Here is a 57,671-nt window from a genome sequence, read left to right on the forward strand (position 1 = left end):
TGTTGAAGAAGATAGCCATGAATATTTTAAAACAAGAGACCATCACGAAAAAGAAGACCAGTTTAAAGTTGAAGCGTTATAAAGCATCAATAGATGAGTCTTTTCTAACGAAAGTMGTATCTGAGCTGTAGAAAAAAGGCTGAGTTATACCATTCGTAGGGTAAGTCGGCTGTAGTGATACAAACGGTTTATTAGTTGTGCCCTCAAAACTGTAAAAAGGATTGAGCTCTGCATTAAAACATAAGTCATGCCACATAATCCAATAGCGCAATGCTATTTTTTTAAGACTTTGAATAAAAGCCTTGATTATGGTAGATTTTCATGCGATAGCCGTGCTGAGTAATTAGTGCCCCTTTTATAATGTGAAAAAGTTTGATATAATGAAGTTAATAGAAAATTAATGGCAAGAGAATGAGAGCCATCACAACACAGCCTTTGAATAGGCTTGTTTGTGATGGCTCTTTTTGTATACGATTTGCTATAGAGCTCAAGGAGGATCCTAAACATGTATGATGTAGCCGTTATAGGGGCTGGTGTGATCGGTGCAGCAGTTGCAAGAGAACTTACAAAATATGATATAAAAGTAGTGGTGCTTGAAAGAGAGAACGATGTCTCTTGTGGGACGACAAAAGCCAATAGTGCCATTGTTCATGCGGGCTATGATGCCCCTTATGGCTCGAATAAGGGGAAGTTTAACGCTTGGGGGAATCGAATATTTGGAGAAGTATGTGAAGCTCTTAATGTGCCGTTTGATCGCACGGGGTCGTTGGTGTGTGCTTTTTCTGAAGAAGATTTATTGACGCTGGAGGCTTTAAAGCGCAATGGGGAACTGCTTGAAATTCCAAACCTTGAAATCATAGATCAAGCGGCACTTAGAGCAATAGAACCCAATATCAGTGAGAATGCCATAGCAGCACTTTATGCGCCTACAGCGGGGATAACAGAGCCTTGGGAACTCACAATAGCTTATATAGAAAACGCAATGGACAATGGCGCTGAGCTGAAATTGAATTTTGAAGTCAAAGCCATAGAAAATAAGGTTAATTTTTATACGATTTCAGACGGTAATGAGCAGATTGAAGCGAAATATGTTGTAAATGCGGCGGGGGTTTATGCGGATCAAATATATCGCATGGTTTGTGATACGCCAGAGTTTACCATAGCACCGAGAAGAGGTCAGTATTATTTACTGGATAAGTCGGCAAAAGGTCACGTAAAGACAGTGGTTTTCCCATGTCCGTCTAAAGCGGGAAAGGGTACTTTAGTAGTCCCAACCGTTGATGGTAATTTACTCATTGGTCCGGATTCAGAGGATCTGGATAATTCACAAAAAGAAGCCACTGAAACGACCTTAGAACGCTTGGATTTAGTCAAGCAACTTGCAAATCAATTGATTCAAAATATTCCTTTTAGAGAGAATATAACCACTTTTGCAGGCCTTAGAGCAGAACCTTCAACAGGTGATTTTATCATAGGTTTTAGCAAAGTGGCTGGTTTTTACAATCTGGCGGGGATGAAATCGCCGGGGTTATCAAGTGCACCTGCCATAGGCGTTCATGTTGCGGAAGAAATAGCCACTGTTTTGAGTGCTCAGAGCAGAGTAGGATTTGAACCTAATAGAAGAAAAAGACTTAAATTTGAACATTTGAATGACATTCAAAGACAAGCGCTGATAAAGGAAAATCCTGCATATGGTCGTGTGATCTGTAGATGTGAAATGATCACTGAAGGTGAAATTGTCGATGCGATTCATAGAAACTGTGGCGGTACAACGCTGAATGGTATCAAGAGACGCGTTAGACCAGGAGCTGGAAGATGTCAAGGCGGTTTTTGCGGGCCTAGAGTTATGGAGATTTTAGCAAGAGAACTTGACGTTGAAATGGAATCCATTTGCCAAGAAGGGCAAGCATCTCATATTCTCATTGGAAAGACCAAATCATTATAGGAGGAAATTATCATGAATTATGATATTGTCGTTATTGGTGGTGGTCCAGCAGGACTTGCAAGCGCCATTGAGGCACATAAAAAGGGTGTCAGCAGTATATTGGTTATAGAAAGAGATCGTGAACTCGGCGGTATATTACAGCAGTGTATTCACAATGGATTTGGACTCCATATTTTTAGAGAAGAACTTACAGGCCCAGAGTATGCAGAGCGTTTTATAGAAGCGCTTAAGGCGATGGGCATTGAATATAAATTAGACACCATGGTACTTGAAATAGGTGAAGATAAGTGCATTAAAGCCATGAATGAAATAGATGGTTTTATGAGCATCAAAGCAAAAGCCATTATTCTTGCGATGGGATGTAGAGAACGGACACGTGGCGCTATTGCAATTCCTGGAACAAGACCCGCAGGTGTTTTTAGTGCAGGAACTGCTCAGCGGTATCTTAACATGGAAGGTTATATGGTGGGGAAAAGAGTCGTCATACTGGGTTCAGGAGATATTGGGCTCATCATGGCCAGACGCATGACGCTTGAAGGCGCTAAAGTGCTTGCGGTGGCGGAACTTATGCCCTATTCGGGTGGACTTACAAGAAATATAGTTCAGTGTCTAAACGATTTTGACATACCCCTTCTTTTAAGCCATACGGTGACTGAAATCAAAGGTAAGGACAGAGTCTCTTCTGTGGTGGTTTCAAAAGTAGATGCACATATGAAACCCATAGCGGGAACAGAAGTGGAATACGAATGTGATACGCTGTTATTATCTGTGGGTCTTATTCCAGAAAATGAACTGTCAAAGCAAGCTGGCGTTGAAATTGATCCTAGAACCAGTGGCCCTATTGTCAATGAATCCATGGAAACAACCGTTGAAGGGATCTTTGCCTGTGGGAATGTTGTTCATGTACATGATCTTGTGGACTTTGTAACGGCTGAGAGTAACCGTGCAGGTGCAAATGCCGCTAAATATGTGATTGAATCTCGCAAAAAAGCATTTAGTGTGATTAACACGTATTCAAATGAAGGGATCACTTATATTGTGCCTCAATATATTCGATTTGAAAATTTAGAGGATAAGTTTAACCTCTTCATGCGCGTTAAAAAAGTCTATCACAATGCCAAAATGGTGGTAAAAGCAGATGGGGTTACCATTAAAGAGTTTAAAAAGAATCACATGGCACCTGGAGAAATGGAAAATCTTGTATTGGAGAAATCCTTATTAAATGAATCTATAAAATCGCTCACGGTTGAAGTCATCAAGGAGGTGGTGTAATCATGGCACAAAAAGAACTCATATGTATCGTATGTCCTTTAGGTTGTCATCTAACAGTAGAGATAGATGAATCGAAAGAACAGGGCATCAAAGTATTTGGTAATAAATGTCCTAGGGGCGAAACTTATGCCAATAAAGAGTTAACAGCGCCGACGAGAATGCTACCAACAACCGTTAAAATCAAAAATGGCATCCTCAATAGATTGCCTGTTAAGACAGAAGCACCTATTCCAAAAGAAATGATCTTTCCGTGCATGGCTGTCATAAACGAAGTTGAAGTTGAAGCACCTGTAAAGATAGGGGATGTTGTCATTGAAAATATTTTGGGAACAGGTGTGAATATTGTAGCGACGAGAACGATGACTGCAAAGTAATTCAACTCAAAGGGGGGAGAATTTTGAACGTCATAAGTATGCCATTTTTAGAAAAGATTGATATCAAAGCAGAAGATTTAATGAATTATGAGACTATTTTGGATGCCTTAGATGAAGGGGTGTGTTTATTTGATCATCAAGGTCATATCAAGTTCGTTAACGATCAATATTGTAAGTTGTTTAGAATGTCGAAAGAAAGAGCTGTCGATCTAAGTCTCTATAAGGGATTCAAAGATGAGCTGTCGTTAAAATGTCTGAAATTTCAAAAGAAATTTGAAGGTAAAATCAACTATCACATAGGCAATCAACTTTTTTATTCAAAATCATATCCTGTTTTTAAACAGAATGCTTTTCTAGGCGTTTTAACGACTTATGATGTTTTTAAGACAGATTATAAACCCATAGAAAGTGTTGAAAAAATGCTCGAGAATCCATTCAAAGATGAAATTATTGGAGATCATCCCACTTTTGTAAAAGAATTGGTTTTAGCGTACAAGGCTTCAAAGTCCAATACGACGATAATGATTCGTGGGGAGAGTGGTACGGGCAAAGAACTTGTGGCAAAATCAATTCACAAATGTTCTAAACGTGTGGGGATGCCATTTGTAGCGGTCAATTGTGCTGCGATCCCAGTAAATTTAATGGAATCAGAACTCTTTGGGTATGTCCAAGGTGCCTTTACAGGTGCAAACAAAAGTAAGATCGGTAAATTTGAACTTGCAAATGGCGGGACTTTATTTTTAGATGAAATTGGTGATCTGCCGTTAGATCTCCAAGCCAAACTTTTAAGGGTTATACAAGAAAGAGAAATCGAAAAGATCGGCTCTAACCACACGATTCCCATTAATGTAAGGATCATCACTGCCACACACTGTCCGCTTGAAAAAATGGTGGAAGAAGGCACTTTTAGGGCAGATTTATTCTACAGACTCAACGTAATTCCGGTTTCTTTGCCTTCGCTTAAAGAGAGAATGAGTGATATTCCAATGCTTATTCATACTTTTATGGAAACGTTTCGACTTGAAAATGAGCTGAAAACGATTTCGATCACGGATGAAGCAATGATGTGCCTCAAATCGTATGCGTGGCCTGGTAACATCCGAGAACTTAAAAATACAATTGAACGATTAGTCGTTTTATCAAGTAACTGTGAAATCACGATTAGAGATATTCCTGTGCATATTTCAGAGACTTACCAACTCTCAGAGAGTCAAAGAGCACTGGTTGAGACAAATAGTGGAGAGCTTTATACTTATGAATCCTATGATAAAGAAATCATTCGTTTGGCTCTAAAACAGTATAAAAGTTTCAATTTGGCGGGTAAAGCACTCGGATTGACCCATAAGACGGTTGCTGCAAAAGCAAGAAAGTATAATCTTGTGGATTGATGAAAACATAATAGATAGACCTACTAGTGGCTTAGTAAGGTCTATTTTTTTATACCTTACAAAAGTGTAAGGTCTATTTTTTTATACCTTACAAAAGTGTAAGGTATAAAAAAAGAAAAATGTCGCCTAAAACAGTGGATTCATTAAGGGAAAAGTATTATACTTTATAAGGGTTGTGGCTGCGTCTGCGTCTTTAGAATAGTAGATATGCTGCATGTACTAAATTAAGGAGTCTGAGAATGAATTTGATAGAATTATTAAAAATTGTAATACTTTCTATTGTGGAGGGCATCACGGAATGGTTACCAATCAGTAGTACAGGGCATATGTTGCTCGTGGATCAGTTTTTGAAAATCAATATGTCTGATGCCTTCAAGGACATGTTTTTTATGGTGATTCAGCTGGGTGCTATTATGGCCGTTGTGGTCATCTTTTGGGATAAGATGTTTCCATTTGATTTTAAGAATAAACCTGTCATAAAAAAAGAAATATTTTTCATGTGGTTTAAAGTCGTGGCAGCTTGTATTCCAGGCGCTGTAGCGGTGTTTTTGTTTGATGACTATGTCAGTGCTCATTTTGAAACACCCATTGTGATCGCGTCAATGTTGATTCTTTATGGCATTATATTTATTTTTGTAGAGAATTGGAATAAGGGGAGAACGCCTGCAATCAAAGCACTTGATGATATTACCTATAAGACAGCATTGCTTATTGGTCTTTTTCAAGTGTTATCCATCGTACCTGGAACCTCACGTTCAGGAGCAACCATTATCGGCGCTTTGATCATAGGCGTCTCCAGAACGGCAGCGGCAGAATTTACTTTTTTCCTTGCTGTACCCGCTATGCTGGGGATGAGTGCGATTAAACTGATTAAATTTGGTGTTCATTATACCCCTGCTGAAATGCTTACACTTGGCGTTGGTATGTTCGTTGCATTTATTGTTTCTGTCTTTGTCATTAAATTCTTGATGGCATACATCAAAAAACATGATTTCAAAGTGTTTGGTTGGTATCGCATTGTTTTAGGTGTGATCGTCATTGCGTATTTTAGTATGGCGCATATGTAAGTGTGGTGAAACCTAAAAGTCTTTTAGAATCAGCGATTGTCGAATTGTTGAATTTAAGAGGCTTTTTTATAATGCTTAAACTTTTATATGATACAGCCGTTAAAAAGAAAATATCATTTGCTCTTATTGTAAATAGTTGTCATCAAAAGGTTGACAATAATGATTCTTGAAGAGCTATATTTTGAGGCGTAAAATAAAGGTTTTGATCATGATAGACTATCGTTGCTGATTAGCGTTGTGATTAAAAAAAGATTGACAATGATTATTAGTCTAGATGTACTTAACTTACAAATATACATAAAATAGGAAGAAGGTTTAAGTATGAATAAAATGCTATCAAGAAATCAAGTTGATAAACTGTTAGGGGTTGATCCAAACGAAAGAATCCCAACACATGAAGAAATTAAATTGCTTCAAAAAGAGATCGAACAAGCTGAAAAAGATCTTGGATTGGAGAAGGGCGGGCTCTCTGATAAGGATTTCGCGAATATTCTCAAAAAGTTAGGATTAGATGAGGTGAGAATTTATTCTACAGATGAACTTAAAGGAAATCAGAAAGTATGATGAAGATTAAAGTTATATCATTGCTTATTTTAATGGTAATGATTTTTAGTGCGTTTGGGGTAACTTTTATGAATCCAGGAGCATATAGGAATTTAGGACTTATGTACATACCCGTTACTGGATATAGTGCCTACTATGTAAATGAATTTGTATTAAATCACAAGGGTCAAACTGTACTTCTTCCAACTGCGACGTGGTACAATTAAGTAAGAAATCCATTTGTTTTAAAATGTATATTTGTGATCTATAAATTAGAAACACATTCAGATTAGCTCTGGATGTGTTTCTTAATTTAAAGTAAAACAAGGAAAAGATGTTCTTCTTTAAAAATATAGACCATGAAGGGGTTGTCTACCAAATTAAGTGTGTCATCGCTGGTATTGAAGCCAGACTTGAAGGTTTAAAAAATCTTAGAAACCATGAAGAGCATGATAAAGCATGTGTAATAGATGGTTTTGAAGGGGATACGTTGGATTATGGGATTGCAAATTATAGCCATCAACTGGAGTGGTTAAATCAATACCTTATAAAGATTATAGCACAATCATAATATTACAAAATTCTTACAACTACTGAACTTATATATTCTAATCCTTCTATTTTTGGTATACTGAACACATCATCGTTTAGATGAAATTAATTCACGAGAGGAGTGATGTTCAATGAAAGCTAACCGCTATTCTAACATTGTCAAAACACAGGAGGTAAGATTTATTGAACTACAAAAATGCTGCAGAAATTTTACCAGCAGATCTTCTCGAGGAACTACAGAAATATACTGAAGGTACTATGATTTATATTCCTAAGTCCTCCCGAAGAAAAGCATGGGGGCTAAAGTCAGGTATACGTGCAGAACTTGATAGGCGTAATGCAGACATTTTAGCCGATTTTAAAGCAGGCAAGTCACTTGGTCTCATAGCGAATCACTATTTTATAAGTGAAGCTGCTGTTAAGAAGATTGTCTATAAAAAAACAGCTGAGAAAAAATAGTTCAATCTATTCTTTCCCTGTCGATATTTTGGCAGTCATGAGATAATGAACTTGACCGGTTAATCCAATCGAAAGGGGGCGTTTAATTTGAAAATAAAGAGGTGGCCTATACTCTAACGAGTTAGGCATCAAAGGGTCCGGCTTACGCTGGGCCCTTTAATTATACAGTGGCGTTGGTTACCGTAAAAAAATGTGATAAGTTTCCAGAGTTTAGTGCAACTCTAAATTGTGTCAAAAGGGGCGGGAACCCTTTGCTGAAGTAGTTTTTTTCACTTGGCATTAAACGCTCAATCGTTTTGTAAAAGGCATCTGTGAACACGGATTCTGGGTTATCGTGAGTAGAAAAAAGAACGTAAAGTGCAAGCATATCCTCATGACTTAACCGAAGCGAGCGAACGGCTCTGCCCAGGGAAACAGAAGCAATGGACTGTTTAATGAGTATTTCAGTAATGTTGTTGATCAGATCTTCGGGGGCCATATCATAATGATTTGCATAAAGCGTCACCACCAAAACGAGATCGTGTTCATCGTAGTGATGGCAGAAATCATTTTCTAAATTTAAGGTCTTGATATAGTATTCGCAGTACCATAAGCCTATTTCTTTCATAGGATCGTAAAACAATGGATAGTCAATCATGCCGCTGGTGATATTGGGCATATATTCACAATCGTAAGTTTTGAAAAAAAGTTCTAGTCCTGGATAAATGGTATCTGTATAGGCATCAATGGCAATTCCCAAATGCATGGATTTGAGATATTTGTAGGAGAGCTCTAGTTGAGTAAATTTTTTTTTGAGATAATTTTTACCTTCGTGATAAAAACTTGAAACGTTAAAAGTCATAAGCTTCTCAAAAGCATCGTCTATATCGTTAAACGATCTGAAATAAGCATCAATAGTGTAGACCACGCCGTTATATAAGTCTATGCCCACGTCTGTTTTAACGGAAGCGCTTTTGCCTTTTGTATACCTGAGTAGGTTGTCGCTCATGAGTTTCATAATATCAATCTGAACTTGTTCCACTTGACTTGCATCAATGCTACCTTTTTGCAAACCGTATTCAAGCATGGAAAATGTCCATTTTTCAACATTGGGAATAAACGCTGTGTAATTTGATTTTTTCATTAAAATATGAGTCAATTGAATCCTCCTAAAATTTATTGTGAATATGTCGCAAAACCTTGTCTAAATCCCGATCTCTTAAAAGTTCGATTGAACCGCCTGACTTGCCATTGTAGTATTTTACCATTAATTCAATCAGTTCATCATCGGATAGGACTTCGAACATCTCGTTTTTCATGTAATAAAAGGTTTCGATGAGATCGTCTAAAATCTCCACATAATCCGCTTGCTGGATGTAGGGGGAATCTAAAAAGGCTTCAATGATTTTACCTATGGTGGCACTACCGACTTCTATACGACCATGTGAAATCAAAGCCTGATTCCTAGCTTCGATTAGAACCAGAGCGTCTTCAGAGGTTAATTTAAGGCCATAAAGGCCAGATCGATCGTTGGATTCCAGTATTTCTTCGAGCGCTAATTTTTGAGATAAGAGTTCAAGCGAAAACATTTTTGCCTCCTCAAAATTAAATTTTAGTAAAAGCTATTGACAAACAAGGTAGTTCTATGCTAATGTATAGTAGAGTAGTGACGTTTATAATTTGCAACTCTATAATGTTATATATTATCACGAACGCTCGTTTTTTGCAAGACGGGTGTGCGTGTTTTTTTTTGCCCTTAATTAGACAATGTGATATGATTATAGCAACAGATCTCAATAAAAAGGGTTTATAGAATGGAGTGAATATATGATTTTCATAGAGAATGAACACATCAAATGTCGTGCCACGTTATCTGCAGATTTGGAGTTCGTAAAGACCGCTGAGGGTGATGCCGAGAATTCAAGATTCGTCAGTCAATGGACTGTATCACAGCATCTTGCAGCGATTGGAGATGAAGATCAGATGCACATTACTATTGAGGATTCAAAAACGGGTAAAAAGGTGGGCTATATGCTCGTTGCAGGGCTTAAAAACAATAATAACAATATAGAGCTCAGACGGATTGTCATTACGGATAAAGGACATGGCTATGGGCGTCAGGCTTTTATATTAATGAAGCAATATATTTTTGATGAGTTAAAGGCGCATCGTTTATGGTTAGATGTGAAGACCTATAACGAGAGAGGACGTCACCTCTATAAATCAGAAGGCTTTGTGGAAGAGGGCATCATGAGAGAAAGTACATTTTATAACGGACAATATGACTCTATGGTGATCATGTCGATTTTGGAGCATGAATATCGGGAATTTGTGCATATGTTGTAGGGAGGCAGATATTATGTCAAAAATAAGATGTGAATGGGCCTTGTCCCACGAGCTCAATCACGAGTATCACGACAAAGATTGGGGCGTCCCCGTACATGATGACCGAAAACTATTTGAAATGTTCAACCTTGAAGGTGCTCAGGCAGGGCTTTCGTGGCTTACGATTTTAAAGAGACGCGCAGACTATAACTGCGTCTTTGAAGATTTTGATCCCCACAAACTTGCGACATATACGGATGAACAGTTAGAAGCCATTTTACTGGATGCGCGGATTATTCGCAACCGATTAAAAGTCTTTTCAGTGAGAAGCAATGCAGTGGCTTATTTAAAGGTGGTAGAAGAATTTGGGAGCTTTGATGCTTATATCTGGCAATTCGTCGGAGGCAAGCCCATTGTAAATGCCTTTAAGCACATGAAAGAGGTGCCTGTGAGTACACCTGAAAGCGATGCTATGAGTAAAGACCTCAAAAAGAGAGGCTTTAAATTCTGTGGCACAACGATTTGTTATGCATATATGCAAGCTGTGGGTATGGTGAATGATCATACGGTGGATTGTTTTAGATATAACGAAGTGCAAATATAGGATTGAATTTTTGGACCTTTAGTGGTATAGTAAAACGATGGAATTGGCACTTTAAAATTTAATATTTACTCGTATAAGTTTGATAATAGGGTTCAAACGTTTCTACAAACTACCTTAAATAGTTACAGGCTACGGGTTCGGTAAAATTTGAGTATATCTATAGTAGGATACTGCACCTGATCAATGTAGTGTTATTGCTATATTTATATCTCAAGTTTTTCAGGAACTCTGCCTTTGGCAGAGTTTTTTTATACAACCAACATGGAACTAAACGGTTTCTTCGAAAATTAAGCTTGAAAACATCAGTGAAAATCAGGTTGTGGCATCTAAAAACAGATAAAAAGGAAAAGTGAATGGAATTATTAAAACAAAAAATTTTAAAAGAAGGCACGACAGTGGGACCTGAAATCCTAAAGGTGGATTCTTTCTTAAATCACCAAATGGATATTAGGCTCATGCAAGAGATCGGTAAGGAATTTCACAGACGCTTTAAAGATCATCAAATCACTAAGATTTTAACGATTGAAGCTTCTGGAATTGGTATCGCCTCTATTGCGGCAATTTATTTTGACGTCCCTGTGGTATTTGCTAAGAAAGTACAATCTAAGAATTTAGATGCAGAGACGTACAAAAGCAGTGTGTATTCTTTTACTAAAGAAGCTTATTATGATGTCAAAGTTTCAAAACGCTATTTATCCAGTGATGATCACATCTTAATTTTGGATGATTTCTTGGCGAATGGACGTGCGGCACTTGGACTCATTGAGATTCTTGAGCAAGCAGGCGCCACTTTAGAGGGCGTCGGGATTGTGATTGAAAAGGGATTTCAAGAAGGTGGGCAAATTTTGAGAGATAAGCATATCCACTTAGAATCTTTGGCAATTGTAAATCGTTTTGAAGATGGAAAAATCACTTTTATCGAACAAAAGCAAACGCGTTAACTTAGGAGGAGAAGAGTAAATGAAAAAAATATTATCATTAATGGTCGTCTTTATGCTAATCTTTGCAATGACAGGATGTTCATCAAAACCAGCAGAACCAGCAGCTGATGCAGAAAAACCGGCAGAGCCCGCACAAGCAGAGTCTACAGCGACAGAACCTGTAGCTTCAACAATCGCGCCAGAAGATTTAACCGTTGGTTTTATCTATGTTGGCCCAATTGGTGATGGCGGTTACACTTATGCACATGATCAAGGCCGTTTATATTTAGAAGAAAAATTAGGTGTAAAAACCATCTATAAAGAGTCTGTTCCTGAGACTCAAGAAGTAGAACAAGAGATCAGAAATATGGTAGACCAAGGGGCTAAAGTTATTTTCGCAACAAGCTTTGGACATATGGACTACACTGAAAAAATGTCTAAAGAATTTCCTGAAGTTGCATTTTTCCATTGCTCAGGTTACAAAACAACTGAAAACATGTCCAGTTATTTTGGTAGAATGTACGAAGCGAGATATCTTTCGGGTATCGTTGCGGGCATGAAAACAGAGACTGACGAAATTGGCTATGTCGCTGCATTCGCAATTCCTGAAGTAATCAGAGGCATCAATGCCTTTACATTAGGGGTTCAATCTGTCAATCCAGATGCAACTGTGAAAGTGGTTTGGACTTCAACTTGGTATGATCCAGCAAAAGAAAAAGAAGCGGCAATTTCACTGTTAGATCAAGGGGTAGATATCATCGCTCAACATCAAGATACAACAGGACCTCAACAAGCGGCTGAAGAAAGAGGCGCATTCTCAATCGGTTACAATACTGACATGAGCACTATGGCACCTAAAGCCTACATGACAGCACCGGTTTGGAACTGGGGTCCATACTATACAGCACAAGTTCAAAGCGTTTTGGAGGGTACATTTAAATCCGAAGCGTACTGGGGTGGTATGGAAGATGATGTCGTAAAACTTGCGCCACTTACAGAAAATGCACCTGCTGGTGCTGGTGAAGCTGTTGATGCGGCAACTGCTAAGATTTTAGACGGCTCTTTAGTGGTATTTACAGGCCCTATTTTAAATCAAGCGGGGGAAGTCGCTGTAGAAGAAGGTAAATCTTTAACAGACGAAGAAATGCTAAACATGATGTGGTTTGTCAAAGGTGTAGAAGGTAAAATCGAATAGATAGGAGCTCACGATGCAACAAGAAGTTTTCGTGCAAATGAACAATATTTGTAAAACTTTTGGGTCGGTTAGAGCTAATTACAATATCAATTTTAGTGTAAATAAAGGTGAGATTCACGCATTGCTCGGTGAAAACGGTGCAGGCAAGAGTACACTTATGAACATGCTGTCAGGTATTTACAAGCCTGACAGCGGTTCTGTTTTTATACATGGTAAAGCAGTTAAGTTCAATTCCCCAAAAGACGCCATCAATCAAAAGATCGGTATGATCCATCAGCATTACAAACTCGTAGAGGTGCAGTCAGCCAAGGCAAATATCATTCTTGGACAGGCTGGATCACTTTTTGTTAATGAGAAGAAAATCAGTTCAGAAATAAAAGCGATATCAGAAAACTATGGCATTCCAATAGATCCTGATAAAAAAGTATACAATATGTCAATCGGCGAAAAACAATCTGTCGAAATATTGAAAGTTTTATATCAAGGAGCAGACATTCTCATTATGGATGAACCCACAGCGGTTCTAACACCTCAAGAGACAGAAAAACTCTTCAAAATTATAAAAAACATGGCCAAAGAAGGCTGTGCAGTGATCATTATCACGCATAAACTCCATGAAGTCATGGCGATTTCAGATCGCGTAACGGTACTTCATAAGGGCACAACAGTGGCCACTGTAAAAACAAAAGCATCTTCACCAAAAGAATTGACGGATCTCATGGTTGGGAAAGCGGTCAATCTCTCCATTAAAAGACCACAAGTGAATCGCGGCAATGCGGCTTTAAAAATAGCGGACTTAGTCGCCTATGATCAAGACAAAGTAAAAGTGCTTGATGGTGTAAGCTTTGATCTTTTTGAAGGGGAAATTCTTGGCGTAGCAGGCGTTGTGGGAAGTGGTCAAAAGGAACTCTGTGAGGCTATTGCGGGTCTTTATGCGGTGAACTCGGGTTCTATTACGTATAACGCTGAAAATATTTTGGGGCTTTCACCAAGGGCGATTATAAAACGTGGGATAACGATGAGCTTTATTCCTGAAGATCGTCTGGGTATGGGACTAGTGGCCTCTATGGATATGGTCGATAATTATTTGTTGAAAGCGCATCATAATCAAACAGGTATTTTTTTAAAGCGCAAACCGATTATGGCCAAATGTGAGCATATGATCAATCAACTTGAGATTAAAACACCAGGCATTCATCATCCCATCAAGCAGTTATCGGGTGGGAATATACAAAAGGTCCTCATTGGCCGCGAAATTGAAACGAATCCACATGTACTCATTACCGCTTATGCAGTTAGGGGCCTTGATATAGGTGCATCTCATACCATTTATGACCTCATCAATGATCAAAAACAAAAAGGGGTTGCAGTCCTCTTTATCGGTGAGGATCTTGATGTGTTACTAGAACTTTGTGATCGCATTATGGTGCTTTGTGATGGTAAAATCACAGGGATCGTAAAAGCGGATGCGGTGACCAAGGAAGAGCTAGGTTTAATGATGGCAGGGGAGGCGATATCGTGTTAAGAATGGTCAAACGAACAGATATGACGTCTGACAAGGCAGCTTTAATCCGCGTTTTTTCAATTTTATGTGCACTTTTTACAGCGGGCCTTTTCATTGCAATTATGGGTCATAATCCGATACACGTATTTTCATCTATGTTTATGGGGGCATTTGGATCGGTTTTTAGGATTAAGGACACCTTAACCATCTCAATCCCCTTAATCTTGACTTCCGTTGGCATCATGATCGCTTTTAAAATGAAATTTTGGAACATCGGTGGTGAAGGTCAGATTTTAATGGGTGCATTTTTTGCAAGTTTTATTGCCCTGAATTTTGACTCAGTACCCAAACCGCTTTTACTTCTGATGATGTTCATAGCGGGTTTTATTGGCGGTGGCTTATGGGCCTTGTTGCCTGCATTTTTAAAAGTCAAATTTGATACGAATGAAACGATTATTACTTTGATGCTCAACTATATTGCCATCAAGTGGATCACATACTTGCAGTATGGGCCTTGGAAAGATCCAAAATCTATGGGATTTCCAAAAATTGCGAACTTTTCTGACGCTGCTATTTTACCTAAAATTTTAGGGGTTCATGCGGGATGGCTCATCACTTTAGTCATCGTTGTTGTGGTCGCTGTTATGATGAAATATTCCAAAAAAGGTTATGAGATCGCGGTGGTAGGCGAGAGCATAGATACCGCTAAATATTCTGGGATCAATGTGAACAGAGTGATTTTGAGTGCGCTTTTTGTCAGTGGCGGTCTTTGTGGTATCGTGGGTATGATGGAGGCTTCGGCCGTTAATCAGACGCTCACAGCCTCACTTTCTGCGGGTTATGGTTATACGGCGATTATCACCACATGGCTTTCTGCGCTTAATGCCGCTGTGATTATCCCTGTATCGATCTTGTTTGCGGCTATGATCAAAGGCGGCAGTTTCATTCAGACGGCTTTTCAAATTCCACAAGCAGCTGCGGATGTTCTACAAAGCATTATTCTTTTCTTTGTCATTGGCAGTGAGTTCTTTGTTCAGTATAAATTAGTGCCTAAATCGAGTAAAAAGGAGGAACGCACATGATAACTGCATTTTTTACTGCTGTGATTATTGCGGGGACACCGTTACTTTTTGCAACGCTTGGTGAGCTTATCACTGAAAAAGCAGGCCACCTGAATTTAGGTGTTGAGGGGATGATGCTCATAGGAGCTGTTGCGGGATTTGGTGTGGGACTTTACACTTCAAATCCGATTTTTGCGATGATCGCTGCTATGATTGCAGGTGCAGCCTCTGCTCTCATTTATGGGTTTTTAACGGTGACTTTAAGAGCTAATCAAGTTGTTTCAGGGCTTTCCCTCACAATTTTCGGAACAGGCCTATCCAGTTATATCGGTACAGCTTTCGTGGGGCAAAAACTATCCGAAGGTATCATCAATTTTTATAACCCTGTGGCAATTCCGCTATTGTCTGAGATACCTTTTATTGGACAAATTGTATTTAATCAGGATATTTTTATATACTTCGGCTATTTATTAGCGGTTTTAGTGGGCATTTATCTCTATAAAACGAGATTGGGACAGAATTTAGTTGCTGTGGGTGAAAATCCTGCGGCTGCAGATGCGTCTGGCATCAACGTCAATTTGTATAAGTATGTCCACATTTTAATGGGAGGTGCTTTATGCGGATTAGGGGGCGCTTATTTATCCATCGTTGAAGTGCCTCAATGGCAGGATAACATTACTGCTGGTAGAGGCTGGATCGCCATAGCGTTGGTGATTTTTTGCAAATGGAATCCTTATAAAGCGCTTTTCGGAGCCTATTTATTTGGCGGGCTCAGTATTATTGGTTTTCGTCTGCAACAATTTAACATTTCACAAAATCTTCTGGATATGTTACCCTATTTAGTAACTATTATTGTTTTGGTACTGAGTTCTGTTAAACATTCTAAAGAAAGTGCACCGCCTCAAGGTCTAAGTGTGCCTTATTTTAGAGAAGAACGATAAAATCATTAGTTTTCGTCCAGCTTAGAGTCAGGAATGTTCAACCTGCTCTAAGCGGTTAGACGAAAACGTGTCCAGCAAAACGAAGTGTAGGCGGACAATGATAAAATTGTTTTTTTCAGATTTCTGAACCAGAACGCAAACCTAGAACGAGAGCCTAGGAGGTATAAGAGATCATGGGTTATGGCCTTGTGATTCAAAAAAACAGAAATGAATTGTTTGAAAATTTGGCAAAAAAAGACCAGCGTGTGGTTGTAGACACTTATCCCGTAAAATATATGGACCTTAGACCTTATCTATACAGTAGTACAATATATGATTTTGAGGTTTCTCATGTGGATGAGATGCTCAAGGCAATCTGTTACAATCAGTTGCCGCCTACTATTTTTTTGGGAGCCTCTGAATGCAATAACGAAAAGATAGAATCGCTTTTAGACAGAGGCATCCCTTATGAAAAATTGCCAATTATGATCGCAACTTCATCATCTCTCGTCAATTCCAGTGCATCCGATCATCTGTTTAACACAATTCAGGTTAAAAGTGATGATGCGTTGAGAAAATGGTGTAAGGTAATTGCAGAGGGCATGTTTAACAATCCGGAGATGGATCTTTCACACATGATCCAATTGTTTACTCATGCACTTGAAGATTCAAGGTATATTTTGGCATTAGGGTATGCTGGTGATATTGCAGTATCGGCTGGTATCGGTTATATCTGTCAATATGATGAGCAGACGACTGTAGGAAGCCTTTTTATGATTGCCACAGTTGACGCATATCGAGGAAGAGGGTATGGTTCAAAGCTGACGTACGCACTGACTAAAGCTCTATTAAATCAAGGGGCTACTTTTTCAGTACTGGATGCATCAGAAATGGGCGCCTCAATATATATCCAAATGGGGTATGAACCCGTCGGGTATTCTTATCGATTTTATCCAAATCATATTTGAGGGAGGTAGTAGGATGGAAAATTTATTAGAAGCACATGTGGCCGTTTTGGCCAATGTGAGTAACATGTTTCAAGAGGATTTTGGGGTGGCAATAGCAGATAAAGAGAAGTTTATTGCCTATTTTCCAGCAAGTGACATTGATTTGAAAACGAAAACAGGTGATCGTTTAAAGCCAGAAGAAGCTTTATATAAGACCATTTATTCTGGTATCGCGGTTAATGAAATTGTCCCAATGGAAATTTATGGGGTGCCTTTTCGAGCGATTACTTATCCAATAAAGGATAGCAATGGACAAATCGTGGGTGGTGTTGGTATCTCTAAAAATATTGAACATCTCAAAAAGATAGAATCTGCATCAGCAGATTTGTTTGTCACACTTGAAGCCACAACAGATAATGTCATGAAGGTAAATGATGGCATGCAATCTTTGTTTTCAATGATCTCTGAGGTCGTAGATGTCAGTCAACTCCTGGCATCATCCGTAAAAGAAAGTGATCAAATTATGTCGCTGATCAAAAAAGTGGCGAAACAGACGAATATGTTAGGCTTGAATGCTGCTATAGAAGCTTCAAGAGCAGGAACTCATGGTAGAGGATTTACAGTGGTTGCAGAAGAAATGAGAAATCTTGCGCTGGTCAGTGCCGATTCATCTGAAAAAGTTTCTGCAACGCTTTTGGAAATGAATCACTTGATCACTAGAATTGTTGAGCAGATGTCAAAGATAGAGCATGTATCCAAAGAACAAGTTATAGCAACTGAGGATATGGCGGCAGCTCTTGAAGAAATAACAGCAACATCAGAAATCCTCACGGATTTAACACATTTATAAAATACTCTAACGATAGCGTATCAAAAGCCAATATTAATTCACAAGAAATTTACTTGTCCTAACATCAATTTTACATGAGTCGTATTTTCTCCTAACAAGAATTGTCTATACTGAACCAGAACGTGAAGAACTGTTCGAGGTAGATAATTTACGATTTAGGGAGGAAACATGAAAACTTTATTTAAGAAAATGATTGCAAGCTTATTGGTGTTAACGCTCATGATTGGGGGTTCGTTTGCACTTAGTTACGTGAATCCAGCGGCTCAAGCAATTACTACGGATAACACTTGGAGTGGATCAGCACCGAAATATGTCTTTCTATTTATTGGTGATGGTATGAGTTATCCGCAGTTTACAGCTGCTAGTGATTATCTAGGCGCTGTTGCTTCTGAAGGCAAAAAAGTAGAGAGTAAGAACTTAGGCTTTACTGAATTTCCAGTGACAGGTTCTGCAATGACATTTGATTCATCTTCATTTTGTCCAGATTCAGCTTCTACAGCAACTTCAATATCTACTGGATTTAAGACGTTAAGTGGAGTCATCAACATGGATGAGCAAAAATCAATTGCCTATGAGACCATTTCAGAAAAACTTAAAAAACAAAAAGGTTATAAAGTAGGCGTAATTTCTTCAGTGCCGATTAACCATGCAACACCAGCTGCATTTTATGCACATCAAGCTTCAAGAAACAATTACTATGATATCGCACTTGAACTTGTAAACAGTGATTTTGATTACTTTGGAGGTGGAGGATTCCTTCAACAAACAGGAAAAGCCAGCGACAAAAAAGATATTTTAGAAATTGCAAAAGAAAAGGGTTACACCGTAGCGAATACAAAAGAGAGCATTTTAGGTCTTACAGCAGCATCTGGGAAAGTAATCGCAATCAATCCTGAACTTGTGGGTAGCGCATTGCCTTACGAAATTGACAGAAAAGCAGGTGAATTATCGCTTGCAGACTTCACGAGAAAAGGCATCGACACACTTTACAATGAAACGGGCTTCTTCATGATGGTTGAAGGCGGTAAAATTGACTGGGCTTGTCATGCCAACGATGCTATGGCAAGTATTAAAGATACCATTGCATTTAATGATGCCGTATCAGAAGCTGTTAAATTCTATGAAAAATATCCTGATGATACACTGATCATCGTAACAGGTGACCATGAAACCGGTGGTTTGACAATCGGATTTGCGGGGACTAAATACGGCACTTATTTAGACAATTTATCAAATCAAGACAGTTCATATGAAGTGTTTGATAAGTCAATTGAGACTTATAGAACCAATAAAACACCTTTTGAAACCGTTCTTAAAGACATCAAGGCTCAATTTGGTCTTATGACTCAAACGGATGTAGATGCAAGTAAAAATGCTGAAATGGTACTTTCAGATTATGAATACAAGAAATTGAAAAGCGCGTACGATATGAGTATGATCGCAAAAGCAGATCGCAAGACAGGTGAAGAAGAATATTTGTTATATGGTGGATATGAACCTCTTTCGATTGCAGTGACGCATCTTTTAAACAACAAATCAGGTATTGGCTGGACATCGTATTCACATACAGGTGTTCCAGTAGCAGTATTTGCAAATGGAAAAGGATCGCATTTATTTAATGGCTACTATGACAATACAGATCTATTTGTTAAATTAAAAGCTTTAACAAATGTTAAATAGTCGACCATGAAGATTTTAAGTAAACTTTTTTTAAACAAACATTTTTTACCCACACTTTTCACAATGGGATTAGCAATTGTTTTATTGCTAATCCCCAATCCTTTTGAGCAAGACCTCTATCAAAATACCGAACGTGTGCCTGCGAGAGTCCTTGAGACGGATAATAGCATGATGAGAAGTTCTGGTATTATTCAAACAGGGGAACAAACTTGTAAAGTTGAAATTTTAAAGGGTCAGTTTAAAGGGTCGGTCTTTGAAGGCACGAATTTGTTGATGGGAAAATTGGAATTTGATAAAGTCTTTATCCCTGGGGATAGAGTTTTTTGTGTGATCGATTACGATGAAACGGGCATTAAGTATATCAATTTAATCGATCACTATAGATTAGATCTTGAACTTATTCTTGTGGTTTTATTTGGACTTGCGTTGGTTAGTTTTTCGGGACTAATTGGTCTTAGATCTATTTTGTCTTTTTTAGTGACCATTTTAATGATTTGGAAGGTATTGATTCCTTTGTTTTTAATGGGATACAACCCAATTGTTATTGCCTTGATTGCCACGATTACTTTGACGGTTTGCATTATTTCTATGGTATTTGGTATGGACAGAAGAAGCCTTGCAGCTATATTGGGATCAATTTTGGGGACTTTACTCACAGCGGTTCTTGCGATTGTGTTTGTGAGCCGTTTTAAAATTCACGGTGCCATCATGAATTACTCTGAGAGTTTGCTCTATTCAGGCTATCAGAATTTACAACTCACCCAAATTTTTATAGCCAGTATTTTCATAGCATCATCGGGTGCTCTGATGGATGTGGCGGTTGATATCACATCAGCCGTTCATGAACTCATGGAAAAAAATCCAATGCTGTCGAAAAAGGAAGCCATAAAATCGGGGTTGAATGTTGGCAGGTCCGTTATGGGTACCATGACAACCACGCTCTTACTTGCCTATTCTGGTGGGTATATTGCACTATTGATGGTCTTCACCGCTCAGGGCACACCAATACTCAATATCTTTAACCTCAAGTATGTTTCATCAGAAATTTTGCATACGCTTGTGGGGAGTTTTGGGCTTGTGACTGTGGCACCGTTCACAGCCATCACAAGTGGCTTGTTACTGGGGAAGCACGTAGAAAGTGTATCAGAAGCAGAAGCTCAAGCTCAAGCTCAAGCTCAAGGCGAACATGTATTGGACAGTCGTATTTAGCTCAAAGAGATGATTAGGGTATTGGTAATGAATTGTTCATACAAAAGCCCCAATATTCTAATCATTTGTTAATGAATTTCCGAAAAATTTGTGTTAATATGAGGAGTGTTATCATATATTTCAGGAGGTTTATTCATGGCTAATGAAAAAATAAAGAATAGGATCAGTACAAAAGTTGTTAAAATTACGATATTTTTAATACTTATACTTCTTGTGTTTACATCTGGTATGACTTATTACACTTTGACGGACGAACTCAATAAGAGGATGGTCAATATTGCAAATGGTGTGACAGAAGCAGTTGCTTTAAGATTCGACGAAACGACACTTGAGCAATTGATGCAGGCAAACAGCAAAGAAAGTCCAGCATATGAACGCACTAAAGAGAATCTAATGGTGGTTGGGGATGCAGCTGCTGTTAAATTTTTGCACATTGTTGTAAAAACCGATACGGGATACGCTTACTTAGTGGATGATCTCACGGATCAAGAGGGTTCAGTCCCTTTTTTAGACCCTGTAGAATCAGAATATGCTTCAAAGTATAAAGAAGTCTCAAATACAAAAAAACCGATCTTTGGAGACTTTGAGAAATATCAAAATATGCTTTTATTTGTCAATTACTTTCCCGTTTTCGACAGTCAAAATCAAGTAATTGCCTATTTAGGTGTAGATTTTGATGTGACGGACGAGATGAAAGAGACTGTGAGTACGTTTATTAAGATGATTTTTTTTACCGTGATTGCTTTGATTTTAATCGGTATTATTTTGACATTGCTGATCAACAGAGCTTTGCGTCCAATTAAAACATTGGCAGATGATTGCAATAGACTTGCGCAGTTCGATTTATCTCAAGATATATATACCCACTACAAAGGGGAATTTAAGTATCTAGCGGATGCATTAGCGAGCCTTCAAATCAATAATAAAGCGCTTATCACAAAGGTTCAAAATATTTCAAATAGTATCAGTGACAACTTTACAGCGGTTCAGGAATCCAGTCATACCATTTCGGGCATGATTGAAGAGACAACGGCAGCTCTTGGTGAAAATGCTGAAAATATAAGTGTTCAGGTTTCTAATATGGAAAATCTTTCACGGGATAGTATGACGCTTTCTGACCATGTTACAGATATGTCTAAAGCCGTCGCAATGGCGATTAAAGACGGTGAAGATGTGAAGAAGAGTACCGAAACATCTAGTAGACAAATGAACCATATGAAATCGCAATTTTCTGAGACAGAAGAAGGCTTTAGTCTATTAAATCACAAAATGAACGATCTCTTTGAAAAATCAGGTGCAATCTTGAGTATTATAGAAACCATTAGAAGTATCGCAGGACAGACCAATTTGCTTGCATTAAATGCTTCTATTGAGGCAGCAAGGGCAGGTGAGCAAGGCAGAGGTTTTGCAGTTGTCGCTGAGGAAATTAGAAAACTTGCGGAAGAATCTGGGCAGTCTGTGTCAAAAATTGATGTGATTATCAAAACCGTGCTAGATGAAATCAAAGCTTCAAATGAAATTACAAGTAAAAATCATGGACTGATTATTGATTCAAATCAAGAAATTAAAAGTACAATAGAACAGTATACGGTCACAGAACAATATATCAATGAAATCCTTTCAAACGTATTGTCACTTGAGGGTAAAATCAGTTCCATAACACAGTTGCAATCTGGTGTGGTGAAAAATACAGAAAAAATACGTTCGATCTCTAATAAGAATGCTGCTAATATTGAGAACATAAATGCGGCCTCTCAAGAGGAAAGTGCAAATGTGGAAGAAATCACAGCAAGTATAGATTCGCTTAATACCATGATGAATGAACTCAATGACCTCGTTGGGACCTATAAAATTTAAATGCCAGAACAGGTCTGTTATCAGCAGACTGAAGGACAATGATGTCACTAAGGGACCGAGCATTTTTAGCGGTCCTTTAATTTGATTGTATGAATCATGATATGATAGAATGGTAAGAGCGTATTGAAAAATGAGGATGGTAATTGTATGAGATTAGAAGCATTAGATGTTTTTCCAGTTTTGGAGACTGAACGGTTGATACTCACAAAGATTGAACCTTTCTATTTAGAATCTTTCTATGAAATTTTTTCTAAGGAGAAAGTTATGGAGAAGTATGGTATGTTTCCCATAACGGAACTCAAAGACGGAGCGTGGTTTATTGAACGCTTTAATGACAGTTTTAAAAATAAGCGCTCTATTAGATGGGGGCTTATTTTAAAATCAAATCATAAGTTGATTGGAACTTGCGGTTTTCATGGTTTTAATGAATTGTCCTCTCGTGCTGAAATGGGCTATGAGCTCGACGATCAATATTGGCATAAGGGCTTGATGCGTGAAGCGTTAGAGGCGATTATTAAGTGGGGTTTCACCACATTTGAGCTCAATCGAATTGAAGCCCTTATCTATCCAGACAATGTGGCAAGTGAGCAAATCGTCATAAGAAATGGGTTTGTGTTTGAAGGGTGTTTAAGACAATATGCATATTTTAGAAATGTCTACCAGGACTTAAATATGTATAGCTTATTAAAAGAGGAGTGGCTGATACATGAAAATATTAGTAGCAGGGGATAGTATTTCCGAAGGCATCACAGGTGTGAGCTATCTCAAAAAATTAGAACAACTTATGCCAGACTGTGAATTTGTGAATTTGGGTCTCGGTGGTGATACGATCATCGGTATCGGAAATCGCATCCTAGAACATTTGAAAACAACTTCTGATTATGATATCATCATTCTTGAAGCGGGTCATAATGATATTTTATTGCCAATTTTTGAGCAAAATGAATTTATGTTTAAGATGACGGCATTTACGCTTAGAACACGTGGCAGTATTCCCATTAAAGATCCTGAAATTTTTAAAGGCACGTATCTATCTACGCTTAGAGCTATTCGTAAACTGTCCAGTGCAAAGCTGTTTGTATCCACTCTATCGTGTATAAATGAAGATTTAACCGCAATTAGCAATATAAAACGGACACTTTACAATCAAAAAATTCGAAAACTTGTTGAAGAATTTAATGCAAATACCTCTGAAGCGTATGAAGAGATTATCATTATTGAAATTGCAGATGTATTCAATCACTACTTAAGTGAACAACCTCAAACTTCCTATTTGCTCAATAATTACTTCAGTGCTTTCATAAAAGATGCACACAATAATATTACTGAGACTGCTGCAGATGCTTTGAGTGGCGAACGCAACCTAAATCTCACAATAGATGGTGTACATTTAAATTCAAAAGGCGCCCACATCTACAGCCATTTATTTTATCAAACCATTAAGTCTGCATTGATGTAGGCTTTTTTTTGCCTCAAAAACTAAACGTGAAAAAGTCTAATAAGCCGCTCTTTGATGTATTCGGGCATTTGATAATAAAGGCCAGCCACAATACCTGAAAAGGCTAAAAGTGAAATGGTTGAAATTAAAGACCAAGTCAATTGAATCTCATGGATGATATTGAGTGCAATGACAACTTCAATAAAAGGTAAGAGGATTGCTAAGGTGACACAAATATAAACTGGAATAAAGATAAAATGGTTCGTATGTGCACTTTTAGCATATTGTTTAGCAACAATCATGGCGACTGCAGTGCTAAAAATAATAATGGGCAGTGCATAGGTAAGCGACCACGTCATCTTCGCATCTATACTGTCAAGCATAGAAGTCAGAAATAAGGTCATCAAACCAAGGCCAAGGAAAATACGGTGGACTCTTTTAATATAGCCCAGTAATAAAAATAAAACGATCACTGAGGCGATGATGCAGATAACCGCGTATTGAAATATGCGATGTGTGGGTCTTATTAAAGAATGGAGCACAATTAAGATGGACATTGCAGCGATGCTAATCATAAAGTAAATATAAAAAATTTTATTTTTAGTCGCATAACTTTGTCTCGCATGTGAGTTCGATGCCTCGGGAAAGGCTTTTTTAATAGCTTCATTTTGGACAAGATCATCAGGAATCCTATATTGACAAAGAGGACACGCTAGAACGTGATCTTCCAATTTCACACCGCATTTACTACAAAACGCCATATGACACCTCCTTAATAATTTGTTTCTATCTTAATAACAATGCCTTCGTTTCTAAGTTTTCTAAAAAACAATCTTTCAATCACACGGTCATCGGTTAGACTGCCAAAAGAAATCGTTGTAATATCATTGTATGTGATCACAGTGGCTTTGACGATATTGCCTTCACTTGGGGGCGGAAGCACTTCAAGTTTTTCGATGATCTCGCCATAGGGCTCATCAATTTTGATAACGCCTAGGTTTGATAAGCTACTGGTATAACTGCTTTCACCGTAATAGTTGTATATAAAGGGCATTGCTAAATCCTTTATGAATAATGGAATTAAGCGGACATGCCAAAAGAGTTCATTTTTAAAGTTTCTTGAAATATACCGTTTTAAGAATTTTTTGGTAAGACAAAGCGAAAAATAGTGATCTAAGTAAGTCAGAATTTCTTCTCGGCTGTATTCTCCAAGTCTCAAATCAATACTCGGGGTAATGCTTATGAAGAAATTGCGCATGGTCTCTGATGGAAAAATGGATCTCAAATTGACGGGCATATTGATAATCAAGGGTTTTAAGTCTTTAATTTTGATAGTCTCATTTTCATTAATAAAATCTTGAATCGTTTCGAAATAAAGGCATAGAAGCATTTTGGTAGGGGAGGTTTTATAAGCTTTGGCTAATGCTTTGAATTCTGATGCGCTGTAGGTGCCGTTCGTAACTCTATACTCGCCTTTCTCAATGAGTTTAAAAGGGAAGTGATAGGCTTTTTCTACCTTTTGAGGGCTTGGAATTTTTTTTTCGTAATTTTTTTTAAAAGCGTCTTCTTCAAAACACGCAAGGGTTTCTTTAGAAAACGGTGCATCCAAAACTTGATTTGGCTGTTCCCCCAGTAATCGGTTATAATTTTTGATGATATCTTTGAGGAATATCAAGCCGCCTGCGCCATCGGCAATGGCGTGCGATATTTCAAGATGAACTCTATTTTTAAAGTAGAGGATCTTGTAAGGCGAGGGCTGGCTATGTCTTAAATCGGTGGAAGTACAAGGATAATACCGCTCTCTGTGTACACGTGGCGGTTCAGTTGTCTTTTCGAAATAATACCAAAAAACACCTTTTCTGAGTTTCACATTAAAAAAAGGAAATTGATTGACACTTTGATTGAGTGCTTGCTGTAATAAATCTGCCTTGACAGGCATTTTTAAAACAGCCGTCAGTCTGAAAATAGTTGACACACGAGATGACGCTATTGAGGGATAGAGTTTCCCAGCATTATCTAATTTGAACCAATTTTCCTGTTTTTGTTTTTTCATAATGGCACCCACTTTATCTCGATAATATTCATGGAATCGTTAGAATCTTCATAAAATGTTCAAATATTTTTTGGCAAATCGCTGTGTAAAAAAAGCAAAGGAGGGTATATTACAAATAACTTAATAGTTTCTCTATTAGGTGTTATTAATAAATTTCCCCCCTATTTCCTCTAGTAAATTGCTAGAGGTTTTTTTTGCCACAAGACTAATGCTTTATCTATAAATTTTCTTCTAACGGCAAAATAGGTTTACGCTTAAGTGGGCTAGAGAGTATAATAGAAGTTTTAGTGCTTCCAATGGTTTGTATTTTATCTAAAATACGCTCTAATTCATACGTATCTTGACAAATCACTTTGACCGTCATACAATCATCCCCAGTTACATGATGACATTCTATAATTGCGGGTTCATCAAGGGCAAGTTTTTTGAATTTTGCATGGGCACTTACTTTCATACCCACTAGAACAATCGCTTCAACATGCATATTTAATTTTTTAGGATCTACAAGAGCCGTATAACCGATAAGAATACCGTTTTCTTCGAGTCTTTTTACACGTTCTGAAACAGCTGGAGAGGTTAGATTTACACGTGATCCAAGCTCTTTCATAGAAACACGGCCATCCTCTTGTAGAATCTTGATAATCTTTAAATCAGTAGCATCCATTTGAAAACCCCCTAATTATATTAAGAAATTCGGTGATTAATCTTAATTAATAAACTATATACATGATATCACTTTTTTAAAAAACTGTACAGTTTTTCGCTGCAATGATATTATTTTTTTATAACCAGCAAGGAGGACTACCATGACTGCTATTAAAATTACGGAAACCATATTAAGAGATGCGCATCAGTCACTAATTGCAACACGTTTAAAGACAAATCAAATGATTCCAATACTAGAAACACTGGATTCAATCGGATATCATGCTTTAGAGTGTTGGGGAGGTGCAACTTTTGATGCTTCGCTACGTTACTTAAATGAAAATCCATGGGATAGATTGAGATTATTGCGTAAACATGTTAAGAACACAAAATTGCAAATGTTATTAAGGGGTCAAAATTTATTAGGTTACAAACATTATGCGGATGATGTCGTTGAGGAATTTGTAAAAAGATCTATAGGAAATGGTATTGATATCATTAGGATTTTCGATGCTTTAAACGACATCAGGAATATTGAAAAAGCATTGATTACCACTAAAAAAGAAGGTGGACATGCTCAAGCTGCTATTTCGTATACCATCAGTCCAATTCACACCATTGACACTTTTGTCGACTTGGCAAAATCCATGGAACAGCTTGGAGCCGATTCAATCTGTATCAAGGATATGTCGGGGCTTCTCGCACCTTATGAGACTGAGAAATTGGTTAAAGCGATTAAGGCGAATATCTCTGTGCCCCTTGAGATCCATTCACATTGTACCAGTGGACTTGCTTCGATGACTTATTTAAAAGCAATTGAAGCAGGGGTGGACATCATTGATACTGCAATATCTCCATTTGCAAGCGGAACGTCGCAACCGCCTACAGAACCTTTTGTGGCAACACTTAAAGGGACTGAATACGATACAGGGCTAGACTTAAAACAACTTGATAAAGTGACTCAATACTTTGCACCTATTCGAGACGAAGCTTTAGAAACGGGCTTACTGGATCCAAAGATATTAGGCGTAGACATCAACACGCTCGTTTATCAAGTGCCAGGGGGAATGCTTTCGAACCTTGTCTCTCAACTAAAAGCTCAAAATGCACTTGAAAAATTTGAAGAAGTTCTAAAGGAAGTGCCACGTGTAAGAGAAGATTTAGGGTTCCCACCGCTGGTGACACCGACAAGTCAAATGGTGGGTACGCAAGCTGTACTCAATGTGATCATGGGTGAACGCTATAAGATGGTTCCAAAGGAAATCAAGGAATACGTCAGAGGCATGTATGGAAAGCCAACGGTTCAAATCTCACAAGAAATTATTGAGAAAATAATTGGCAATCAAGAAGTGATCACCTGTAGACCAGCCGATATTATAAAGCCACAACTTGAAACTGAACGCAATAAAATGAAAGAGTACCTTGAAGAAGAAGAAGATGTACTTTCATACGTTTTATTCCCACAAGTTGCTGAAGAGTTCTTTAAATTTAGACAAGCTGAGAAATATAAGATCGATGGCGATTTAGTTGATAAAGAACAAAAGACGCATCCCGTATGATTTTATAACGTTGAAAATAGGATTTAATAAAAGGATTGCTTACGATTAAGTAATCCTTTTTTTAGTGCTATGATTACCTTAGTTTTTATACGGATTAGAGCGTGAACGGAAAAGTATTATTTTTCAGTCTAATTGTGAAAAAATCTTGAGAAATCTTTGAATCTGTAAATAGTCATGATACAATGACAATAGTAAATCAAATATATTTCGCTGTTAAACATGTTTTAATAGATCCGATTATTTCAAGATACTATCAAATCAAATGGAGGCGGATATGAGTAAAAATGAGAAAGAGAAAGCTCCTTCAATGGTCAACAAAAAGCAATCGCGAAAAGAAAAGTACAATCAAATGGTTTACGACAATTGGCAAGCCAATAGGGAGATGGGGAAACTTAAATTTGTGATCAAGTTTGGTGTGTTGAGCTGGGGGATAGGGACTTATGTGATTTATTGGTTCTTAATGATGGTTTTAAATGCGATTACAAAAGCAAATGCTGAATTCAGCCTATATCAATATGGCTTTACACTGATCTTTTTTATCATTTTTGGATTGATTTACGGCACTATTTTATGGCATAAAAATGAGAAAGTGTTTACGGCAAAATTTCCATATGGTCGAAAGACGCAAACGCAGTTTAATAGATCTAAAGGATAAATAAAGGGCAGAAATGCTCTTTTTTTTTTGAAAAAAGATTTACAATTAATGGAACTTGATGTATAATAATGCATATACCATATATTAGGAGGCCTATCGTGTATTATTTTTATCCTTCTCGCTATACAGAATTGTGTTTTAGTAAAATAAAGACATATTTAGCAGGTGCATGTTTGTGCTCGGACTTAGAAGCCATTATGATGGCTGATGATGATAAAGTAGTCATTGAATCCTGTTTTAGCGACAAGGTTCCAAACTGGGTAAAGCCAGAACAGGTGATTATGTTTTCGGAGGAATTGGGTTTAAAGGGCACGATTTATAAATATCAAAGTTATTTGGAGATTGTCAAAGTCCTCAATGGTCAGAAGAAAACGATTTTTTCAATTATCTCTGATGAACTCGATATGACGTATATACCGCTAATTGCAAACGTAATTAAGTCCAAAAGTCCTGTTGTTGTCTGCACCTTTAAACTGGATGCCGATACCAATATGCTCTTTGACTTAAACGGTGAGGCTGATTTGTCTTTAGAGTTGATTGAACCTTATTTGAGAAAGCATACTGAACCTGATTTTTTAGAGTTGACTTTTTTTAAATCACTTGTGGATATGATGAATCCCCCTAAGGAATTGATTATCAATATCTTAACCCTTTTAAAGGGCAAGTACCATTTGGTTTTAAATCTTGTACCCATCAAGAATGAATTTGATTTAAATTTGATTGGTATTTCAGATCAATTAATTTTTATCGCTTCAGAACCGACTAAATTAAATGACTCTATAGTAGAGCAATTGAGACATTTTAGTCCTCAAGGGACTCTGCATGAAGTTTACCTGTCAACGTTTGCAAAGGAGCATGAAGCATTGCAGGATGGCTTGTTAAAACGTTTTACGGATCTGGTTCAAAATTGTATTTGAAAGTAGGCCATATGATATCTTATGATTTGATTAAAACACTTAAAACACAAATATTAGAAAACATCCCTAAAGTTGAGGAACCTTTTGTAAGCCAAGCCATACATCAACAAGTCTCCAACTTAAATCATCTGAGCATAGATGATAAAATGGCCTTAAAGGCAACCCTTTGGGATACTATTTTCAAATACGATGTTATTCAGCCCCTTCTGGATGATGAAAATATCAGCGAAATTATGATCAATGGCCCTCAAAATATCTTTGTTGAGAGAGAAGGACAGCTTGAAGCTGTAGACTTCAAGTTTTCAAACCATGATCATTTGATGAGTTTGGTCCATAAAATTGCGACAGAAATAGATAGACCTATAAACACAGGAACGCCGATTATGGATGCAAGGCTCAAAGATGGTTCTAGGGTTAATATTGTCATAGAGCCGGTTGCGTTAAATGGACCTGTGGTGACGATTCGTAAGTTCAAGCAGACTTTTAACAATCCGGATGAACTCATACAGACTCAAATGCTCTCTAAACCCCTTGCTGATTTTTTAAAGTTATGTATTCAAAGTAAATTTAACATCTTTATATGTGGCAGTACGGGTTCTGGTAAGACCACTTTGCTGAATTGCTTGACACACTATATTCCCTCATCAGAGCGGCTTGTGACGATTGAAGATGCAGCAGAGCTTCAAATTCAAAATCATGATAATCTCGTGTCGCTTGAAGTTAAAAAGTCAAACACCAATCAGCAATCGGTTACCATCTCCCATCTGATTAAAAACGCACTTCGTATGAGACCTGATCGCATTATCGTAGGGGAGGTTAGAGGTGAAGAGGTTGTGGACATGCTTCAGGCCATGAATACAGGTCATGAAGGTTCGCTATCCACAGGGCACTCGAATTCAGGCATGGATATGCTCACGAGACTTGAGGTAATCGCTTCAAGTCATTCAGATATCAACCATACGCTCATCAGACGGCAAATTATATCGGCTATAGATTTAATTATTTTTATTGAGCGTTTGCCAAGTGGTAAAAGGAAGATCACTGAAGTCAGTGAGGTGTTTAAGAATGAAACGGATTATGTCTTAAATAAAATATTTGATTTCTATGATCCAAGCAGTCGGAGTAAAAACGATTTTGAAGTGGAGCTTGTAAATAAACATAAATTGAGGAGAGCGTTTATATGAAATTAGAATCTTTTTTTAAATTTTTAAAGGCGAAGGATTTCATGATTATTTTTTTTGACAGCGCATTCTATATTGTGGGCATATATTCATTTTATAACATCCCTATTCTGTTGCCGTTACCTGTCATCCTCATTGCCATTCTTATGAAATTTTCCAAAAGATACGATCGCAATTATGCAACTGAAATCAGTTATCAATTGATTGAATTCTTGAATTATATCAATTCTAATCTCAGCATAGGCATGAGCTTTGAACATGCGATACTCTCTTATGAAAAAGATCGATACTCATCATTCGATAACCCTATGAAAATACGGTTTGAAAAACTTATAAATGCCATCAAAATGGGTGTTTCTCAAGAGCAGCTTTTAAATGTGCTCGAAACAGTATTTCCCATTAGAGATACCAAGCGGTTTTCATCTATGTTGATCCAGAGTATGAAAACGGGTGCAAATCAGTCTTATATCGTCAGCATAACACTGGATAAGCTCTATATAAAACATAAAACAGAATCGGAGATACAGACCATTTTGTATCAGAAAAAAACAGAGCAGATGATCTTATGTATGGCACCGATGGTGATTATACTCATGATCAGAAATATGTCGCCGGACTATCTGATGCCACTATACAGCGATCTTTTGGGGCGAATTATTATGACTTTTTCATTTTCACTTTTAGTGGTCATGAAACTGGTTTCAAAAAAGATCATTCAGATCGAAATATAGGAGGCCTATGGTGGAAGTCAAAAAATTAAAGATAAAATTCAAGAAAAGGACTCAAAAAATAAAGAAAAGAGAGCCGTCTAATTTGGAAGTTAAGCTTTCAATCTATAATGCAAAACTGGACGCCTTTCTCTATACGCATAAGCTTAAAAAGATCAAACCACATCCTTTCAGCATGGAGCTGCCGAGTTTTATTCAGGAGATTATACTGAATATGACTTGTGATATGACCATTGAAAGCGCCGTAAAGGGTGCGATTATGAGCAATAAGGACAACGCTAACTTTGATGCTTTGATGCTTAAAATTGGAAAGCAAATATCTGCCATTAATGCGCTTAATTTATTTGCACTCGAATGTAATTTTCATGACCTCTGGAAGCTCTCTAGACTGATCAATCAGAACTTTCTAACAGGCAGTGATAATACTTATGCCGCACTGGAAAGATTTCACGATGAACTCTGGGATAAAAAGCTCCAAAATGTCAGGATTGCTTCTGAAAGGGCCAGCCTATATTTAACCTTTGTACTGATGTTATCGCTATTTAGTGTCATTGTGGTGGTAATCACACCCATTATGATAAATATTAATTTTTAGGAGGAGAGTTTATGTTATTAAGTCAGATAATGCCGCTTTTACCCAAAAGGGTTTACTGTGGTATTAAAAGTATGAAATTGAGAGAAGAGAGTGGGCTAGGGACTATTGAAATGGTTATTCTTATAGCAGTACTTATCGCGTTAGGATTTACATTTAAAGATTTTATTGTAAAGTTATTCGAGAAGATTACAGGTATGATAAATAAAACAAAATACGAAGATTTGATTTCAAATTAAGGGCAAAATTATGACTACAAAAAATGAATTTCACACGGAAATCATATGGGGTCAGAGTCCTGACCCCATTTTCCTCAAAATGCAACAGAATATTGAGCTAAAATCATTGGCCACTTTAACGCAGATAAGGCATGAGGGGGATCAATATGAATTTGAATACGCTATTCCAAACCTTGTATCGGTTGAGAACTTAATCAGTACGAGTAGATTTAATCTGAGGCTGTTTGTGCATTTACTAAAGACTTTGTCGCATTTAGAGCTTCAACTAGAGCAATATATGCTCTCTGGTGGAATGCTCCTCTATAGAGATGATGCCCTTTATTTGGATACGACAGCCGATCAATTCGTTTGGATACTATTGCCATTTAACCGTGCGACCGAGCGTGTCGAGGAGGAACAACTTCACTTTTTCAGACATTTGTTAATCGAATTGGAACAGTGTCATATGCCAGAAGTGAGCATATTACTCATGAAAACGCATTTTTCAATTTCGGGACTTAAGGCACAGTATCTTTCTAAAGCGAACATGACGGATTTACCTCATGGATCACAAAAGAAGGCGCAGAGTAAATTTGCGCTTTTTAGAAGTACCCTGAATCATAAATTTGCCAATAAGCTCTTGTGTAAAAAACGGCGCAAACATCAAAACGAGCAAGTACCAATGATCACACAAAGTGCACTGAATCTCAAAAAAACAAGCTATGTGCAGAGGCATCCTATACTCATTTCTCGAGATCAGCCGGCCCTTCAATACAAAGTTTATTACGAAACATGTCTGATTGGGCGCGATGATCGATGCGAAATAAACATTGATGAGACTTCAATTAGCCGTGAACATGCAAAGTTATATACCAAAGAGGCCACTTACTTAATTGAAGATTTAAACTCTACAAACGGGACTTTCGTCAATAATAAAAAAATTATGACTAAAACCCCCCTTTATCACGGTGATGAACTCCGAATAGGGCATTGTGATTTTATATTCCTCATGTGACTTTTTATAAAATTATAGAAATTTAACGAAACTCTAACGCCTTTTTATGTTATCATATTAAGGTGAGTAGAGCCCGATGGCTATAAATAGATAAGGAGTACACAATGATTAATGATGTTAAAGAGGTTCTTTTTTCTGAAGAAGTATTAAGAGCAAAAGTGAAAGAAATCGCAGATCAAATTTCTAAAGATTATTTAGGAAAAGATCTTTTATTAGTGGGTGTTTTAAAAGGGGCAAATGTTTTTATGTGTGATTTAATGCGTGAGATCAGCTTTCCAATTCAAATAGACTTTATTGCGGCATCGAGCTATGGACATTCGACAGAATCCTCAGGTGTTGTTAAAATTTTAAAAGATTTAGATTACAGCATTGAAGGCAAAGATGTCATCATCGTGGAAGATATCATAGATACTGGGCTGACACTCAAATATTTGATTGAAAATTTTAAATCTAGAAATCCAAGAAGTATTGAAATATGCACTTTGCTTAATAAACCAGAACGCAGAATTGCAAATATTGATGTGAAATATATCGGCTATAAAATACCTGATGAATTCATCGTTGGATATGGGATTGATTATGCTGAGAAATACAGAAATTTGCCTTTTATAGCATCCTTAAAAGAATCGGTGTATACAAAGTAGTTGTATACATCTTATAAAATTGCGTTTTTTTATTTGACGATTGGGTACGAACCTTATATGATTTAGTTAAAAGATTAGGCGAGGTGTAAATATGAATTTAGCAAAATATATTGACCATACAATTTTAAAGCCCGATGTTACTGACCAAGAGGTTATTAAAATTTGTGACGAAGCAAAAGCGCATCACTTTTTTTCCGTGTGTGTAAACCCTTATTTCGTTCCATTAGTGGCAAAAGAACTCCAAGGAACTGAGGTCAAAGTGACTTCTGTCATTGGGTTTCCATTAGGGGCGAGTACAAGTGAAATTAAAGCGCTTGAAGCTCAAAAGGCAGTGGCAGATGGAGCCCATGAAATAGATATGGTCATCAGCGTTTCTGCTTTAAAAGATGGTAAATACGATTATGTTCAGAAGGATATTGAAGCTGTTGTAGAGGCGCTCAAAGGCAAAGCCACTCTGAAAGTAATCATAGAGACTTGTCTTTTGACGGATGCTGAAAAGGTGAAAGCTTGTGAATTATCAAAAGCTGCGGGGGCTCAATTTGTGAAAACCTCTACGGGTTTTAGTACCGGTGGGGCAACAGAAGCAGATGTTAGGTTAATGAAGCAAACCGTAGGAGATGCCCTTGAAGTGAAAGCATCTGGTGCGGTTAGGGATTATGCAACTGCGCTCAAAATGGTTGAAGCAGGTGCTACAAGAATAGGCGCTTCTTCGTCGGTGGGGATTGTTACTGGCGGTCAATCTGGTGCCTCGGATTATTAAAATGTGATCCATTAAACCGCTACAATATTGGAGACGAACACGCTGGTAGTGTACATCCTCAGAGGATGCATACTACCAGTTTTTTAGTACTATAAGCCTGTTGTTATATAGTGCTGTGCCCTCATTTTATGCCTGTCATGCAGTTGTAATGTGATTCTAATTCAATTTTCAGCATAATCACAAAAAGATGTGGTATATTAATACTATAAGCATAACAATATGAGGTGAACAATGAATTTTAAAGATTTAAATCTTTACTTCTATGCAAAAATGATCGCAATTGCTGCAATTGTGATTCTGTTTTTGACTAGGACGCCTGTCTGGAGTTTGATAGAACAGGGCATTAGGCCGGTAATTTACGCTTTTATTATTGCGTATATATTAGATTACTGCGTGCGCTATTTTGAAAAAAAACTTAAACTCAATCGCGTTATTTCCATTATTATTACGTTTGCTATTTTCATTTCAATAATTGTACTCTTTGGTGCATTGGTGGTTCCAAGAGTTGTCGAAACCGTAAGCATACTCATAAATTCTATTGGAAAAGTCGATATTAATCTTGAAGATATTTTTAGACAAGATTTTAACAATATGTATCTCAATGAAATTCAACAGAGTATTGTCAACGCTGTGACACCTATGCTCCAAAAACTAACAAATGCAACAGGATCAGCGGTTTTGCTACTTGTAAATGAAATTCAAAAGATCACATCTGGACTTATTTCTTTTGTGGTTGCATTAATTATTTCTGTATACATGCTTGCTGAAAAAAATGATCTTGTGGCAAGGTTAAAACGTTTTATTTTTGCTTATTTTGATGATCAACATTCTAACTGGATTATGAATACATCTCAAAAAGCCCATTATATTTTCAAAGATTTTGTTGTGGGTAAGTTATTGGACAGTTTTATTATTGGCGTTTTATCTTTTGTGGTATTATCCTTCTTTAATTTTGAGTTTAAACTTTTAATAGCAATCATTATCGGTATCACCAATATGATTCCTTATTTCGGACCATTCCTTGGTGCCGTGCCCGCATCCATTATCACTTATATTGGCGCGCCGCATACGCCTGTTAATGTCCTATGGATTCTTTTGATCATATTGATTATACAACAGCTTGACGGGTGGGTAATCGGACCAATGATACTTGGAGATTCTGTGGGGGTAAGTGCCTTCTGGATAATTTTAGCAGTCACTATAGGAGGGGCAACCTTCGGCGTTCTGGGGATGTTCTTGGGTGTTCCTGTTTTAGTGCTCATTAAGACACTGCTTGAAGATGATATACAGAAAAAATTATATGTCAAGGGCTATGAAGGCTTAGAAGAAAAGAACATCAGGATGAGTCGAAAATCTAAGTCATAAAATGAATGCGGGGGAATTGAATGGTTGGGATTTTAGTCGTCGATATTAATACGACAACTTCATATAGAATTAAAAAGATACTTGAAAACGCAAATGTTGAGATTATCACAGCGACCACTTCTATGGAGACGATCAATCGAGTCTCTTCGTCGGAGAAGAAAATTGATTTAGTGATTATTGATGTTCAATTGGGACCTGAGGACGGTTTTGATCTGATTAGCCGTATCAGAGAAATAAAGGAGGAAATTGTAATCTGTATTGTTACGAGTCAAAATACGAGACGTTCCTTTGTAAAAGGGATAAAAGTAGGGGCTCTGGACTATATTCTCAAGCCTTTTGAAGAGGATTATCTCAGACAAAAACTTATTTTTCACATTGATGCGATTGAAATGGCAAAATCAATTCCGAACCGATCGCCTAAAACGATTGACCAAGCTGTTTACAATGCAGTTAAGAAGGCGATTCGTGAGGGTTATGAATTGATGATTGGTTTGTTTGTCCTGTATCATACAAGCAACGAGACAACTGTTGATGTGAACATAAAAGATTTGGCTATTTTAAAATCGATGACACATTATTTTAGCAGCCATCTCACCGTTGAAGATGAATTTTTCACTTACGGTTCAAATGGCGCTGTTGTTATCATGCCTAAACATAAATTAGATCAAAAAAAGTCTCTTATTGACGATTTTGAAAAACTATTATTGAATTTTACAACCGCATACGATATTAAGGACACATTAGTTGCTTTTGATTTTATCAGTTTGCCACAGGAAGTTAATCCAAAAGAGAATGCGATCTCTGTATTAGCCAAACGCGTTGAAAATAAACTTAAATAGTATTATTTTTTTCAAGCTGCTTTGTATGTAATACCGATCAAAGCAGTTTTTTTGTATTTTTATGTGGAAATTTCTTTTTTTATCCCGTGTTTCTACTAAATTTCCAAAAATATTAAGTTTTTATTATTTAACATTTTTTTAATAGCATTCTCATAAAAAAGGACTATAATATATATTAGATTTGTTATTATATGTAATTCGTTTTCGTTGTTGTTATTATATGCCATTATTTATATGTCATTAATTAATTTAGGATTCATATTTATTTATACCGAGGTGTCATTATTATGGACAAACTAAACGTTGGTTTGGACGTTGGGTCGACGACGGTTAAAATGATAATTCTGGATGAAAATGAAAATATCATTTTCAAGGATTATCGTCGACATTTTTCTGATATTAAAAGTACTGTGTTTAATTTATTTGAAGATGCAAAAAGCGTTTTTGCCGATGCAAAAGTCAAAGTAATGGTCACTGGATCAGCTGGTTTGAGTTTAGCAGAAAGCTTAGGCGTTTCTTTTATTCAAGAAGTGGTGGCTTGTTCAAAGGCCATTAAAAAGTATGCACCTCAGACAGACGTGGCAATTGAACTCGGAGGTGAAGATGCTAAAATTATGTATTTTGGTCATTCGGTTGAGCAACGCATGAACGGCACTTGTGCTGGTGGGACAGGATCTTTTATTGATCAAATGTCCTCGTTGCTCAAGACAGATGCAGATGGATTAAACCTTCTTGCAAGTCAGCATAAAGAGATTTACCCAATTGCATCGCGCTGTGGTGTGTTTGCAAAAACAGATATACAACCGCTCTTAAACGAGGGTGCGTCCAGAGCAGATATAGCGGCATCCGTACTTCAAGCTGTGGTGAATCAAACCATCAGTGGGCTCGCTTGTGGCAAACCCATCAGAGGCAATGTTGCTTTTTTAGGTGGACCGCTCTCCTTTTTACCAGAACTTAAAAAAAGATTTGAACTGACACTGAATTTGGATGATGAACACAGTGTTAAACTGGAAAATACACAGTACTTTGTGGCACTCGGTGCTGCGATTTCTTCGGATCAGGAAGTTTCTCAAGATGTGCATTGCATTTATGATCGCATGCCTTCTATTTATTGTGAATCACCAGATTCTGAGGGTGGAATCGCCCCTTTATTTGAATCTCAAAAGGATTTTGATGTTTTTATTGAGCGCCATTCAAGACATCACGTTTCGCGTAAACAACTGAGTGAAGCTAAAGGACCGCTTTTTCTGGGCATAGACGCAGGCTCTACAACGACTAAAGTTGCTGTTGTGGATGCACAAAAACAACTTTTATTCTCACACTATGGTTCAAACGAAGGGAATCCTTTGGGAACGACCATTGAATCGCTAAAAAATTTATATGCGATGTTACCAGAAGACGCTTATATTGCCTACAGTACTGTAACGGGGTATGGTGAAAATTTAATCAAAGCGGCCTTAAAGTTAGATCATGGTGAAATCGAGACAATTGCACATTATAAAGCTGCGGATTATTTTCTACCAGGTGTTGATACCATTTTGGATATTGGTGGACAAGATATGAAATGCCTCAATGTCCACAACGGCATTATTGATTCTATTATGTTAAACGAAGCTTGCTCGTCTGGTTGTGGCTCGTTTATCGAAACATTTGCAGGGTCTGTCAATATGTCTGTGTCGGATTTTTCTGAGATGGGCTTATTCGCTAAAAAACCAGTTGACTTGGGGACGCGTTGTACTGTGTTTATGAATTCACGCGTTAAACAAGCTCAAAAAGAAGGTGCTACAGTTGGCGATCTCTCAGCGGGGATTTGTACATCTGTTATTAAAAATGCACTTTTTAAAGTCATTCGAATGAGATCACCAGAAGATTTAGGCGAAAAAATCGTCGTTCAAGGCGGGACTTTTTATAACAATGCGGTTTTAAGAGTTCTTGAGCAAATTTCAGGACGTGAAGTTGTAAGACCGGACATAGCAGGCATTATGGGTGCTTTTGGTTGTGCGATTATCTCGCTAGAGCGATTTGAAGAACCCTATAAGTCGCATATGCTTGGTGGGTCTCAATTAGAAAGCTTTAGTACAAGTACCAGCACAAGGCGATGTGAGCTGTGCGGTAATAATTGTCATCTCACAGTCAATACCTTCTCTGATCAAAGACAATTTATTGTTGGAAATCGCTGCGAACGTGGTGCGGGTATAGAAAAGAAAACAGCAGATTTACCGAATCTCTATAAATATAAATATGAACGCGTATTTGACTATAAGCCTCTTTCAAAAGAGGCCGCAAAGCGTGGCACTGTTGGGATACCAAGAGTTCTGAACATTTATGAAGATTATCCTTTTTGGTTTACTTTTTTCAATACCCTTGGATTTCGCGTGGAACTCTCTAGGCGTTCGTCCAAAATGATTTATGAAATGGGTATGGAGACCATTCCATCTGAAAGTGTTTGCTATCCCGCTAAAATTGTGCATGGACATATTGAGGATTTAATTCTTAAAAAAGTCGATAAGATTTTTTATCCGTGTATTCCCTATAATCGTCAGGAAGATGCCAATGCAGGGAATCATTACAATTGCCCTATAGTTACGTCTTACCCCGAAACGATCAATGTGAACGTGGATCATATTAAAAACAAACAGGTTAATTTCTATCATCCTTTTTTACCGCTTGATTCTATGAAGCATATGAAGAAACGCTTGATTGAAGAAATTTCACAATGGGACATCGATAAGGCTGAAATTAGCAGAGCAGTTGATTTGGCATATGCAGAACATGATCAGTACAAACTCGATGTTATGAAAAAAGGGGAAGAAACACTTGCGTACATCAAGGCGAATAATTTAAAGGGGATTGTTCTTGCAGGGCGCCCTTATCATGTGGATCCAGAAATCAATCATGGTATTCCGGATCTTATTGAATCCTTTGGATTTGTTGTCTTATCTGAAGATGCCGTGGCGCATTTAGATCAAATTGAGCGTCCACTTAGAGTTGTGGATCAATGGGTTTATCATACGCGTCTCTATGCGGCAGCAACTTATGTTTCAAAACAATCAAATCTTGAACTCGTCCAGCTCAATTCTTTTGGATGTGGTCTTGATGCGGTGACGACAGATCAAATTAAAGAGATTTTAGAAGCGAAAAGTAAAATCTACACTGTACTCAAAATTGATGAAATCAACAATTTAGGGGCTGTCAGAATTCGGATTAGATCGTTGATTGCAGCGATTGGAGAGCGTGATAAAAAAGCACTCATTCCTCTATACGAAAAACCAAAGGCAGAGCGTGTGGTTTTTACAGAAGAAATGCGTAAAACGCATACGATTCTAGTCCCTCAAATGTCACCTGTGCATTTTCAATTTGTTCAAGCGGCGGTAAAACCTGAAGGTTACAATATGGAGGTCTTACCTTCGGTGGATGTATCTGCTATAGATGAAGGGCTTAAATACGTCAATAATGACGCTTGTTATCCTTCGATCATCGTGGTTGGACAGCTGATGAAAGCTTTAAACTCTGGCAAGTATGACCTCAATAAAACCGCATTGATTATTTCTCAAACGGGCGGGGGCTGTCGTGCCACAAATTATATTGCCTTTATCAGACATGCACTTAAAAGTTCAAAATTGGATCATGTACCTGTGATCAGTATAAATGCGGGAGGGCTTGAAGAGAATCCCGGCTTTAAATTGACTTTACCGCTCCTTGAGAAGTTAATTCAGAGTATGCTCTATGGAGACTTGTTTATGAGAGTCCTCTATAAGACAAGGCCCTATGAAGCTGAAAAAGGGGCCGCAAATAATCTTTATGACCATTGGGTTGAGATTTGTAAGCAGTCACTTGTGAAAGGCTCTCGAAAAGAATTTATTTCAAATTTAAAAGCGATTGTTGAAGCTTTTGATGAATTGCCGTTGCTTAATATTAAAAAGCCAAGAGTTGGTCTAGTAGGTGAGATTTTAGTCAAATTTCACCCAACAGCGAACAACAATATCGTTGATCTTTTGGAGCATGAAGGGGCAGAAGCGGTTATGCCAGATTTGATTGATTTCTTTACGTATTCTGCCTATAACAACGTTATCAAGAATAAGTATCTTTCAGGCAGTATGAAAAAGCGTCTTACCAGTGAAGCTTTTATTACGATGATCGAATATTATCGCAAGCCAATGGTGACTGCACTGAACAACAGTAAGCGGTTTGAAGGGCCCAAACATATTAAGGTGCTTGGAAAACTTGCAGAGCCACATTTATCGCTTTGTAATCAGACGGGTGAAGGGTGGTTTTTAACGGCTGAGATGATTGAACTGATTCATGGCGGTGTGGACAATATTGTTTGTATGCAGCCGTTTGCATGTTTGCCAAATCATATTACTGGAAAAGGAATGATCAAAGAGCTTAAAAACAGTTATCCCAAATCGAATATTGTGCCGATTGATTATGATCCAGGGGCAAGTGAAGTCAATCAGATTAACCGTATTAAGTTGATGCTTGCGACCGCTTTTGATAATTTAAACAGTAGAAGTGAAAAAGAGTAAGCATAAAGACGGATGGATTTAACAGTGATGTGCCCACCAAAACAAGGTTTTGGTGGGCATTAATAAGTGTTTTATGATATAATGAATACGTTGGAAAATCGTATGGAGGTGTTTTTATGAGTACGCACATTAATGCAAAGATTGGTGATATTGCAGATATCGTACTATTGCCAGGAGATCCTTTAAGAGCTCAGTATATTGCGGAAACTTTTTTTGAGAATCCTGTTTGTTATAACAAGGTAAGAGGTATGCTCGGCTATACGGGTACATATAATGGCGTTAGAGTTTCTGTCCAAGGTACGGGTATGGGCATGCCTTCTCTGTCTATTTATGTAAATGAACTTTTGAGATTTTATGATGTAAATAAGCTCGTCAGAGTGGGTTCTTGCGGTGCGATGCAACCCCATATAAAAATTAGAGATGTCATACTGGCACAAGCGGCTTCTACGACTTCAAATATGAATAATCGACGTTTTGGAACCTGTAATTTCGCTGCTATTTCGGATTTTGACCTTCTACACAGTACTTTTCAGACGGCAAAAGAAACGGGGTTGAAGGTACATGTGGGCAATATTCTATCTGAAGACAGCTTTTATGACGATTATAATTCGAGTCGAAACCAAATTTTTATGGATTATAATGTACTTGCAGTGGAGATGGAAGCGGCAGAGCTCTACACTTTAGCGGCTAAATATAAGGCGCAAGCACTGTGCGTTTTGACGGTGAGCGATTCCTTAATCACTGCTGAAGAAACGACTGCGGAAGAGAGAGAGAAAACATTTAACGATATGATTACTTTGGTTTTGGACACGGTGACAAAGGCTTAAGGTTGTCTGATGTCTAAAGTAGTATTCGTGTTTATTAAAGGTGGCGTTGTTAGGTCGAGGGATGACCAGTAACGCCATCTTTTTCTGTATTTACGTGATGGCTTCGAGTTCAGGTTCTATGGTTAAAAAGGCCTGTATAAGTGTTTCGGAGAACTGACTGCGCATACTTACAGAGATCAGGTTGATGGCCTCAATATGTGTGAGCGCTTTTCTGTAAGGACGATGACTGGTTAAAGCGTCATAGACATCTGCAATAGAGAGTATTTGAGCACCCAGTGGAATTTGGTCGCCTTTTAATCCAAGTGGATAACCTGTTCCGTCATATTTTTCGTGATGATGTAAAACCAGCGTATCGATTTCGTTAAAAGCAGATGCTTTGTGCAAAATTCGAAAGCCTGTTAGAGAATGCTCTTGAATGATTTTGAATTCGGCGTCTGTCAACGGTCCTTTTTTATTCAAAATTTGTTCAGGTATCGTGATTTTTCCAATATCGTGCACTAATGAAGCTTTTGTTAAAGTTTTCAAATCATCGTATTTCAAAGTCTGTCCAATGAGCTGCGCATATTTTGACACCCGATCGGAATGTCCTTTGGTGTAGGAATCTGTTGCATTTAATGCTTCAATCATGATATTCAAGGTTTCATCATTTTTATCATTGAGTTCTATAATTTTATCATTGATCGTTGAGGAAAGTTTGTTTATGCTCGTAGAAAGTTGACTCAGTTCTTCTATACGGCTGTTTTCTAAATCGATATCATAGTGTCCGTTGGCAATGCTGTCCACTTTCTTAACGGTTTTGTTAATCTGGTCTGCGACTTTTTTCAAGACCATACTCGCAACAATACTTGCAAGTATGAGTACAAGAAAAACAGAGAGCAGTATGAAAAAAGTTTGTCGTCTCAGATCATTGATGATTTCAGGCTTATCCATTTTTGCGGTTAAGAAGAAACTGTTTTTAGAATCGACTTTAATCGGGATAAAAATTTGATTAAAGTCGGCATCCGATATGTTGATCGCCCCATTTGAACCATATCCAATTGAGGCTGAAGGGTTTGATTGAGTTTGGTCGTTAAGGACATATTCAATACTCTGAATACCAATAAAGGACTTCATCATGGTCATGTCGAGTTTATATTTAAGCGGTGCCATAACGAGGTAGGATTTAGATTTGTCCTCGGAGCTGCTGGTATAAATATTTTTTAAAATGCCTATATAGAGGGTGTTTTTGTATTCATAAAAAAGCGTTTGAGTGGTATATTGTTTTTGATCCTGAACTAAAAAGCCCATTGTGAGTTCGTATGGCGCATCTGTAAAGGGGGCTTGATCCGTGTTTTCCACATAATAGTATTCAAATCCATACTGGTTGGTTAAGGATTTAATAGACTCATTCTCAATGGACGCGTATTCTGAAGTGTCGAGGGCGCTTTTATAGACCATTTCGTTACGAATTTGATAAAAGGCTTTATCGGTAAAGAGACTATTGCTCGTATGACCAATTTGATAATTTATGTATTCTTCTAACATTTTATACGTCATTTTGGAGTAGAAAACATTGTTATCACTTTCTGATGTTTTAAAAGTGTGTTGAATGCCTAATAAGACAAATAAGGTTGAAAATATAAGTATAGGCAACATAATGATAAGTGAAAGTTTATAGAATTTCATGGCAAGACCTCTTTTCTTTATTAACAAATTGATTATAGCATAACTTATGTAAATGTCTGTGAATAAATTATTAATTCGTATGTTATAATAGGAAAGTAAATTGTACCAACTTTAAGGAGTAAATGATTATGAAAGAAAATGTCATGATTTTTGGTCATCGAAATCCAGATACAGACAGTGTCACCAGCGCAATTGCGCTCTCATATCTCAAAAATCAAACACAATATCATGCACTACCCTGCGTTCTAGGCGATCTTTCAAAAGAAAGTGAGTTTGTACTGGATTACTTCAAAGTAGCGCATCCTCATAGAATTGATGATGTTAAAATTCAGCTTAAAGATTTGCTCTATGATCGCATTATGGCTTTAGAACCCTCAAATTCAATTTTGACAGCTACAAAACATATGAATGATAACAAGATCAGGACGCTCCCAATCGTGGATTCTGAAGGGTATTTGATCGGGATCGTTACGATGAAGGATATTGCCATGAGTGCGATTCATGGAGATTTGCACACACTTAATACGACTTTTATAAACATTAAATCAGATTTAAAAGCGGAAACGCTCAATTATGCTCATTCTGATGTAAATGGCAAGATATCCATTACGGCATTTCACGATTCTTCAATTATCAAAGAAGATATTTTTGACGTGAATACGATTGTCATCACAGGAGATCGATTTGATATCATTGACTATGCAATTCAGCGTAAGGTCCAATTGATTGTTGTTACAGGCAATAAGAAAATTCCAACTTTATTGGTTGAAAAAGCTGCTGTAACTGGTGTGAATATGCTCAAGACACCTTATGACACTTATTACACCTCAAAACTTATAAATCAAACTAATTTTGTAAGTTCCATTATGAAAAGAGAACGCCTTGTAAGGTTTAAAGAAAATGAGTACCTTGAAAATTGTCGTGAAATTATACAGACTTCTAAACACTCCAAATTTCCTCTTGTTGATGAAAAAGGAAAATACCTTGGCATTATCGGGAGAACACACTTTTTGAATCCGACAAAGAAGAATGTCATTTTGGTAGATCATAATGAGTATGCTCAATCTGCAGAAGGCCTCAATGAAGCCAATGTCATTGAAATTATAGATCATCACAAGATTGGCGACATTTCTACAGCGTTGCCCATCTCCTTCAGAAACATGCCTGTGGGCAGTACCAATACGATTATTTTCCAGCTCTTTAAAGAAGAGCAGATTGAGATTCCAAAGGACATCGCTGGACTCATGATGTCTGGCATCATATCGGATACTTTGTTTTTAAAATCGCCAACGACGACCGTTTTTGATGAAATGGCAGTTGAAAAATTGACCGAAATCACAGGCATTAAACCCGATACTTTTGCACTTGAGATGTTTAAAATGGGCACTTCGCTTGTTGGCAAGTCCGTTTCAGATGTGTTCTTTAACGATTTTAAAGAATTTATGCTAGAAGGCTGTAAAATAGCGATATCTCAAGTCTTTACATTAAATTTTCAAGAAATTTTAGACAACCAGTCCGTTTATCTGGAGACCATTAAAAGGGTTCATCACGATAAAGACCATTATCTGACGCTCATGGTGGTCACGGATATTATAGAAGAAGGTTCATATATGCTCTTTGAATCTAAGAATGAATCCGTTATGTCGCTGGCATTTGAAAAATCGGTTGAACAGGGGACCTTTATTGGCAACTGTGTTTCACGAAAAAAGCAGATTATTCCTAAACTGATCAATGCGCTTAATATCTTAAAATAGGACGTTAGAGTGTTAAAAGTCAAAAGTGGAGAAACCCAGTTGAAATTTCTCGAATCAGGAGGATTCATGTTAAATAAATATTCTATGTATGAAGCACTCGGTGTTTCAAATCAGGTAGTTGCCTATGTGGAAGAAGCTGAAAAGGCGATCTTGTCACATTTTTCAAAGATTGATGATATTGCAGAATACAATCAACTTAAAGTATTAAATGCATTGCAGCAAAATAAGATTTCGGATATCCACTTTAATTGGAACACAGGCTATGGCTATGATGACATGGGGCGTGATGCCACTGAAAATGTCTACAAAACTGTTTTTAATACCGAAGATGCCATTGTAAGACCGATCATTGTCTCGGGCACTCATGCTTTAACTTTAGCGCTTACAGGGACCTTGAGGCCAGGTGATAAACTGCTGTCCATCACAGGGAGACCTTATGATACCCTTGAGAAGGTCATCGGGTTATCGCCTTCAAATGGCCTTAGTCTAATGGACATAGGGGTTTCATATGAAGAACTTGAATTGACAAAAGAGGGTGGATTTGATCTTGATCGCATCAAGGCATTGGTTGAAAATGCTGAGGTGCAATATAAGATGATTTACATCCAAAGATCAGCAGGCTACTCGTGGCGACGTGGACTCACGATACGCGAGATCAAGAATGTCATCTCTCTTATTAGGCTCTATGCACCAAGTGTCATTATTATGGTGGATAATTGCTATGGTGAATTCTTAGATTATCAAGAGCCTACAGATGTTGGGGCAGATCTCATGGCGGGCAGTCTTATTAAAAATCCCGGAGGTGGTCTTGCCTTAAGCGGTGGCTATATCGTTGGGAACCATCATTTGATCGAGCAAGTGGCAGCACGCATGACCTCTCCCGGTATTGGGAAAGAGTGTGGGTTGACATTTGGTCAAACACGCACCATCTTACAAGGTTTTTTCATGGCACCTAAAGTGGTATCTGGTGCACTAAAAGGCGCTACGCTCTGTGCGCGGGTCTATGAATTGGCAGGATATGAAATCAATCCTGGTGTAGATAGTGTGCGGAGTGATATTATTCAGGCCATTAAGTTTGGAACACCTGATAAAGTGATCGCTTTTTGTCAAGGCATTCAATCGGCATCACCCGTAGATGCGTTTGTAACACCTGAACCTTGGGATATGCCCGGGTATTCAAGTGAGGTCATCATGGCTGCAGGTGCATTTGTTCAAGGGTCTTCTATTGAACTCAGCGCGGATGCGCCGATTCGTGAACCCTATATTGCCTATTTTCAAGGCGGATTGACTTATGAGCATTCCAAATTTGGTGTCATAAAATCCTTGGATGCACTTTATAAAAAGGAGCTCATTAAGCTATAGGGGGAGAATGTTTGCCTTAGTGCCCAAAATAGTTTATGATGTTATCAGCAAGATAAACAGTTCAATTGGGAGTATGACTGATGATCATCTCTCAAAGATCGAAGGGGTGTAAAGATGGATTATAATGAGCTTGCATTGAAAATGCATGAAGCAAACAAAGGTAAGATTGAAGTGACAAGTAAAGTAAAGCTTGAAACCCGAGAAGATTTATCTACGGCTTATACGCCAGGCGTTGCGGAGCCTTGTCGAAGGATTGCAGAACATAAAGAAGATGTCTATAAGTATACTTCTAAAGGAAATCTCGTAGCAGTTGTTTCAGACGGTTCAGCTGTCTTAGGTCTTGGGAATATCGGTGCTGAGGCTTCTATTCCTGTAATGGAGGGGAAAGCTATTCTATTTAAAGAATTTGCAGATGTTGATGCTTTTCCAATATGTGTATCCACTCAAGATGTAGATGAGATCGTCAATGTTGTGAAGCTTATTGAGCCTGTTTTTGGTGGTATTAATCTTGAGGATATTGCATCTCCAAGATGTGTAGAAGTTGAAAGAAAACTAAAAGAAATACTTGATATTCCTGTATTTCATGACGATCAACATGGCACGGCTGTTGTGGTGTGTGCAGCGCTTATCAATGCGCTCAAAATCGTTGATAAAAAAATAGATGAGATTAAAATCGTCATCAATGGTGCAGGTTCTGCAGGAAATGCAATTGCAAGAATGTTGCTTGATTTAGGTGTGAAAAACATATTGAGTTGTGATCGTGAAGGCGTTTTATCAAGAGATGTGCCTCAGAATAACTGGGTCCAAGATGAAATCGCATCGCTTACAAATCATGAACTTTTAAAAGGGGACTTGGCTTTTGCACTTTCTGGTGCAGATGTTTTTATAGGGGTTTCCGCTAGAAATGTCGTTTCAAAAGAAATGGTTAAAGCTATGAATTCAGATGCGATTGTATTTGCAATGGCAAACCCTGATCCAGAGATAATGCCTGATTTAGCACTTGAGGCTGGAGCGCGTATTGTGGGCACAGGGCGTTCTGATTTTCCAAATCAGATTAACAACGTGTTGGCTTTCCCTGGCATATTTAGAGGGGCTCTCGACGCAAGAGCGAGTGATATAAACGAGGCGATGAAAATAGCTGCTGTTTATGCAATTGCAGGTCTTGTTGCTGATGAGGAACTAAAAGAAGATAACATCATCCCATCGGCACTTAATAAAAAAATAGGCGCTGATGTTGCTAAAGCGGTTTACGATGCTGCAGTAAAATCGGGTGTTGCACGCATATAACCCTTGGGGAAATGGCCTCCACTTCTTAAAGTGGGGGTTCATATTCCTAATCCAATGGGGAGTCCAAACTCCCCATTGGATTGCAAGGCGGTTGCGAAGGTAGCGAAGCGGACTGAGTATACGCTTTAATAGCGTAACTTTGGTATGAGAGGAGCACTACATGACAAATTATACACCATCCCCAAATCGATATGAGAAAATGCAGTATAGAAGATGTGGTCAAAGCGGTATAAAATTACCTCTGATTTCTCTAGGTCTTTGGCATAATTTTGGCACTAACGATTCATATGACAACGCAAGAGAAATGATCCAGACAGCATTCGATTTAGGGATTACACATTTTGATCTAGCCAACAATTATGGTCCTATGCCAGGATCAGCAGAAATCAATTTTGGTAAAATCCTAAAACAGGATTTTAAGTCACATAGAGATGAAATGATTATCTCCACAAAGGCTGGCTATCATATGTGGAATGGACCTTATGGAGATGGTGGGTCTAAAAAATACCTTGTGGCAAGTTTAGAGCAAAGTCTTAAGAGATTAGAGCTTGACTATGTGGACATATTCTATCACCACAGACCAGATGATGGCACTCCAGTTGAAGAGTCCATGCATGCACTGGATTTATTGGTAAGACAGGGCAAGGCACTCTACGTTGGGTTGTCCAACTATAAACCAACGGAAGCCAAACTTGCCATTGATGTCCTTCATGAACTGGGGACCCCTTGTTTGATTCATCAACCGAGCTATTCGATGTTAAATAGATGGATTGAAGAAGAACTCATCGCCATGATGGATAAAGAAGGTGTTGGTATTATCACATTTTCACCTCTTCAAAAAGGTTTGTTAACCAATCGCTACTTAAAGGGGATACCTGCTGATTCACGAATGGCGGGGGATAGTGTTTTCTTGAATAAAGAAGATCTTACTAAGGCACTTCAGGTGAAATTAAATGCACTCGATGAAATCGCAACAGAAAGGGGACAAACCCTTGCTCAAATGGCACTAGCTTGGAATCTAAGAAATCCAAGAGTCACTTCTGTCCTTGTTGGTGCGAGCCGAAAATCTCAAATAGAAGACTCTGTCAAAGCCATTGAAAATCTAGAGTTTACGCCACAAGAACTTGAAAAAATAAACAATGTGTTATTGTAACTACGGTGGAAGAGCTTAAGCATATGAGTGAAGAACTTAAAGATTTGGTTACCGTTTTTGAGCAATTAGTGGCGGATTTTAGAGTGGATTAAAAAATAGAAGGGGCTGTCTCTCATTTGGAGATGCCCCTTTTGATGTTTTAATCATTGTCCGCCAAAACTTTGTTTTGTCTGACCCGTCCTCGTCCAGTAAAGAGCAGGTTGAACATTCCTGCTCTTTACTGGACGAAGACTAATGATATTAATAATCACCTTGTGCCATCATGGCATCGGCCACTTTTTTAAAGCCTACAATATTGGCTCCAGCAACTAAATTGTAGCCAAATCCATATTCTTTTGATGCAGCAGCGGCATTTGCATGAATTGTAATCATGATGTTTTTTAATTTTGAGTCAACTTCTTCAAAGGTCCAAGAATATCTCATAGAGTTTTGAATCATTTCAAGTGCTGATGTTGCAACACCGCCAGCGTTTGCAGCTTTAGCAGGCGCAAGGCGTATATTTTTTTCGAGCAAGTATCTAACGGCTTCGTTCGTACAAGGCATATTGGCACCTTCGCCTACAGCAATGATACCGTTATCGACTAACGTTTTAGCATGCTCTAGTGTAATATCGTTTTGAGTGGCGCAGGGTAGGGCAATATCACATTTTAATGACCAAATATTGCCTAAACCTTCAATATATTGAGCATCTGGATGTGTGTTTAAGTAGGCTTGAATTCTTTTTCTTTCCACGCCTTTCAATTGCTTAATAAGTGCCAAATCAATACCCTTCTCATCATAAATGTAACCATCAGAGTCGGACATGGCGACGACTTTAGCGCCTAATGCAGTCGCTTTTTCACACGCATAAGTGGCAACATTACCAGAGCCTGATATGATAATCGTTTTGCCTTGTATAGTTTGATGATTTTGCTTGAGCATTTCATCGACAAAATAGATCAAGCCATAGCCTGTTGCTTCAGTTCTTGCTAAAGAGCCACCATATGATAGGCCTTTACCTGTGAGAACTCCATTTTCAAATACGCCTTTGATTCGCCTGTATTGACCATATAAAAAACCAATTTCTCTCCCGCCAACACCAATATCACCAGCAGGCACATCGACATCAGGACCAATATGGCGATAGAGTTCAGTCATAAAGCTCTGACAGAATCTCATGACTTCAGCATCCGATTTGCCTTTTGGATCGAAATCGGATCCTCCCTTGCCACTGCCAATCGGTAAGCCTGTCAAAGCGTTTTTAAAAATCTGTTCAAAACCCAAGAACTTGATAATGCCAATATATACAGAGGGATGAAATCTCAATCCACCTTTGTAGGGCCCAAGGGCGCCGTTGTACTGAATTCTAAAGCCTCTGTTGACTTGCAAAATGCCTTGAGCGTCTACCCAAGGCACTCTAAAAATAATTTGTCTTTCTGGTTCAGCTATTCTTTCTAAGAGGTTGGCCTCAACATATTCTGGGTGTCTTTCTAAAACAGGTTCTAATGATTTAAATACTTCTTCCACAGCTTGCAAAAATTCCGTTTCATTTGCATTTCTTGCTTTTATGCGTTCAAATACGCTTGATACATAAGACATACGAAACACTCCTTTAAAATGAAATCCATTGAGTTTTGAAATTAAAACTTATGCTGTAGCGTATATATACCCTAAAAACCTTTAAATTACACTAAAAAAGACCGTAAAGTTAATCACGGTCTTTCTTTAATATCGTTGAGCGTTACATTTTTCTAAAGACACCTCTGACACGACCTAATATTTGAACATCATCAACGTAGATCGGTAACATGCTAGAATTTTCGGGTTGTAATCTAATTCTAGAGGGCTCTTTATAAAATGTTTTAACCGTTGCAGAATCATCAATCATAGCAACGACAATTTCACCATTATTAGCAACATTCTGCTGTTTGACGAGAACAAGGTCGCGATCGTGAATACCCGCTTCAATCATGCTATCACCTTTGATCTTGAGCATAAAATAGTTGCCTTCATCTACAAAATCAGAGGGAATAGGAAATGTATCCTCAAATGATTCAACGGCTAATATAGGCTGACCCGCAGTAATTTCACCTATAATCGGAATAAATTTAGTATCTCTAACCAAAGGGATGACGTTATCTGTTGGGGTGTGATCTGCATTATCAAATATTTCAATAGCACGTGGTTTAGTGGGATCACGTCTAATATAGCCTAACTCTTCCAATTTAGTGAGGTGCATATGTACAGTGGAAGTTGATTTCAAACCTACTGCCAGACATATTTCACGCACTGATGGTGGATACCCTTTTTTAGAAACCTCATCTTTTAGGAAATCAAGGATTTGTTTCTGTTTTTTCGAAATCGTAGCACTCATTATTTAGGTCTCCTTTTCCTTTTTTACTTGAATCTTAGGACGATTATATCATAATCGTAAAAAAAAATCAAACATTAGTTCGATTTTTGTCTTTACAAAGAACGCACGTTCGTATATAATAAATTTAACAGAACAAACGTTTGTACCGAATTTTCATATTGAACACTAATTCATATCGAACAAGGGTTAAGAGGAGGTAGATTATGACTCAAACTAGACCTCATGTGACATTTGACAGCAGAATGTATAGAAGACCTAAAAGACGTCGCTTGGTGATCGTAAATAAAATGCGCTTTATATTTGCTACGATATTAGCACTCATTTTATTAAGTATTATTTTTTCTTATATTACAGGCAATTTTTTGTCTGTAGCATCTACAAATCAAGAATATCTGGAAATTACAGTTGTCCCTGGAGATACACTTTGGGATATTGCATCTCAATACAATTATTATGACGATGATATAAGACAAGTCCTCTACGATATTCAAAAGACAAATCAAATGACTTCCAGTAATATTTATCCAGGACAAGTATTGGTAATACCAGTTTCTAAATGATAGCGTTAAAGTGTCAAAAGTCAAAAATTGAGTAACGCTCTACTCTATGATGCACTTACGGAAAGCACGAGATACAGCATAGAGTAGAGGTGGTGTGCGAAACTGGATTTTGACACTCTGACCACAGCTGTATGATTAACCTTAGAATCAGAAGGCGAGGATAGTCTTCACTTTGCTGATAAAGCCCTGTCTGCCCATTGAAAAATGGGCTTTTTTCAGCATTGAACGCGTTCAATTTAGAGCAGAATTGTTCAGTTTGTGTGAATTTGTTAGAATTCAAAATCCAGATTATTTTTCATTTTTTCTCTTCTGATACTCATCTAAAAGTTCATAATTATTGACGACATCTCGTTTTGCATCTTTCTTATGTGCAGAGTAAAGTTGCGTGGTCGTTACATTATCATGATCTAATAAATTCTGCACATCATAGATAGAGAAGCCGTATTGAATTAAAGAGGAGGCAGCAGTTGCTCTCAATTTATGAGGACTGTAACCTGCATGTCTAGGGGCTTGCATTGCTATTGAAGTATACTTTTTTACAAGCTCTCTAAGTGTTCGAACGGTCATTCGTTTTCCCTGAAGTGAAAGAAAGAGCGGATCGCCGTTTTCGATACAATTTGGGCGTTCCAATTTAATATAGTCATCAATAACGGCAAGAGCAGATCGGTTTAGCGGCATATTAGCTTCTTTGCCGCGTTTTCGGTAGATTTTAAACTCACCACGGGCATAATTGATGGAACTTAAATTCAATTGCTGCACTTCACTAACGCGTAGGCCATAAGTGGTGAAGAGTACTAATATGGCTTTATCTCGGCGTTTTGTTTTTTCCCAATATTGCTTTTCTTTGTCGCTCAATCCAGTGCCGTTTTCAACTGTATCCAGCATCAGGGCAACTTCCTCAATTTCGAGGCGTTTAATGGCATCTGGTTGAGGTTTAGGAAGTTTAATCGGATTGAAACCTTCAGTGATATTCGACTCGATGAGCTGATCTCTATAGAGAAACTTAAACAATACGCTAATTGAGGATTTTTTTCTTGCTAAGGCACGATTGTGATTTTCCATAATATAATCTGCATTTTCAGTTTCGACAATGTAGCGTGTGCAAAAATCTCCAATGAATAAATTGACATCTCGTGCTGTAATTTTAGCGAAAAGCTCAAGCGGAATTTCTCTAGGCGATTCAAATTCAAATTCAGCCATCAAAGGTGATTCGCTGATTAAATAATGGCAGTAGAAAATTAAGTCGCTCAAGTATGCAAGACGCGTACTTAAGGCAACAGAATTTTTTAGATACAAGAAATAGTCAAATAGAAAATCTGGTAATTGAGCTTCTATAGAGAGACATTTCTTAATCATTTCATTTTGCTTTTCAACGATGTTATCAGGAACATCTGATTTATTATGAATTTTAATTTTCTTATTGTTAGGATTTGTTCTAGAGAGAGAAGATCCATCATCTTTAATTATTTTTTGACGTGCCATGAAATATACCTCGAATTCATGAGTTATTTTTTTATCCTTTCAACTATTCCCTAAATATACATTTGAGGAATAGTTGCATCTGAAGATAGGATACCACACTTTACTGGATATTTCAAGGCTTTTTATAGGTTTTCATAGCTTTGAAATGTTTGATAATCAATTTGGTATTTAACGTTTCCTCATCTTCACTTTTTCTGTTGGCGCTATTTGCGTCTCTAATGGATAAATGTTTGGCTTATATGTAATACCACTTACGATTGTGGTATTTTTTCATCAAGGCATTTCATTGTAATAAATTTTTGAAAACAAACCTTCTGATATGGTATAGAAACCTCTGCTGTCTAAATCGATGCCTATGGATTCACCTAGTGGTTCAAACGATGACATCATATATTCAGGTTTTGTACTCTTAATGATTTCAGAAAAAGATTGGTGGCCATCTCCCCTATGCCATTTCCATACATTACCATATGTCCTGATGAGCAAAGTGGTTTGATCTTTAGATAAATCGGCACCCGTTACGGCATAAGGTAAATTAATAGGGGATAAAATCAAATGTCTATAATCTATGTGATAACCCTCTGCATATTGTTTTATATTGATAGCCCCCTCATAACGGATGAGATTTGTATCATCTGATTTCAATGCGTCTAAAGGAAAGCTTAAAACATGCATCAGCCCTTTGTAAGTTTTGGAAAAAAACAAGATTTCATTTTGTGGGGCATCCACCACTAAAGCTTCCACATTAGGAACAGCAGATTCAATTTCATTAATAATATAATTAAATACGCCAGTCTGGTCTGTATAGTTGACATCTGGAATTTGTGGGAATGTTACAGTATAGCTCTTAAATTCAGAGATTTGATAGGTTTGACCATTATTTTCAGAGGCTAAATGACATAAGTCAACCAGCAGGTCGGGTTCTTTGAATACAAACAATTTTGGTGTTGAATTTGCACTTTTTTTCGTATTACTTCCTAAATCAGAGAGCATTAGGTAACTCTCGCCTTGTGCATCTTTATAAATAGCAATATCTTCAATATCGTTGAGATCGGTATTTTTAAGCTCAAATTTTTCTCTTATATTGCCACGTTTTGAGATCGCATAGATGAAGCCAGCGTGGCCACTGTCGTTATGTACCCATAAGGTATCTGCATTCTTTTCGCTGACCACGAGTCCAGATATTTCACACAGGCTTATATCTCTTATTTTACCTGTGATAAGGCCTGTATCTGAAGGTTTGTAAAAATAAAAGTAATATGCAATTGCTGTCATTATGAGCATGAGCAGAAACAACCTAAATATCAGTTGCTTAAAAAAATCTGCTACTTTTAGAAGCGTTATTTTCATAGAGCGATATCCCCCATTTCTAATGTCTTAATTTGAATGATTTCATTATCTTCTGGTGGCTCATAAACCATCAATGCATGATTTTCAGTGATGTATTCTATTTTGATTTTTTGTGTTTTTGTATTTTCAGTCTTTCGATAGATTGTGTTATGACGTATGTACTCATTAAATCTATTCTTTTGAATCACATGTCTTTCTTCGAAAACTTCATATTTTAAAATGGGAAGTGTCAAAGAACGTAATTCTCCACGAAGTATGCCGTTTTGATAGGTCATAAAAATTTGAAAAATGGAATCCGTTTTGTTTTCAAATTTTAGATCATATAGATTGTAGATACAAGTAGCACCTGTTCCAAATGGTCTATGTCTTGAATCGTCTGGATATAAATCGTAGTCGTGACGATGACGTTCTAATATTTCAAGTGGTGAGTGCAAAGCAATCCAATAGAGTAAATTGGATACTTGGCAAACCGCTGGAGTGGTTCCTTTTATTTTTTGACTTGCAAAGTTCGTGACATCTAAAAATAATGATTTTGTGTGTCCGATATTTTTCCAAAATGAAAATACAGCATTTGGCTTTATGACGATTCCATTGAGTTTTGCAATGAGATGCTTAATTTCTTTTTCTTTAATTTGAATTTCATGAGGATCTAAGGTTTCATAGGAAGTGAGCAGTGTAGATTGATGCTTGAAGTAAAGGTGTGGTAATCGCTCCTCTACTATGGGTAAAGCTTTTAAATTTAAGTGGCTCAATTTTGCACGAAAAACTAAGCATATCCAATACCAAATCGCATTTCTATGCTTTGAAAAATCTGTATAGTGACTTTTTTTTATAGCGTTCTCAAATAAGGAGGGTCTCATTGCAAAATCACTTTCTTCGTCCAAGTACGTAAATCGTCAGTTTTAATTATATCAAAATTAACATCATAGAACCATTAAAAGTTAATTAAAAGTAAATCCCTCGACTTATGGTTGACGTAATTATTTTACGTCAACCATAAGTCGAGGGAGACCTGTTTTAGCGGAGAGAGAATCTGTTTTTTAACTTCGGCAATGCTCAATTTTCAACCTAGGCACATGTTCAAATTGAATCTGTTCATTTTCATAAAGGAATTCAACGGCATCTATAGGCCAATTTGCAAGCTGCCTTTGTAAAAAGCCCTCTATGAGAATCATTTCGGTCATTGAGCCGCCAGTTGATCCTTGAAAATAGAGAGTCGCCCACCCTATTTCATCTTCTGATGACGGCTCTTTTTCTGATAAGTTGATGACTGCAGTTTTTTTGCCATTGAGAATTTCAAGTGATTTAATTTCAATTACGGCATTTTCAAAGTAATGAGTTTGTAAGTAATGGGCGATATATCGCAGCTTTTTTTCAGCGTCCGCTTCTGGCGGCAGAATACCATAGTGATCTATATACGGTGCCCCCGTGTCGTCAAGCAGGTTAAAAACGAGCAGATTTTCTTTTTTATAATTTTGGCTGATGATTTCCACTTGTTGCTTGAGGTCATTATTAAGCTGTGTTAGAGCAACTTGATAATATTGAAGTGCTTCAGAATACGCGTTGGCATTGGCTTCATTAGATTTCATGTTCTCATCGTTGAGCTGATTAAATTTATGATCCAACTGGCTGAATTGCGATTTATACAATTCAACTTTTTCCAGAAGTGTTCTATTAGTCAGAATCAAACTCTTCATATGAAGTTGTTGCCAAGTTAATGCAGCAAGTAATAAAATGATAATGCTCATAAAGGGTAGTGTTTTTTTCATTAGTATACTCCTAGGATTTTCGGATGATTCCAATCGCCTCTATCTTAATTTAACATAAAAGCACATAGGGTTGCACCTGTTAGACGCTAAAAACATATAAAAAGTTCCATCTAAATTCAAATTTTAATGAATTTATGAATGAAACTTTTTATTTACGGTATATTTACTGCTACAAATTAATAGTTCTGAGCCAGTTTTTTGCTTCTTCTTCTGTTTTGAAAACACTGAATTCTCGACCAGTAAGCTTCCCCACTGTTTCAATAGCAACTTTTTGCCAAGTGCCCACACCGTAGAGTGCAGAGGCTTTTACATATGATTTATTT

55 protein-coding genes and 1 riboswitch (2 of these 56 cut by a window edge) are annotated in these 57,671 nt (G+C 37.6%); of the genes, 42 read left to right on the top strand and 13 right to left on the bottom strand.

Annotated features, from left to right (window positions below):
- The 9 genes from F3D3_RS17440 to F3D3_RS17485 all read left to right on the top strand — a co-directional run.
- Positions 1-131 carry the 3' end of an ISAs1 family transposase gene (locus F3D3_RS17440; RefSeq protein ID WP_069872581.1) on the top strand. The gene continues 1,000 nt to the left of window position 1, outside the view, so the window shows 131 of its 1,131 coding nt (coding positions 1,001-1,131); the start codon falls outside the window, past its left edge; its stop codon occupies positions 129-131.
- Between the two features lie 374 nt (positions 132-505).
- The gene (locus F3D3_RS17445; RefSeq protein WP_069875738.1) at positions 506-1,945 is read left to right on the top strand and encodes an NAD(P)/FAD-dependent oxidoreductase; all 1,440 of its coding nucleotides are present in this window, start codon (positions 506-508) and stop codon (positions 1,943-1,945) included.
- Between the two features lie 12 nt (positions 1,946-1,957).
- Complete coding sequence (locus tag F3D3_RS17450) at positions 1,958-3,217, top strand: NAD(P)/FAD-dependent oxidoreductase (protein ID WP_069875739.1); 1,260 nt, start codon at positions 1,958-1,960, stop codon at positions 3,215-3,217.
- Between the two features lie 2 nt (positions 3,218-3,219).
- The gene (locus F3D3_RS17455) at positions 3,220-3,591 is read left to right on the top strand and encodes a DUF1667 domain-containing protein (RefSeq protein WP_069875740.1); all 372 of its coding nucleotides are present in this window, start codon (positions 3,220-3,222) and stop codon (positions 3,589-3,591) included.
- A gap of 23 nt (positions 3,592-3,614) precedes the next feature.
- Positions 3,615-4,979, top strand: a complete 1,365-nt coding sequence (locus F3D3_RS17460) for a sigma-54-dependent Fis family transcriptional regulator (RefSeq protein ID WP_069875741.1) — start codon at positions 3,615-3,617, stop codon at positions 4,977-4,979.
- Positions 4,980-5,218: 239 nt separating this feature from the next.
- The gene (locus tag F3D3_RS17465; RefSeq protein ID WP_374700086.1) at positions 5,219-6,046 is read left to right on the top strand and encodes an undecaprenyl-diphosphate phosphatase; all 828 of its coding nucleotides are present in this window, start codon (positions 5,219-5,221) and stop codon (positions 6,044-6,046) included.
- A 321-nt stretch (positions 6,047-6,367) separates the two neighbouring features.
- Positions 6,368-6,610, top strand: a complete 243-nt coding sequence (locus F3D3_RS17470) for a hypothetical protein (protein ID WP_069875743.1) — start codon at positions 6,368-6,370, stop codon at positions 6,608-6,610.
- 313 nt (positions 6,611-6,923) lie between these two features.
- On the top strand, positions 6,924-7,160 hold the full coding sequence (locus F3D3_RS17480) for a hypothetical protein (RefSeq protein WP_069875745.1): 237 nt from the start codon (positions 6,924-6,926) through the stop codon (positions 7,158-7,160).
- 164 nt (positions 7,161-7,324) lie between these two features.
- Entirely contained in the window at positions 7,325-7,600 is a 276-nt protein-coding gene (locus tag F3D3_RS17485) for a CD3324 family protein (protein ID WP_069875746.1), read from the top strand.
- Positions 7,601-7,760: 160 nt separating this feature from the next.
- On the opposite strand, the gene F3D3_RS17490 is transcribed toward F3D3_RS17485, so the two are convergent.
- Positions 7,761-8,738, bottom strand: coding sequence for a DUF6179 domain-containing protein (locus tag F3D3_RS17490; protein ID WP_069875747.1), 978 nt, complete (start codon positions 8,736-8,738; stop codon positions 7,761-7,763).
- Between the two features lie 10 nt (positions 8,739-8,748).
- Positions 8,749-9,168: a DUF6323 family protein gene (locus F3D3_RS17495; protein WP_069875748.1), complete on the bottom strand. Its 420-nt coding sequence runs from the start codon at positions 9,166-9,168 to the stop codon at positions 8,749-8,751.
- 238 nt (positions 9,169-9,406) lie between these two features.
- Here F3D3_RS17495 and F3D3_RS17500 point away from each other — a divergent pair, with 238 nt between their 5' ends.
- The 14 genes from F3D3_RS17500 to F3D3_RS17565 all read left to right on the top strand — a co-directional run bounded on the left by F3D3_RS17500 (position 9,407) and on the right by F3D3_RS17565 (position 24,110).
- Entirely contained in the window at positions 9,407-9,925 is a 519-nt protein-coding gene (locus F3D3_RS17500) for a GNAT family N-acetyltransferase (RefSeq protein WP_069875749.1), read from the top strand.
- A gap of 13 nt (positions 9,926-9,938) precedes the next feature.
- Complete coding sequence (locus F3D3_RS17505; protein WP_069875750.1) at positions 9,939-10,508, top strand: DNA-3-methyladenine glycosylase I; 570 nt, start codon at positions 9,939-9,941, stop codon at positions 10,506-10,508.
- A 49-nt stretch (positions 10,509-10,557) separates the two neighbouring features.
- A riboswitch (purine riboswitch) is annotated at positions 10,558-10,660 on the top strand.
- A 201-nt stretch (positions 10,661-10,861) separates the two neighbouring features.
- Complete coding sequence (locus F3D3_RS17510; protein ID WP_069875751.1) at positions 10,862-11,449, top strand: xanthine phosphoribosyltransferase; 588 nt, start codon at positions 10,862-10,864, stop codon at positions 11,447-11,449.
- 19 nt (positions 11,450-11,468) lie between these two features.
- Positions 11,469-12,623, top strand: coding sequence for a BMP family ABC transporter substrate-binding protein (locus F3D3_RS17515; protein WP_069875752.1), 1,155 nt, complete (start codon positions 11,469-11,471; stop codon positions 12,621-12,623).
- Positions 12,624-12,636: 13 nt separating this feature from the next.
- Complete coding sequence (locus F3D3_RS17520) at positions 12,637-14,148, top strand: ABC transporter ATP-binding protein (protein ID WP_069875753.1); 1,512 nt, start codon at positions 12,637-12,639, stop codon at positions 14,146-14,148.
- Complete coding sequence (locus F3D3_RS17525; protein ID WP_069875754.1) at positions 14,142-15,209, top strand: ABC transporter permease; 1,068 nt, start codon at positions 14,142-14,144, stop codon at positions 15,207-15,209. Before F3D3_RS17520 ends, F3D3_RS17525 begins: the two co-directional genes overlap by 7 nt.
- Positions 15,206-16,129: an ABC transporter permease gene (locus F3D3_RS17530; RefSeq protein WP_069875755.1), complete on the top strand. Its 924-nt coding sequence runs from the start codon at positions 15,206-15,208 to the stop codon at positions 16,127-16,129. Before F3D3_RS17525 ends, F3D3_RS17530 begins: the two co-directional genes overlap by 4 nt.
- Before the next feature lie 173 nt (positions 16,130-16,302).
- Positions 16,303-17,076, top strand: coding sequence for a GNAT family N-acetyltransferase (locus tag F3D3_RS17535; protein WP_069875756.1), 774 nt, complete (start codon positions 16,303-16,305; stop codon positions 17,074-17,076).
- Between the two features lie 13 nt (positions 17,077-17,089).
- Positions 17,090-17,905: a methyl-accepting chemotaxis protein gene (locus F3D3_RS25010; protein WP_069875757.1), complete on the top strand. Its 816-nt coding sequence runs from the start codon at positions 17,090-17,092 to the stop codon at positions 17,903-17,905.
- Positions 17,906-18,073: 168 nt separating this feature from the next.
- A complete protein-coding gene (locus tag F3D3_RS17545) occupies positions 18,074-19,585 on the top strand; it encodes an alkaline phosphatase (protein WP_069875758.1) in 1,512 nt (503 codons plus the stop codon).
- 6 nt (positions 19,586-19,591) lie between these two features.
- Entirely contained in the window at positions 19,592-20,794 is a 1,203-nt protein-coding gene (locus F3D3_RS17550; RefSeq protein WP_069875759.1) for a YibE/F family protein, read from the top strand.
- A gap of 135 nt (positions 20,795-20,929) precedes the next feature.
- Positions 20,930-22,651 carry a methyl-accepting chemotaxis protein gene (locus F3D3_RS17555; protein WP_069875760.1) on the top strand — a complete coding sequence of 574 codons (1,722 nt, stop codon included), beginning with the start codon at positions 20,930-20,932 and terminating at the stop codon, positions 22,649-22,651.
- A gap of 147 nt (positions 22,652-22,798) precedes the next feature.
- Positions 22,799-23,383: a GNAT family N-acetyltransferase gene (locus tag F3D3_RS17560; RefSeq protein WP_069875761.1), complete on the top strand. Its 585-nt coding sequence runs from the start codon at positions 22,799-22,801 to the stop codon at positions 23,381-23,383.
- Positions 23,358-24,110 (top strand): SGNH/GDSL hydrolase family protein, encoded by a 753-nt coding sequence (locus tag F3D3_RS17565; protein WP_069875762.1) that lies wholly within the window; start codon positions 23,358-23,360, stop codon positions 24,108-24,110. The genes F3D3_RS17560 and F3D3_RS17565 overlap by 26 nt, the downstream gene beginning before the upstream one ends.
- Positions 24,111-24,130: 20 nt before the next feature.
- Here F3D3_RS17565 and F3D3_RS17570 read toward each other — a convergent pair whose 3' ends face one another.
- The 3 genes from F3D3_RS17570 to F3D3_RS17580 all read right to left on the bottom strand — a co-directional run bounded on the left by F3D3_RS17570 (position 24,131) and on the right by F3D3_RS17580 (position 26,806).
- Positions 24,131-24,850 carry a DUF6320 domain-containing protein gene (locus F3D3_RS17570; RefSeq protein WP_069875763.1) on the bottom strand — a complete coding sequence of 240 codons (720 nt, stop codon included), beginning with the start codon at positions 24,848-24,850 and terminating at the stop codon, positions 24,131-24,133.
- Positions 24,851-24,861: 11 nt separating this feature from the next.
- Positions 24,862-26,142 (bottom strand): hypothetical protein, encoded by a 1,281-nt coding sequence (locus F3D3_RS17575; protein WP_069875764.1) that lies wholly within the window; start codon positions 26,140-26,142, stop codon positions 24,862-24,864.
- A 217-nt stretch (positions 26,143-26,359) separates the two neighbouring features.
- Entirely contained in the window at positions 26,360-26,806 is a 447-nt protein-coding gene (locus F3D3_RS17580) for an Lrp/AsnC family transcriptional regulator (RefSeq protein WP_069875765.1), read from the bottom strand.
- 142 nt (positions 26,807-26,948) lie between these two features.
- Here F3D3_RS17580 and F3D3_RS17585 point away from each other — a divergent pair, with 142 nt between their 5' ends.
- The 14 genes from F3D3_RS17585 to deoD all read left to right on the top strand — a co-directional run bounded on the left by F3D3_RS17585 (position 26,949) and on the right by deoD (position 42,613).
- Positions 26,949-28,346, top strand: a complete 1,398-nt coding sequence (locus F3D3_RS17585) for an oxaloacetate decarboxylase subunit alpha (RefSeq protein ID WP_069875766.1) — start codon at positions 26,949-26,951, stop codon at positions 28,344-28,346.
- Between the two features lie 274 nt (positions 28,347-28,620).
- The gene (locus tag F3D3_RS17590) at positions 28,621-29,001 is read left to right on the top strand and encodes a hypothetical protein (RefSeq protein ID WP_069875767.1); all 381 of its coding nucleotides are present in this window, start codon (positions 28,621-28,623) and stop codon (positions 28,999-29,001) included.
- A gap of 98 nt (positions 29,002-29,099) precedes the next feature.
- Complete coding sequence (locus F3D3_RS17595; RefSeq protein ID WP_069875768.1) at positions 29,100-29,918, top strand: hypothetical protein; 819 nt, start codon at positions 29,100-29,102, stop codon at positions 29,916-29,918.
- An 11-nt stretch (positions 29,919-29,929) separates the two neighbouring features.
- Positions 29,930-31,102, top strand: a complete 1,173-nt coding sequence (locus F3D3_RS17600) for a CpaF family protein (protein WP_069875769.1) — start codon at positions 29,930-29,932, stop codon at positions 31,100-31,102.
- A complete protein-coding gene (locus F3D3_RS17605) occupies positions 31,099-31,830 on the top strand; it encodes a type II secretion system F family protein (RefSeq protein WP_069875770.1) in 732 nt (243 codons plus the stop codon). The genes F3D3_RS17600 and F3D3_RS17605 overlap by 4 nt, the downstream gene beginning before the upstream one ends.
- A gap of 10 nt (positions 31,831-31,840) precedes the next feature.
- Positions 31,841-32,422 carry a hypothetical protein gene (locus tag F3D3_RS17610; RefSeq protein WP_069875771.1) on the top strand — a complete coding sequence of 194 codons (582 nt, stop codon included), beginning with the start codon at positions 31,841-31,843 and terminating at the stop codon, positions 32,420-32,422.
- A gap of 11 nt (positions 32,423-32,433) precedes the next feature.
- Positions 32,434-32,658: a Flp1 family type IVb pilin gene (locus F3D3_RS17615; RefSeq protein WP_069875772.1), complete on the top strand. Its 225-nt coding sequence runs from the start codon at positions 32,434-32,436 to the stop codon at positions 32,656-32,658.
- 10 nt (positions 32,659-32,668) lie between these two features.
- A complete protein-coding gene (locus F3D3_RS17620; RefSeq protein ID WP_069875773.1) occupies positions 32,669-33,652 on the top strand; it encodes an FHA domain-containing protein in 984 nt (327 codons plus the stop codon).
- A 104-nt stretch (positions 33,653-33,756) separates the two neighbouring features.
- Positions 33,757-34,296, top strand: a complete 540-nt coding sequence (gene hpt / locus F3D3_RS17625; protein WP_069875774.1) for a hypoxanthine phosphoribosyltransferase — start codon at positions 33,757-33,759, stop codon at positions 34,294-34,296.
- A 91-nt stretch (positions 34,297-34,387) separates the two neighbouring features.
- A complete protein-coding gene (gene deoC / locus F3D3_RS17630) occupies positions 34,388-35,056 on the top strand; it encodes a deoxyribose-phosphate aldolase (protein ID WP_069875775.1) in 669 nt (222 codons plus the stop codon).
- Positions 35,057-35,287: 231 nt separating this feature from the next.
- Entirely contained in the window at positions 35,288-36,421 is a 1,134-nt protein-coding gene (locus tag F3D3_RS17635; RefSeq protein WP_069875776.1) for an AI-2E family transporter, read from the top strand.
- Between the two features lie 20 nt (positions 36,422-36,441).
- Complete coding sequence (locus F3D3_RS17640) at positions 36,442-37,260, top strand: PleD family two-component system response regulator (RefSeq protein WP_069875777.1); 819 nt, start codon at positions 36,442-36,444, stop codon at positions 37,258-37,260.
- A 287-nt stretch (positions 37,261-37,547) separates the two neighbouring features.
- Positions 37,548-41,786 (top strand): 2-hydroxyacyl-CoA dehydratase, encoded by a 4,239-nt coding sequence (locus F3D3_RS17645; protein ID WP_242877165.1) that lies wholly within the window; start codon positions 37,548-37,550, stop codon positions 41,784-41,786.
- Positions 41,787-41,902: 116 nt separating this feature from the next.
- Positions 41,903-42,613 (top strand): purine-nucleoside phosphorylase, encoded by a 711-nt coding sequence (gene deoD / locus F3D3_RS17650; protein WP_069875779.1) that lies wholly within the window; start codon positions 41,903-41,905, stop codon positions 42,611-42,613.
- 90 nt (positions 42,614-42,703) lie between these two features.
- Here deoD and F3D3_RS17655 read toward each other — a convergent pair whose 3' ends face one another.
- Positions 42,704-44,278: an HD domain-containing phosphohydrolase gene (locus F3D3_RS17655; RefSeq protein WP_069875780.1), complete on the bottom strand. Its 1,575-nt coding sequence runs from the start codon at positions 44,276-44,278 to the stop codon at positions 42,704-42,706.
- A gap of 128 nt (positions 44,279-44,406) precedes the next feature.
- Between F3D3_RS17655 and F3D3_RS17660 the strand changes: the two genes are divergently transcribed.
- The 4 genes from F3D3_RS17660 to F3D3_RS17675 all read left to right on the top strand — a co-directional run bounded on the left by F3D3_RS17660 (position 44,407) and on the right by F3D3_RS17675 (position 49,834).
- Positions 44,407-46,032 (top strand): putative manganese-dependent inorganic diphosphatase, encoded by a 1,626-nt coding sequence (locus F3D3_RS17660; protein ID WP_175438419.1) that lies wholly within the window; start codon positions 44,407-44,409, stop codon positions 46,030-46,032.
- Positions 46,033-46,098: 66 nt separating this feature from the next.
- The gene (locus F3D3_RS17665; RefSeq protein ID WP_069875781.1) at positions 46,099-47,394 is read left to right on the top strand and encodes a methionine gamma-lyase family protein; all 1,296 of its coding nucleotides are present in this window, start codon (positions 46,099-46,101) and stop codon (positions 47,392-47,394) included.
- Positions 47,395-47,508: 114 nt separating this feature from the next.
- Positions 47,509-48,681 (top strand): NADP-dependent malic enzyme, encoded by a 1,173-nt coding sequence (locus F3D3_RS17670; RefSeq protein ID WP_069875782.1) that lies wholly within the window; start codon positions 47,509-47,511, stop codon positions 48,679-48,681.
- 160 nt (positions 48,682-48,841) lie between these two features.
- Positions 48,842-49,834: an aldo/keto reductase gene (locus F3D3_RS17675; RefSeq protein ID WP_069875783.1), complete on the top strand. Its 993-nt coding sequence runs from the start codon at positions 48,842-48,844 to the stop codon at positions 49,832-49,834.
- A 240-nt stretch (positions 49,835-50,074) separates the two neighbouring features.
- Here the strand turns inward: F3D3_RS17675 and gdhA are convergent, their stop codons facing one another.
- Together gdhA and lexA are read right to left on the bottom strand one after the other, a co-directional pair.
- The gene (gene gdhA / locus F3D3_RS17680) at positions 50,075-51,412 is read right to left on the bottom strand and encodes an NADP-specific glutamate dehydrogenase (protein ID WP_069875784.1); all 1,338 of its coding nucleotides are present in this window, start codon (positions 51,410-51,412) and stop codon (positions 50,075-50,077) included.
- Positions 51,413-51,554: 142 nt separating this feature from the next.
- Entirely contained in the window at positions 51,555-52,187 is a 633-nt protein-coding gene (gene lexA, locus F3D3_RS17685; RefSeq protein ID WP_069875785.1) for a transcriptional repressor LexA, read from the bottom strand.
- 203 nt (positions 52,188-52,390) lie between these two features.
- On the opposite strand from lexA, the gene F3D3_RS17690 reads away from it, so the two are divergent.
- On the top strand, positions 52,391-52,747 hold the full coding sequence (locus tag F3D3_RS17690) for a LysM peptidoglycan-binding domain-containing protein (protein WP_069875786.1): 357 nt from the start codon (positions 52,391-52,393) through the stop codon (positions 52,745-52,747).
- Between the two features lie 288 nt (positions 52,748-53,035).
- Here F3D3_RS17690 and F3D3_RS17695 read toward each other — a convergent pair whose 3' ends face one another.
- From F3D3_RS17695 to F3D3_RS17715, 5 genes are all read right to left on the bottom strand, one after another.
- Positions 53,036-54,229 (bottom strand): tyrosine-type recombinase/integrase, encoded by a 1,194-nt coding sequence (locus F3D3_RS17695; RefSeq protein ID WP_084389138.1) that lies wholly within the window; start codon positions 54,227-54,229, stop codon positions 53,036-53,038.
- Between the two features lie 273 nt (positions 54,230-54,502).
- A complete protein-coding gene (locus F3D3_RS17700; RefSeq protein ID WP_069875787.1) occupies positions 54,503-55,579 on the bottom strand; it encodes a hypothetical protein in 1,077 nt (358 codons plus the stop codon).
- Positions 55,576-56,331 carry a VanW family protein gene (locus F3D3_RS17705; protein WP_069875796.1) on the bottom strand — a complete coding sequence of 252 codons (756 nt, stop codon included), beginning with the start codon at positions 56,329-56,331 and terminating at the stop codon, positions 55,576-55,578. The genes F3D3_RS17700 and F3D3_RS17705 overlap by 4 nt, the downstream gene beginning before the upstream one ends.
- Before the next feature lie 288 nt (positions 56,332-56,619).
- Entirely contained in the window at positions 56,620-57,348 is a 729-nt protein-coding gene (locus F3D3_RS17710; protein WP_069875788.1) for a hypothetical protein, read from the bottom strand.
- Between the two features lie 169 nt (positions 57,349-57,517).
- On the bottom strand, positions 57,518-57,671 hold the 3' end of the coding sequence (locus tag F3D3_RS17715) for an STAS/SEC14 domain-containing protein (RefSeq protein ID WP_069875789.1). Its footprint extends 212 nt past the window's final position; the window shows 154 of its 366 coding nt (coding positions 213-366); the start codon falls outside the window, past its right edge; its stop codon occupies positions 57,518-57,520.

Origin of the sequence: Fusibacter sp. 3D3 (genome assembly GCF_001748365.1) — a bacterium.
GTDB lineage: Bacteria > Bacillota > Clostridia > Peptostreptococcales > Acidaminobacteraceae > Fusibacter_A.

What these genes read in the sequence shown, in the direction of transcription:
- F3D3_RS17445 (WP_069875738.1), top strand. Translation starts at nt 506, where the DNA reads ATGTATGATGTAGCCGTTATAGGGGCTGGTGTGATCGGTGCAGCAGTT.
- F3D3_RS17450 (WP_069875739.1), top strand. Translation starts at nt 1,958, where the DNA reads ATGAATTATGATATTGTCGTTATTGGTGGTGGTCCAGCAGGACTTGCA.
- F3D3_RS17455 (WP_069875740.1), top strand. Translation starts at nt 3,220, where the DNA reads ATGGCACAAAAAGAACTCATATGTATCGTATGTCCTTTAGGTTGTCAT.
- F3D3_RS17465 (WP_374700086.1), top strand. Translation starts at nt 5,219, where the DNA reads ATGAATTTGATAGAATTATTAAAAATTGTAATACTTTCTATTGTGGAG.
- F3D3_RS17470 (WP_069875743.1), top strand. Translation starts at nt 6,368, where the DNA reads ATGAATAAAATGCTATCAAGAAATCAAGTTGATAAACTGTTAGGGGTT.
- F3D3_RS17480 (WP_069875745.1), top strand. Translation starts at nt 6,924, where the DNA reads ATGTTCTTCTTTAAAAATATAGACCATGAAGGGGTTGTCTACCAAATT.
- F3D3_RS17495 (WP_069875748.1), bottom strand. Translation starts at nt 9,168, where the DNA reads ATGTTTTCGCTTGAACTCTTATCTCAAAAATTAGCGCTCGAAGAAATA.
- F3D3_RS17500 (WP_069875749.1), top strand. Translation starts at nt 9,407, where the DNA reads ATGATTTTCATAGAGAATGAACACATCAAATGTCGTGCCACGTTATCT.
- F3D3_RS17505 (WP_069875750.1), top strand. Translation starts at nt 9,939, where the DNA reads ATGTCAAAAATAAGATGTGAATGGGCCTTGTCCCACGAGCTCAATCAC.
- F3D3_RS17510 (WP_069875751.1), top strand. Translation starts at nt 10,862, where the DNA reads ATGGAATTATTAAAACAAAAAATTTTAAAAGAAGGCACGACAGTGGGA.
- F3D3_RS17515 (WP_069875752.1), top strand. Translation starts at nt 11,469, where the DNA reads ATGAAAAAAATATTATCATTAATGGTCGTCTTTATGCTAATCTTTGCA.
- F3D3_RS17520 (WP_069875753.1), top strand. Translation starts at nt 12,637, where the DNA reads ATGCAACAAGAAGTTTTCGTGCAAATGAACAATATTTGTAAAACTTTT.
- F3D3_RS17530 (WP_069875755.1), top strand. Translation starts at nt 15,206, where the DNA reads ATGATAACTGCATTTTTTACTGCTGTGATTATTGCGGGGACACCGTTA.
- F3D3_RS17535 (WP_069875756.1), top strand. Translation starts at nt 16,303, where the DNA reads ATGGGTTATGGCCTTGTGATTCAAAAAAACAGAAATGAATTGTTTGAA.
- F3D3_RS25010 (WP_069875757.1), top strand. Translation starts at nt 17,090, where the DNA reads ATGGAAAATTTATTAGAAGCACATGTGGCCGTTTTGGCCAATGTGAGT.
- F3D3_RS17545 (WP_069875758.1), top strand. Translation starts at nt 18,074, where the DNA reads ATGAAAACTTTATTTAAGAAAATGATTGCAAGCTTATTGGTGTTAACG.
- F3D3_RS17550 (WP_069875759.1), top strand. Translation starts at nt 19,592, where the DNA reads ATGAAGATTTTAAGTAAACTTTTTTTAAACAAACATTTTTTACCCACA.
- F3D3_RS17555 (WP_069875760.1), top strand. Translation starts at nt 20,930, where the DNA reads ATGGCTAATGAAAAAATAAAGAATAGGATCAGTACAAAAGTTGTTAAA.
- F3D3_RS17560 (WP_069875761.1), top strand. Translation starts at nt 22,799, where the DNA reads ATGAGATTAGAAGCATTAGATGTTTTTCCAGTTTTGGAGACTGAACGG.
- F3D3_RS17565 (WP_069875762.1), top strand. Translation starts at nt 23,358, where the DNA reads ATGAAAATATTAGTAGCAGGGGATAGTATTTCCGAAGGCATCACAGGT.
- F3D3_RS17570 (WP_069875763.1), bottom strand. Translation starts at nt 24,850, where the DNA reads ATGGCGTTTTGTAGTAAATGCGGTGTGAAATTGGAAGATCACGTTCTA.
- F3D3_RS17575 (WP_069875764.1), bottom strand. Translation starts at nt 26,142, where the DNA reads ATGAAAAAACAAAAACAGGAAAATTGGTTCAAATTAGATAATGCTGGG.
- F3D3_RS17580 (WP_069875765.1), bottom strand. Translation starts at nt 26,806, where the DNA reads ATGGATGCTACTGATTTAAAGATTATCAAGATTCTACAAGAGGATGGC.
- F3D3_RS17585 (WP_069875766.1), top strand. Translation starts at nt 26,949, where the DNA reads ATGACTGCTATTAAAATTACGGAAACCATATTAAGAGATGCGCATCAG.
- F3D3_RS17590 (WP_069875767.1), top strand. Translation starts at nt 28,621, where the DNA reads ATGAGTAAAAATGAGAAAGAGAAAGCTCCTTCAATGGTCAACAAAAAG.
- F3D3_RS17600 (WP_069875769.1), top strand. Translation starts at nt 29,930, where the DNA reads ATGATATCTTATGATTTGATTAAAACACTTAAAACACAAATATTAGAA.
- F3D3_RS17605 (WP_069875770.1), top strand. Translation starts at nt 31,099, where the DNA reads ATGAAATTAGAATCTTTTTTTAAATTTTTAAAGGCGAAGGATTTCATG.
- F3D3_RS17615 (WP_069875772.1), top strand. Translation starts at nt 32,434, where the DNA reads ATGTTATTAAGTCAGATAATGCCGCTTTTACCCAAAAGGGTTTACTGT.
- F3D3_RS17620 (WP_069875773.1), top strand. Translation starts at nt 32,669, where the DNA reads ATGACTACAAAAAATGAATTTCACACGGAAATCATATGGGGTCAGAGT.
- hpt (WP_069875774.1), top strand. Translation starts at nt 33,757, where the DNA reads ATGATTAATGATGTTAAAGAGGTTCTTTTTTCTGAAGAAGTATTAAGA.
- deoC (WP_069875775.1), top strand. Translation starts at nt 34,388, where the DNA reads ATGAATTTAGCAAAATATATTGACCATACAATTTTAAAGCCCGATGTT.
- F3D3_RS17635 (WP_069875776.1), top strand. Translation starts at nt 35,288, where the DNA reads ATGAATTTTAAAGATTTAAATCTTTACTTCTATGCAAAAATGATCGCA.
- F3D3_RS17640 (WP_069875777.1), top strand. Translation starts at nt 36,442, where the DNA reads ATGGTTGGGATTTTAGTCGTCGATATTAATACGACAACTTCATATAGA.
- F3D3_RS17645 (WP_242877165.1), top strand. Translation starts at nt 37,548, where the DNA reads ATGGACAAACTAAACGTTGGTTTGGACGTTGGGTCGACGACGGTTAAA.
- deoD (WP_069875779.1), top strand. Translation starts at nt 41,903, where the DNA reads ATGAGTACGCACATTAATGCAAAGATTGGTGATATTGCAGATATCGTA.
- F3D3_RS17655 (WP_069875780.1), bottom strand. Translation starts at nt 44,278, where the DNA reads ATGAAATTCTATAAACTTTCACTTATCATTATGTTGCCTATACTTATA.
- F3D3_RS17660 (WP_175438419.1), top strand. Translation starts at nt 44,407, where the DNA reads ATGAAAGAAAATGTCATGATTTTTGGTCATCGAAATCCAGATACAGAC.
- F3D3_RS17665 (WP_069875781.1), top strand. Translation starts at nt 46,099, where the DNA reads ATGTTAAATAAATATTCTATGTATGAAGCACTCGGTGTTTCAAATCAG.
- F3D3_RS17670 (WP_069875782.1), top strand. Translation starts at nt 47,509, where the DNA reads ATGGATTATAATGAGCTTGCATTGAAAATGCATGAAGCAAACAAAGGT.
- F3D3_RS17675 (WP_069875783.1), top strand. Translation starts at nt 48,842, where the DNA reads ATGACAAATTATACACCATCCCCAAATCGATATGAGAAAATGCAGTAT.
- gdhA (WP_069875784.1), bottom strand. Translation starts at nt 51,412, where the DNA reads ATGTCTTATGTATCAAGCGTATTTGAACGCATAAAAGCAAGAAATGCA.
- lexA (WP_069875785.1), bottom strand. Translation starts at nt 52,187, where the DNA reads ATGAGTGCTACGATTTCGAAAAAACAGAAACAAATCCTTGATTTCCTA.
- F3D3_RS17690 (WP_069875786.1), top strand. Translation starts at nt 52,391, where the DNA reads ATGACTCAAACTAGACCTCATGTGACATTTGACAGCAGAATGTATAGA.
- F3D3_RS17695 (WP_084389138.1), bottom strand. Translation starts at nt 54,229, where the DNA reads ATGGCACGTCAAAAAATAATTAAAGATGATGGATCTTCTCTCTCTAGA.
- F3D3_RS17700 (WP_069875787.1), bottom strand. Translation starts at nt 55,579, where the DNA reads ATGAAAATAACGCTTCTAAAAGTAGCAGATTTTTTTAAGCAACTGATA.
- F3D3_RS17710 (WP_069875788.1), bottom strand. Translation starts at nt 57,348, where the DNA reads ATGAAAAAAACACTACCCTTTATGAGCATTATCATTTTATTACTTGCT.